This window comes from Candidatus Binatia bacterium (genome assembly GCA_036563615.1).
Classification (GTDB): Bacteria; Desulfobacterota; Binatia; order UBA12015; family UBA12015; genus DATCMB01.
Window position 1 is genome coordinate 57,672 of sequence record DATCMB010000023.1, and the last position, 56,463, is coordinate 114,134.

Consider the following 56,463-nt stretch of genomic DNA (forward strand, 5'->3'; position numbering starts at 1 on the left):
GCTCGCTCGCCATCCTGCTGCTCGACTGGCAGCGGGTCGGCGAGGCGCTGTCGCTGATCGTCGGCAGCGCCTTCACCGGACAGGCCGCCGTCGGCGGCTTCGTCGGCGCGGGCATCCGCGAGGCGATGCGCTACGGCATCGCGCGCGGCCTGTTCTCGAACGAGTCGGGCCTCGGTAGCGCGCCGATCGTCGCCGCCGCGGCGCGCACCGAGAACCCGGTCCGCCAGGCGCTGGTGTCGGCGAGCGGGACGTTCTGGGACACGGTCGTCGTCTGCGCGCTGACCGGCCTCGTGATCGTCACCTCCGGCGACTGGTCGGGCGAGGGGTTGACCAAGGCGTCGCTCTGCGACGCGGCCTTTCGCCGCATCGGCGGCTTCGGTGATTTCATCTTGACGGGCGGGCTCCTGACGTTCGTGTTCTCGACGATCCTCGGCTGGGCGTACTACGGAGAGAAGGCGGTCGAGTACCTGCTCGGGCTCGGCGCGGTGACGCCGTACCGCTGGCTGTGGGTGCTCGCGGTCTTCCTCGGCACCGTCACGCAGATGGAGACGGTGTGGACCTTCTCCGACGTGATGAACGCGCTCATGGCGCTGCCGAACCTGTTCGCGGTGCTGGTGCTGAGCGGCGTCGTCGCGGCGGAGGGTCGCAAGTACCTGCCGGCGCTGCGCGCTGGCAGCGCGCCGACGAACGGAGCCGAGCGACGCGCCGCGGGCGGCGGTCGCTGACGGCGGACGGAGCGGCGACGGCCGCTGCGGCGAGGCGGCGCGACCCCGCGGGAGAGCGCGATGGCGAGCGGCGAGACGTCCGGCAAGCACGACGACGAACGAGCGACGCCCGCGCCGCTCGCCGTGCGCATCATCGGTCACGCTCGCACGCCGTGGCGCCGCCGCGAGGACGCGCCGCACCAGCCGACCGCCGCGCCCGACACGGAGGGCGTGATCGAGCTCCTGCCGGAGTACGCGCCCGGTCTGCAGGATCTCGCGAGCCTCGAGCGCATCTGGCTCGTCGCGCTCTTCGATCGCAGCAGCGGCTTCGCGCTCAAGGTCAAGCCGCCGCGCGGCGGTCCGAAGCGCGGCGTGTTCGCGACGCGCGCGCCGAACCGCCCGTCGCAGATCGGCCTCACCGCGGTGCGCGTCAAGGAGGTCGACGTCGCAGCCGGCCGCGTCGTCGTGCAGGGCATCGACCTGCTCGACGGCACGCCGATCCTCGACATCAAGCCCTACCTGCCGTCGATCGACGCCTTCCCCGACGCCGGCCATGGCTGGCTCGAGCCATACTTGACGGCGGGCGTCGAGCCGCGGCTCAAGAAGCCGTACCGCCCGATGCGGAGCTAGGAGGGAAGGACGCGAAAGCCCTCGCGCCTTGCAGCGTCCCGCAATTTCTCGTCGCTGCACACGAACTCGTTGCCCGCGGGTCGATCCGCTGCAGCAAAGAGTGCGGCGGCGAGCTGGAGCGCGTCGGCGGCTCGAAGCGGGTGCGTCGCAAGGATGCGGAGTGCACGGTCGCGCACGGCGTCAAGGGAGGTGATCTCGATCCATCCGAGTGAGAGCTCGCGAAGAAGCTCCATCGCTCGTTCACGACCATCGATGTCGAGATTCCCGTCCCTCGTTCGTCGCTCGATCGCAGACGCCACCTCCACCATGGACATGGCCCAGGTGACAATCGGTTTCTCTCGGACGAGCGCGAGGAAGGCCGTGCTTCGCGTTTCCTCGACACAAAGCGGCACGAGTGCGGATGCGTCCCAGTACCGCACGATCAAAACCGGTCTGCGCGATCCTCGAGCAGAGCGTCCACGAGCGAGGCTCGTGACCGGGGACGCGGCCGGGTGAAGAAGCTCTTCGATAGAGGCTTCACCGGCGCGCGAGCCATGCCGGAAGCAATGAGTGACTCGAGCTCCGCGTCACCGCTCTCGATGCGCGAAATCCGCGCGATCGGTTTGCCACGGTCCAGCACCGTGACCGTCTCGCCTTTCGCCACCAAGCGAAGGAAGTGGCTCAACCGGTTCTTGAGCTCGCTGATGGCGGCGGTCTTCATATGGCCAAAATAGCCAGGAGATGCTGGCGTGTCTAGCTTGCTAGGTGGCGCGCGGCGCCGAGGCGCCACGCCATGTAGATTGCGACCGATGCCAACGGGGGGAGCGACCGTGTCATGAGCGCGCGCTTCACCCGAGCGCTCTGGCGCAGGCGCGCGCTGCTCGCCTCGACCGCCGCGCTCGCGTTCGTGCTCGCGCCGGCAGGCGCGTCAGCGCAGGACGACGTCGAGGTCGCGGACCGCGTCGCGGTCGAGCTGTCTGCGGGCGCGGTGGTCGATCCCGCGGCGCCGGTCCTCGACCTCGGCGTGTCGCGCTTCTTCGGCGACCGCGTGCGCCTCGGCGTGCGTCAGGAGGGCGGCTTCGCCGCGAGCGCGGGCCGCGACGGCTGGCATCTCGCGACGCTGCCGTTCGTCGATCTGCACCTGCTTTCCGATCCGAAGCCGGTCGTATCGCCGTTCGTCGGCCTCGCGGCGGGCGCGCTCTACGACGACCACCGGATCACCGCGGCGCTCGGACCCGAGGCTGGCGTCGATCTCTTCCTCGGCGAGCACCTCTACTTGACGCTGCGCTGGCAGTTCCGCTGGGCGGCGGGCCGCGTCGGCGACCTGGATCGCGAGAGCCACCTGGCGACGCTCGGCGTCGGCTGGCTGTTCCCGCCGCCGGTCGACGAGGAGGCGCTGCACGCCGCGAGCGAGGCGGCGGCGCGCGCCGAGCAGGCGGCGATCGAGGCGGAGCGCGCGGCCGAGCGTCTCGAGAAGGCGGTCGAGCGGCTCGAGCGCGCGATCGACGCGTACGCCGAGTGGTACCTCGAGCAGCTCAGGAAGCAGTAGAGCGTGCCGCGCTGCACGCGGCGCTCGCTCGCCGCGCGCAGCCAAGCGCGCACACGCGCGACTAGCTCCCGACCACCACCTTGCGCGCGCCGCACGCCTCGAGAAAGCGCACCAGCCGCTCGCCCTGCGCGCCCTGCACGACGACGTCGTCGCCGTCGCGCACGGCGCCGCAGCCGAGCGCCCGCTTGAGCTCGCGCACGGCGTTCTCGATCTCGACCGTGCTGCCGACGAGCCCCTCGATGCGCGTCGCCGTCTTGCCGCCGTGGCCCTTGCGCTCGCGGCGCACGACCAGGCGCGGCGCGCGTGCCCACACCGAGCGCGCGGCAGAGGACGTCTCGGAGGGCGCCCCCGCGGACGACCCCGCAGAAGCCGCCTCGGACGGCTTCGCGGCAGGCTCCGCCCCGGGCGCGGGTCCAGAAGCTTCGCCGGTGCTTGACACGGATTCCGGCGCAGCGGGAAGACGCGCGCGCAGCGCCTCCAGCCCCGGCAGCGGCTGACGCAGCGGCACAGCGTCCCCGGCGATCGGCACACGCTCCTTCTTCTTCATCTCCCCATCATCCCGCGCGTCCGCTCGAGGAGCGCGCGACGATCCGCGGCGGATCGAACGCGCGCACCGGCGGCAGCGCGCCGTCCCAGCGCTCGACCTCGACCAGCGCGTGCTGCCCGGAGCAGCCCTGCGAGAGCCGCGACGTGCCGACGTCGCGCGTCAAGACGTTCGGGTTGCCGTGCACGCACATCGCGATCTCGGCGCGCGGGTCGTCGGGGTCGAACCACGCGCCGGTCGAGAGCTGCACGACGCCGGGACGCACGTCCTCCGACAGCACCGCCCCCGCGAGGCAGCTGCCGCGGTCGTTGAACAGGCGCACGACGTCGCCGTCGCGGATGCCGCGCGCCGCGGCGTCGCGCGGGTGGATGCGCACCGGCTCGCGACCGCGCACCTTCGACGCCTGGCTGTACGCGCCGGCGTCGAGCTGACCGTGCAGGCGCGTCGCAGGATTGTTCGCGACCAGCGCGAGCGGGAAGCGTGCGGCGGCCGGCGCGCCGAGCCACTCGTCGCTCTCGAGCCACGTCGGGTGCCCCGGACAGTCGTCGTAGCCGAAGCTCGCGATGGTCTCGGAGAAGAGCTCGATCTTGCCGCTCGGCGTGCGCAGGCGGTTCTTCTCGGGATCCTCGCGGAACGCCGCGAACAGCACGCGCTCGGCCTCGAGGTCGGGTACGGCGAGCGAGCCCGCCGTCCAGAACTCCTCGAACGACGGCGCGTCGATGCCGGCGGCGCGCAGCGCGCCGCGCAGCTCCGCCCACAGCGCCTCGAGCCACTCGCGCTCGCTGCGCCGCTCGGTGAAGGCGTCGCGCAGTCCAAAGCGCTCGGCGAGCCCCGCGAGGATCTCGTGGTCGGTGCGCGCCTCGCCGACCGGATCGCACGCGCGGTGCATCGCGACGATGCGCGCGTCGCCGCGTCCCGAGCCGATGTCGTTGCGCTCGAGCGACGTCGCGGCCGGCAAGACCAGGTCCGCGTGACGCGCCATCGGCGTCAAGTATGGATCCTGCACGATGATCGTGTCCGGACGCGCGAGCGCGCGCCGCAGCCGGTTCAGGTCCTGATGGTGGTGGAAGGGGTTGCCGCCCGCCCAGTGCACGAGGCGGATGTCCGGGTAGACGTAGCGACCGCCGTCGTAGTCGAAGCTCTCGCCGGGGTTCAGAAGCAGGTCCGCGATGCGCGCGACCGGGATGAACGAGCGCACCGGATTCGTCCCGACCGGCACGAGCGGCAGCGGCAGGAGCGCGCTCGGGCTGCCGAGATCGCCCATCGAGCCGTAGCCGTGCCCGAAGCCGCCGCCCGGAAGGCCGATCTGGCCGAGCAGCGCCGCGAGCGCGATCGCCGCCCACACCGGCTGCTCGCCGTGCTGCGCGCGCTGCAGCGAGTACGACACCGTGATCAGGGTGCGCGACCGCGCCATCTCGCGCGCGAGCTCGCGCAGCGCGTCGGCCGCGATGCCGCTGCGCTGCTCGGCCCACTCGGGCGTCTTCGGGACGCCGTCCTCGTGGCCGAGGACGTAGGCGATCAAGCGCTCGGCGCCGTGGCAGCAGCGGCGCAGGAAGTCCTCGTCGTGCAGACCTTCGCTGACGAGCACGTGCGCGAGCGCCAGCATCACCGCGACGTCGCTCAGCGGCACGAGCGGATACCAGCGCGCGCCGATTTCGGCCGCGGCGTCGTCGCGCAGCGGGCTCAGGAGCGCGACGCGCATGCCGCGGCGACGTGCCGTCGCGAGGTGCTCGCGGATCGAGTGTCGCGCCATGCCGCCCGGCGCGACGAAGGTGTTCTTGAGCGGCACGCCGCCGAACGCGACCAGCAGCTCGGTGTGCCGGGCGATCACCGGCCACGACGTCGCGCGACGGAACACTGCACCCGCGTTCCCGACGACGTGCGGCAAGAGCACCAGCGACGCGCCGATGCTGTAGCTGTTGCACGACCAGGTGAAGCCGCCGAGCAGGTTCAGGAAGCGGTGCAGCTGACGCTGGCTCTGGTGAAAGAGCCCGGCGCTCGCCCAGCCGTACGAGCCGCCGAAGATCGCCTGGTTGCCGTGCCGCGCGATGACGCGCTCGAGCTCGCGCGCGGCGAGGTCGAGCGCCTCGTCCCAGTCGAGCTCGACGAACGCGTCGGCGCCGCGGTCGCGCGACGGACCGGCGCCGTGCTCGAGCCAGCCGCGGCGTGCGAGCGGTCGCAGGACGCGCGTCGGGTGGCGCACGCTGCCCGGGAGGTTCGCGAGCAGCGGCGACGGATCGGGATCGTGCAGCGGGTGCACCGCCGCGACCTCGCCGTGCTCGACCTCGACGGTGAACGCGCCCCAGTGCGAGCTGTGCGTGAGGGCCGAGGCGGCGCCCACGTCAGCGCTTCTCCCCGATCAGGTAGGTCGCGCCCTCCGGTCCGGCGTCGGCGGTGTGTCGGGTGCCGGCGGGCAGCATCAGGCGGTCGCCGGGCGCGAGCGCGAAGTCGCCCGCGTCGGTGCCGAACGTGATCGCGCCCGAGACGAGCCAGATGCTCTCGTCGTTCGCGTGCGCGTGCGCGTCGTAGTGCGCGTGCGGCGCGTCGGTCCAGCAGAAGACCGAGTAGCCCTCGCTCTCGAGGCGGGCGCGCAGCGCGGCGACGGTGCGCTCGCCCGAGCCATCCCAGCGCCGAACTTCGAGACGCATGCGCGAGCTGTAGTCGACCGCGGCCTCGCGAGGCAACGGGAATCGCGCGCGACACCCTCGCCAGAGCCAGCGCCGACCTCTAGGCTCGTGATCGTGCCGAACCTCGAGGCCTGGCTCGCCGCCGGCGAGCGCGTCCCGGTCACGCTGCGCGGAGTGCGCCGCGAGATCTTCGTGCGCACAGCCGGCGACGGACCGTGGTGCACGCTGCTGCACGGCTTCCCGACGTCGGCGTTCGACTGGCACCGCGTCTTCGACGCGCTTTGCATCCCCCGCCGCGTGCTCGCGTTCGACTTCCTGGGCTTCGGCGACTCCGACAAGCCCGCGGACCACGACTACTCGATCCACGAGCAGGCGGACCTCACCGAGCAGATGTGGGCGCGCAGCGGCGTCGAGTCGACGGCGCTCGTGGTCCACGACTACGCCGTTTCGGTCGCGCAGGAGCTGCTCGCGCGCAGCCTCGACGGCAGCCTGCGCGTGCGGATCGAGCGCGTGATCTTCATGAACGGCGGTCTCTATCCCGAGCTGCACCGACCGCTGCGCGCGCAGGAGATGCTGCTCGATCCCGAGATCGGCCCGAAGGTCGGCGAGCTCATGACCGAGGAGACCTTCGCCGCGTCGCTGCGGCAGACCTACTCGCCGTCGCACCAGCCGAGCGACGAGGACCTGTCGTGCGCGTGGCGGACGGTGTCGCGGCGCGGCGGAGCGATGATCGGCTACCGTCTGATCCGCTACATCACCGACCGTCAGCGGCATCGCGACCGCTGGGTCGCGGCGCTCGAGACCTCGCCGGTCGAGCGCGCGTTCATCTGGGGCATGCTCGACCCGGTGTCGGGCGCGCACATGGCGGAGCGCATCGCGGAGCGGCTCCCCGACGCGGAGCTGATCCGCCTCGACGACGTCGCGCACTGGCCGCAGCTCGAGGCGCCCGACCGCGTCGCGGCGAACTTGATGCGCATGCTGGAGTGAGCTCCACCGCGTCGGAGCACGGATCGAGGAGGGAGACGATGACGCACCGGGGAAGCTGCCACTGTGGCCGCGTCGCCTTCGAGGTCGACGGCGACGTCGAGCAGGTGATCGAGTGCAACTGCTCGCACTGCGACCGCAAGGGCTTTCTGCTCTGGTTCGTGCCGCGATCGAATTTCAGATTGACGAGTGGAGTCGACGACCTCCGCGCCTACACCTTCAACAAGCACGTCATCCAGCACCAGTTCTGCACGACGTGCGGCACGCAGGCGTTCGCCTTCGGCAAGGACCGCAACGGCAACGAGACCGCGGCGATCAACGTGCGCTGCCTGCCGGATCTCGACCGCTCGCGGCTGAAGGTGATGCAGGTCGACGGCCGCAGCTTCTGAGCAGCGGTAACCTCTGATTCAGGGCACGCTCGTCGTCGAGCGCGGCCGGCCGCGCGCCCGTCAAGCAACGCCGAAGCGGCGGAACCACTCGAGCATGCGCTTCCAGCCGTCCGCCGCGTCCTGCTCGCGGTAGGACGGGCGGTAGTCGGCGAAGAAGCCGTGCGGCGCGTCGTCGTAGACGACGATCTCCGACTTGCTGCCCGCCTTCTCGAGCGCGCGCCGCATCGCCTCGACGTCGGCGAGCGGGATGCCGGTGTCCTTCTCGCCGTAGAGCCCGAGCACCGGAGCCTTGAGCTCGGCGGCGACGTCGATCGGCTGGCGCGGGTGCAGCGCATCCGACGGGCTCGCGAGGCGACCGTACCAGGCGACGCCCGCCTTGAGCCGCGGGCTGTGCGCGGCGTAGAGCCAGACGATCCGCCCGCCCCAGCAGAAGCCGGTGATGCCGAGCTTCGCCGCGTCGGCGCGGTTGCTCTTCGCGGCCCAGTCGACCGTCGCGTCGAGGTCCTGCATCACCTGCGCGTCCGGCACCTTCGACACCACGGTCGAGACGATCTGCTGGATGTCGGTGATCTTCGACACGTCGCCTTGGCGCGCGAAGAGCTCGGGCGCGACCGCGAAGTAGCCCTCCTTCGCGAGGCGTCGGCAGACGTCCTTGATGTGCTCGTGGACGCCGAAGATCTCCTGCACGACGAGCACCACCGGCCGCCGGTCGTCGCCCTCGCGCACCGCGCGATAGGCCGGCAGCTCGACGCCCTCGACCGGGATCTTCACCTCGCCGGCTTCGAGCCCGGTCGTGTCGGTCGTGATGGTCGCGTGCCCGAGGACCGGCGCCACGGCGGCGGCAAAGCCGGTCGCGAGCGAGGTGACGATGAGCTCGCGCCGCGTGATGCCGCCGGTCGTTCGCTCGAGCTTGCTCATGCGCGTCCCTCCTTGGCTCGGGGCGCCGCGTTGCGGCTCACACCCAGAGTCGCAGGCCCCGCTGCACGGTATACGTCAGCACCGCGACGAGCAGAACCAGGGCGCCCGCAGCCAGCACGAGCCGAGCGCGCGAGGCCGTCGGCCACGCGCCGCGCGGCGACACGCCCACGAGCAGCGCCGGCAGCAGGGGCACGATGTAGCGGCTCTGCACGCCGTCGATCGAGTCCGCGCCGGCCCTGGTCCACAGCAGAAACGCGAGCAGCGAGATCCCGACCGTGGTGAGGACGACCGCCGCGACGGCGGTCGCGCGCGCACGCAGCCCGGGCCAGAGCGTCGGCCTCGGCTCTGCAAGCACTGCGCAGGCCACGGCCGCGACCCAGGCGACGAACGCCCAGGTGCTCGGCGAGCGCAAGAACCAGATCGTGTCGACCTGGAGAAGCAGCGACTTTCGCGCCACCAGCCACAGCATCTCGCCGATCATCGCCGCGACCGCGAGCGGCTCGTGCCCGATGCGGACGAGGTTGTCGGCGACGGTCTGCATGCCGTGGGGCGCGACCGTCTTTGCGACCTGCCAGCGCGCGACGACGAACCACAGCGCGAGCGTCGCCAGCGCGACCGCCAGGATGGTCGCCACCGCGAAGATCTGGCGCCGGACGCCGCCGAAGCGCTCCGCCGGCACGAGGAACAGCAGCAGCACGAGCGGCGCGTACGCGAGCTTGACCACCGCCAACGCGGTCGCGAGCAGCGCGAGCGGCACGAGACGCGGCGGCGAGCCCGTGTCCGAGGTCGCGAGCCGCACGACGCACGCGGTCCAGAGCAGCGCGAGGCCGTTGGTCACGCCGTCGACGGCCAGCGTCGAGGCGACGAACACCGAGAGCGGCGCGAGCGCGAGCGCGGCGAAGGCGAGCCGGTAGCACGGTGTCGACCGGATCGCCGCCCAGCCGAGGAGCAGCCACGCGGCGACGTTCGCGAACCGCGCCGCGTAGAGCTGCACCAGCACGGAGGAGGAGAGCATGCGCGCGCCGGCGATCCCGAGCGCCTGCGGGACGTAGCCGAGCAGCGGGTAGGTCGCGTTCAGGAGGTGCACCGGACGGCGGTCGTTCGACCGGGCCTCGATGGCGAGCTTGCGGCGCAGCGCCTTCAGCGACTCCGGTCCCTTGTGGCGCTTCCTCTCGAGCTCGAGAGAGCGCGTCAAGAGCAGTTTTCCAACGCCGCGCGGCAGCTCGACGCGCGTCGCCTTCATCGCCGGCAGCAACGTGAAGTTCAGCTCGGAGAGGCGGTACGCTTGGATGAGGTGCGTGTTCTCGTCGCCCCAGCGCAGGGGCGGCGTGACGAGCGCGAGCGCGAGTCCGCAGAGCGCGCCGATCAGCAGGAAGGCGCGCGCCGCCCAGACGCCCGCTGGGTTCGAGCGCGACCGCGTCAGCGCGGCGTTGCTCGGCGTGACGTCGATCGCATCCGCCGGCGGAGGGGCAGCGACGCGAGCGTGCTGGCCCGCACGCACGCTCGCGTCGCCTCGGTCAGCGGACCGTGAACCCACGCGACGCCGGTTTCGATGCGGCGCCGCGATTGTCGAACACGACGAGCGATGCGCGGTAGTCCCCCGGCGCGTAGACGAAGCGCGCGACCGGGTCGGGACCGTCCTGCACGCGTCCGTCGCCCGACTCGAAGCGGTAGCGGACGATCGTGCCGTCGCGATCGGTCGAGCCGGTGCCGTCGAGCTCGACGAGCCCGGGCGTGTTCTCGCCGAGGTGCTGGTTCTGGCGCAGCGACGCCGTCGGCGGCTTGTTCTGCTCGTCCGGCGGTGCGGTCGGCTGCGGCGTGACCGTCGGCCGCGGCGTCGCGGTCGGACCGGGGCTCGGCGTCACGGTCGGACGCGGCGTCGGCGGCGTGCTGCCCTTCGGATCCTGCGAGCGCATGTGGTAGCGCCCGGGCTTCGTGCACACCCACTCCTTGGTGGTGCGGATCTCGACCGGTGGATTGACGCCGTCGTCGAGGAGCAAGCCGTGCACGATCGGCGTCAGCGGGAGATTGGACGAGTCGGTGTTCTCCTCGCACACCCGCGGCCGACGCCGCATGAGGCCGCGGTCGAGCTTGAGGCGGATCTCGTACGCGTCCTTGCGGAACTGGATCTGCAAGCGGATGTGCGGCCGGTAGCCGCGCGGCTGGTCGAACACCGCGTTCGTGGGGCGGTTGCTGTCGCGCCCCTCGAGCACGAGCGGCACCACCGGCGCGTCGTCGATGGTGGTCATGAGCTCACCGAGGCCACCGGGCGCCGCGTCGACGAAAAGGTGCTCGAGCACCACCGTCGTGCGGCTCAGGTCGAGCGGGTGGTCGAGGACGAACTTCCCTCGGATGCGGAACTCGACGCCGCCCACCTGTCCAGGACCACGTTGCACGCCGACGTCGGTGATGGAGCCGTTGAAGTCGAAGAGATCCACGGCGCGTACTTCGGGTGCCGGGCCGACGAGAACCAGAAACGCCGCGAACGGAACCATGCGGATCCACCGAGGAACGGACATGAAGCCACCTCCTTGTGTGGGGTTCGTCGGGCCGTCGCAGGTTAAATCCGCGCGCGGTGGGCGACACAACGGGGTTCGCGGAAATATGTGCTTTCCGGGCGACGCGGCGGTCGCTCGACGACCTCGGCACGAGCGCCGGAGCGCGAGCGTAGGGGCGGGATCGCGCGGCGCGCGCCGCGCTTGGTCAACGCGACCCACTGTGTCGCGCTGACACACGCGCCGAGAAAACCCTTGTCGGACGGGCCTCGCCGCCGGGCGTCACGCTCCTGCGGCGCGTGCTGTGTCGGAACGATCCGCCGGCGGCGCGCAGAGAGCCGCGCAAATGCTCGGGTCCTCGGTGGCACGACCGCTGCACGAGGAGCCGTCGCGTGCGACCCGAACACGACAGCGCGTCTACTGCGACGGCCGCCCCCTCGGCCGTCAACGTTCCACCCTCTACCCTGCGCTCGGTGCGTCGGGTCGCACGTCCCTTCGCTCAGCGGGACGTGCCGGCTTCTCGCCGCACGGCCGCGACACGCCCGCCCGCGCCCTCGCCGTCAGCTGCATCGCCGCGCGAGGACGCTCCTCTCTCCGGCGTCTCCCCGTCGCCCCTCCTCGACGGGGAGACGCCGCCTCCCTCCGCGATCGAGCCGCCCGACGAGTCCTCCGGCGTCTACGCGCTGATGCGCGCCGTGCTGCTCGACGCGATCGACTGCCTGACGGGGCACGGCGTCCTGCCGCGCCACCGCGCGCGCGTCGCGATGCAGGCGCGCGTCTGGTTCTCGCGCCGCGACCGCAGCTTCCTGTTCTCCTACGAGTCGATCTGCGACGTGCTCGGCCTCGACGCCGACCGCCTGCGCAAGAAGCTGCTCACCACGCGGCGTCCGACTCGCGCGGCGCTCGCCGGGATGATCACGTCCAGCGAGCCTTCCATCACGGGACGCGTCGCCTGAATCCGTCCGCCGTAGCCGCGCCCACTCGAGCTTCCGATCGGGAGTGGAGCGTAGCCGACCCCGCGTGCAATGATTCGTCCGCCCCGAGCCGGGGCGTTGGCATTTTCTCGCCCCTGCCTCGGATTCCCGGAATGAAGCTCGCGCGCAAGATCACGCTCGGCCTGACGGCGGCGGTATTCGTCGTCATGGGGCTCTACGCCTTCTACCTGAGCCGGCAGCACGTCGTGCTGTTCCAGGGCGACATCGAGAACGCCGACCACCGCGGCGCCGCGATGCGCGCGCTGGTCCAGCAGATCTGGCGCGAGGAGGGACCCGCGCGTGCGCGCGACATCGTCGAGCGCATCGCCGACCTGGTGCACGACGTCGACGTGCGCTGGGTCAGCCTCGACGCCCCGCCCGGCAGCCCCGACGCGGTCGACGTCACCCCCGAGGAACGCCGCGAGCTCGAGGCCGGCAAGACGCTCGCCCTGCTGCGCGACCCGGACGGCGAGCCCCGCCGCGTCTGGTTCGTGCCGATGGAGGCCGGCTCACCCGCCGTGCTCGAGGTGACGCGCGACCTGAAGCAGGAGGTGTCGTTCGTCCGCATCTCGCAGACGGCGATCCTCGTCACGACGATCGTCGTCGTGCTCGCGAGCGCCGCGACCGCGCTGCTGCTCGGCTACTGGCTCGTCGGACGGCCGGTCCAGCTCCTGCGCGACCGCGCGCGGCGCGCCGGCGAGGGCGACTTCTCCGGCCGCCTCGACCTGCGTCAGCGCGACGAGGTGGGCGAGCTCGGCGCCGAGATCGACGAGATGTGCCGGCGCATCGCGGAGGCGAACGAGCGTCTGCGGGCCGAGACCGAGGCCAAGCTCGCGGCGCTCGAGCGCGCGCGCCACGCCGAGCGTCTCGCGAGCGTCGGGCGCTTCGCGTCCGGCGTCGCGCACGAGCTCGGCACGCCGCTCAACGTGGTCTCGGCGCGTGCCAAGATGATCGCGTCGGACATGCAGGAGAGCGCGGCCGCGCGCACGCACGCGCGCGTCATCGCCGATCAGGCGGCGCGCATGACCGAGATGATCCGCCAGCTCCTCGATCTGTCGCGTCGACGCAGCACGCGCGTCGGCGCCGCGAGCTTGACGCAGGTCGCGCGCTCGGTGGTCGACACGCTCGCGCCGCTCGCGCAGGAGCGCAACGTCGCGGTCGACCTCGACGCGCCGGTCGGCGCACTGGTCGTCCGGCTCGACGCAGGCGAAATTCAGCAGGTGCTGAACAACATCGTGCTGAACGCGATCCAGGCGAGCCCGGCGGGCGGACGCGTGCGCGTGGTGATCGACGAGAAGCGAGGTGACGCCGGCGCGCCCGACCGCGGCTACGCGGAAGGCGAGTGGGCGCGCGTCGTCGTCGAGGACCACGGCGACGGCATCGCCCCCGACGATCTGCCGCACGTCTTCGAGCCCTTCTTCACCACCAAGGGGCCCGGCGAGGGCACCGGGCTCGGGCTCGCGATCGCGGAGGGCATCGTCGAGGACGCGGGCGGACGCATCGAGTGCGCGAGCGAGCGCGGGCGCGGCACGCGGATGACGATCTGGCTGCCGCTCGCGGCGGGTGCGTCCGCGGCGCGGACGGGCAGCGCATGAAGCCGAGCATCCTCATCGTCGACGACGACGCCTCGATGTGCGAGACGCTCGCCGTCGGGCTCGAGCCGCGCGGCTACGAGGTGCGCTGGACGACCTCGGCGCTCGAGGCGCTCGATCTCCTCGCCGGCTGCGCGTTCGATGCGGTCGTCACCGACCTCAACATGCGCGGCATGAACGGCATCGAGCTGTGCTCGCGCATCGCCGCCGACCGTCCCGACGTGCCGGTGATCGTCATCACCGCGTTCGGCAGCCTCGACACCGCGGTGGGAGCGATCCGCGCGGGCGCGTACGACTTCATCACCAAGCCGCTCGAGCTCGAGGCGCTGGTGCTCGCGCTCGAGCGCGCGATCGCGCTGCGGCGTCTGCGCGAGGAGGTGCGTCGCCTGCGCGAGGCGCGCGACGCGGCCTACGGCGACGGCGAGCTGATCGGCGCGAGCCCGGCGATGCGGCGCGTGCACGAGCTGATCGACCGCATCGTCGACTCCGACGCGTCGGTGCTGATCACCGGCGAGAGCGGCACCGGCAAGGAGGTGGTCGCGCGCTCGCTGCATCGTCGCGGGCGTCGCAGCCGCGGCCCTTTCGTCGCGATCAACTGCGCCGCGCTGCCGGAGACGCTGCTCGAGAGCGAGCTCTTCGGCCACGTGCGCGGCGCGTTCACCGACGCGCGCGCCTCGCGCACCGGCCTCTTCGTGCAGGCGAACGGCGGCACGCTGTTCCTCGACGAGATCGCCGAGCTGCCGCTGTCGTTGCAGCCCAAGCTGCTGCGCGCGCTGCAGGAGCGCGTCGTGCGTCCGCTCGGCGGCGACACCGAGATCCCGTTCGACGTGCGGCTCATCACGGCGACCAACCGCGACCTCGAGACTGCCGTGCACGAGGGACGCTTCCGCGAGGACCTCTACTTCCGCGTCAACGTGATCCACATCCCGCTGCCGCCGCTGCGCGCGCGCGGCGGCGACATCCTGTTGCTCGCGCAGCGCTTCATCAAGGAGTACGGCGCGCGCGCCGGGAAGAATGTCACCGGGCTCTCGCCGCAGGCCGCCGAGCGTCTGCTCGCGTACTCGTGGCCCGGCAACGTGCGCGAGCTCGAGAACTGCATCGAGCGCGCGATCGCGCTCGCGCAGCACGACAAGATCCTGCCCGACGACCTGCCCGAGAAGGTGCGCGACTACCGTCGCTCGCACGTGCTGGTCGCGAGCGACGACCCCGCCGAGCTCGTGCCGCTCGAGGAGGTCGAGCGACGCTACATCCTGCGCGTCATGGAAGCGGTCGGCGGCAACAAGTCGCAGGCGGCGCAGATCCTCGGCCTCGGCCGCAAGACGCTCTACCGCAAGCTCGAAGCGTACGGCGCCCACGAGCGCGCGGAGGAGTGAGGCGCTCGTCGCGGGTCAGGCGAGAGGGGCCGCGCGGCGCTCGAGGCCCGCGCGCGCGACGCGCTCAATCAGCGTCGCAGCGCGCTCGAGCCCAGCTCGTGCCCGCCCCGGGGATCCGTCGTATAGCTGAAGCATGAGCGAGCACGATCCGACCCTCGTCTGGGTGGACCTCGAGATGACCGGTCTCGACGTCGAGCGCTGCGCGATCATCGAGATCGCGGTGGTCTTGACGCGCAAGGACCTCGAACCGTTCGCCGAGCTGCACCGCATCATCTGGCAGCCGGACGAGGTGCTCGACCGCATGGATCCGTTCGTGCGCGAGATGCACACGACCAACGGCTTGCTCGAGCGCGTGCGCGCCTCGCGCTGCTCGCTCACGGACGCGGAGAACGACGCGCTCGCGCTGGTCAGCTCGCACTGCAAGTTTCGCGAGGGCATCCTCGCCGGCAACTCGGTCCACGCCGACCGCCGCTTTCTCGCGCGCTACATGCCGACCTTCGAGCGCTTCCTGCACTACCGGCAGGTCGACGTGTCGACGCTCAAGGTGCTGACCCGCGCCTGGTACCCGGGCACGCCGAAGCTCGAGAAGGAGGACAAGGATCACACCGCGCTCGCCGACATTCACGCGAGCATCGACGAGCTGCGCCACTACCGGCAGGCCTTCTTCCGTCCGACCTGACGTTCTCGACCCGAGCCGCGGGGACTTTTCTCCAAGACGGCGCGTCGCGGCGCGCGTATCGACGGGCACACCACTCACGAAAGGAGAGGAGCCATGCCCGCGAACATCATTCCGACCATGCGCTACCGCGACGCCGTGGCCGCGATCGACTGGCTGTGCCGCGCCTTCGGCTTCGAGAAGCACTTCGTCGTCCCCGCAGAGGACGGCGGCATCGCGCACGCGCAGCTCACGCTGAATGGCGGCATGATCATGCTCGGCAGCGCGCGCGACGACGACTTCGGCAAGCTGCAGAAGACGCCGGCCGACGTCGGCGGAGTGGGGACGCAGAGCCCGTACATCGTGCTCTCGGCCGTCGACGCGCACCACGCGCGCGCGGTCGCCGCCGGGGCGCGCGTCGTCGTGCCGCTGCACGATCCGGACTACGGCGGACGCGCCTACTCGTGCCTCGATCCCGAGGGGCACCTGTGGAACTTCGGTAGCTACGACCCCTGGAAATGAGGGCGCACCGCGAGCGGCGGTGGAGCGCACCCGGTCCGCGCGCGCCGCCGCCGCGCTCGTGCCGTGGGCGGGACGCGCCGTGCGCGATGCGTGCTTGAACGCGCCGTGACGCCGGCGTACGGCTGTAGGCTTCGATCCCTCACCGCACGGAGCACCGATGTCCCAGCCCACCGTTTCCCGCTACGAGCAGGTCAAGCAGCAGCTTCGCGCCGCGCCGGCGCACTGGCTCGTCACCGGCGGCGCCGGCTTCATCGGCAGCCACCTCGTCGAGGAGCTGCTCAACCTCGGACAGACCGTGCGCGTGCTCGACAACCTCGCGACCGGCAAGCGCGCCAACGTCGAGGCGGTGCTCGCAGCGGTGGGCGGCGACGCGGCCAAGCGCTGCACCTTCATCGAGGGTGACATCGCGGATGCGTCGACGGCCGCGCGCGCATGCGAGGGGGTCGACTACGTGCTCCACCAGGCGGCGCTCGGTTCGGTGCCGCGCTCGATCGCCGATCCGCGCGCGAGCCACCGCGCCAACGTCGACGGCTTCCTCGAGATGCTGATCGCGGCGCGCGACGCGAAGGTGCGGCGCTTCGTCTACGCGTCGAGCTCGAGCGTCTACGGCGACGAGCCGAACCTGCCGAAGGTCGAGCCGCGCACCGGCCGCGTGCTGTCGCCCTACGCCGCGACGAAGGAGGTCAACGAGCTCTACGCCGGCGTCTTCCAGCGCACCTACGGCCTCGAGTGCATCGGGCTGCGCTACTTCAACGTCTTCGGCCCGCGTCAGGACCCCGACGGACCCTACGCCGCGGTCATCCCCAAGTGGGTGAAGGCGCTGCTGCGCGACGAGCCCTGCACGATCAACGGCGACGGCGAGACGAGCCGCGACTTCTGCTACGTCAAGAACGCAGTTCAGGCGAACCTGCTCGCGGCGGTGGCGGACGCGTCGGCGACCGACCGGGCGTACAACGTCGCCTACGGGCAGCGCACGACGCTGAAGGAGCTCTTCGCGCTGCTCCGCGACGGGCTCGCGAAGGACCGTCCCGCGATCGCGAGCGCCGAGCCGAAGTACGCCGACTTCCGTCCGGGCGACGTGCGGCACTCGCTCGCCGACATCGGCGCCGCGCGCAAGAACCTCGGCTACGAGCCGACGCACGACGTGCGCCGCGGGCTCGACGAGGCGCTCGCCTGGTACGCGGCGCAGTACGGCTGAAAGCGCGACGGACGAGGGGTCGAGCGACCCCTCGTCGTCCTCCTCGCAGCTCGCGCTACCAGCTCGCGTGCTGGCTGCGCGTCGTGATCGCGTGCGCGAGCTGCGCCGCGAGCTTCGCGTCGAGCGGCCGCAGACGCGCGAGCACGTCCTCGGCCTTCTTGAACTCGCCCATCATCACGTAGGTCTCGCCGAGGTACTCGAGCGCCTGCGGGTAGTCCGGGCGCAGCCGCAGCGCCTCGTCGTACGCGGCGATCGCCTCGTCGAAGCGGCGCTGGCTCTTGAGCGCGTGGCCGAGGCCGTTCCAGGCTTCGGGCAGGTCGGCGCGGCGGGCGATCGCCGCGCGGTAGCTCGCCTCGGCGGCGGCCCACTCGCCGGCCTGCGCCTGCAGGCGTCCCTGGTTGGCGAGCGCCTCTGCCGAGAGTCCGCCGTTGCCGCCCGGCGTCGGCGTCGGCAGCGGATCGTCGTCGCCCGCGGCGTGGGCGGGTCCGGCGAGCGCGACCGCGACCGCGAGCGCGGCGAGCGTCCGCCACGTGCGGCGAGCCAACCAGAGGTTCGTGAATCGCTCGTGCTTGGGCTCGTTCATGGCGCGCGTCCTAGCAGGTCCGCGCCGGTGAGAACACAGCGACGCGTGTAGATCCGGGAAAAGCGATTTGTGCTTTCGTCCAGCGGCGGCGCGCGCAATGACGGTGCGTGACGTGGTGACGGCGTCGGCGACGCTGGCGTCGCTCTTGCACCGAGGCCGCGGGATGACGCGCTCGCTGATCACCCTCGTCGTTTCGACCGCGACCCTCGCCCTCGTCGCCTGCAGCTCCGGACCGGGCACTCGCGGACCGGTGCAGCCGGCGCCGCCGGGACCGCTCGATGCGCTGCGCAGCGTCTGGGGCGATTACTCGGGCCGCTGCCCGGACTCCTACGCCTACTGCAGCGGCGACGGGGGGCAGGCGATCTGCTGTCCGCTCACCGCGCGCTGCTGCGAGGACTCGCGCGGCGCGTACTGCTGCGAGGACGACCGCTACGGCCGCTCCGAGCGCGACGACCGCCGCTACCGCGACCGCAACGACCCCGACTACGACGACGACCGTCGGCGCTACGACTCCGACCCGTACCGGTACGACGAGACCAATCCGTACTGAGCACCGGCGTACGCCGATCGGGCTCGCACTGACGGACGGTCGCGAGCACCGTACGGACCTCTAGCGGGATTGCCTCGTCGGTTGCGAGGCGCGATGCGCGATCCGTGAAGACAAAAAATGGCTGCCTCCTCGTCCTGACGCGCTCCGTGAATGCGGTCGAGGAGCCCGCATCTCTTGACGCGGCGCGTCCCTTGGGGATGCTGGAGCCATGGCCGTACGTGGCGCGAGCTGGCTGATCGAGCCGGTGGGGTCGACCCCGCAGTTCACCGGCGCGGACTTCACCGACGACGACCGTCTCTACGCGAAGACGGCGGAGGACTTCGTCCGCAACGAGGTGCTGCCGATCCTCGACCGCATCGAGGCGAAGGAGGAGGGGCTGATGCCGGCGCTGCTCAAGCGCGCGGGCGAGCTCGGCCTCCTGATGATCGACATCCCCGAGAAGTACGGCGGGCTCGGCCTCGACAAGACGACCTCGATGCTGGTCTCCGAGCGCGGCGCGCTGTGCGCGTCCTTCAGCGTCTCGTGGGGCGCGCACACCGGCATCGGCACGCTGCCGACGGTGTACTACGGCACCGAGGAGCAGAAGCAGCGCTACCTGCCGAAGCTCGCGACCGGCGAGTGGCTCGCAGCCTACGCGCTCACCGAGCCCGGCTCGGGCAGCGACGCGCTCGGCGCGAAGACCATCGCCGAGCGTCAGCCCGACGGCAGCTTTCGCTTGACGGGCACGAAGCAGTTCATCACCAACGCCGGCTTCGCGGACCTGTTCACGGTCTTCGCCAAGGTCGACGGCGACAAGTTCACGGCGTTCCTCGTCGAGCGCGACTCGCCGGGGCTGTCGACCGGACCCGAGGAGAAGAAGCTCGGCATCAAGGGCTCGTCGACGCGCCAGCTCATCCTCGACGGCACGCCCGTGCCCGCCGACCACGTGCTGGGCCAGATCGGGCAGGGCCACAAGATCGCCTTCAACATCCTCAACATCGGCCGCTTCAAGCTCGGCGCGGGCGCGGTCGGCGCGGCAAAGGAGTGTCTGCAGATCGCGCTCGACTACGCGCGCGAGCGCAAGCAGTTCGGCCAGCCGATCGCGAGCTTTGGCATGATCCAGCGCAAGCTCGCCGAGATGGCGACGCTGATCTACGTCGCCGACAGCATGAGCTACCGCACCGCGGGGCTGATGGACGACGCGGCGCACGCGCTCGATCCGAACGCTCCGGACTACCAGGAGCGGCTCGTCCGCGAGTCCATCGAGGAGTACACGATCGAGGCGTCGGCGCTGAAGGTGTTCGGCACCGAGACGCTCGACTTCGTCGCCGACGAGGCGCTGCAGGTGCTCGGCGGCTACGGCTTCACCGCCGAGTATCCGGTCGAGCGCCACTACCGCGACTCGCGCATCAACCGCATCTTCGAGGGCACGAACGAGATCAACCGGCTCATCATCCCGGCGACGCTGCTCAAGCGCGTCGGCCAGGGCGCGCTGCCGTTCACCGAGTTCCTCGAGAAGGTCGATCGCGAGATCGCCGAGGGTGCGAGCTGGGGTTCGGAGAAGGCGGGGGCGCTCGAGCGCGAGTACCGCGCGGCCGAGGTCAGCAAGCGCATCGTCGCCTACATCACGCGCCTGCTGGTCGAGAAGAGCCTCGCCTCGCTCAAGGACAAGCAGCAGCACCTCGAGATCCTGAGCAACATGATCATCGAGGTGTTCGCGATGGACAGCGTGGTCGCGCGCACGCTGGCGCTCAAGGGCCACGGCAGCGAGAGCGACGATCAGCTCCGCCTGATGATGACCAAGATCTACGTCGCGGCGACGCACGAGAGCGTGCTCGACGGCGCACGCAAGCTGCTCGCCAACGAGTTCGAGGGCGAGGAGCTGCGCAAGCACCTGCAGCTCGAAGACATCCTGCCGAAGATCCCGATGCGCACCATCGCCGCGAAGACCAAGCTCGCCGAGGCGCTGGTCGCGCAGGGTTTGGGTCCGGTGTTCCTGCGCTAGCCTCTCCCGACGCCGGCCGACGATGAAGACGCGCATCTTGCTCATCCGCCACGGCGCGACCGTGCTGTCGGCGGAGGACCGCTTCGCGGGCTCGACCGACGTCGAGCTGTCCGACGAGGGACGCCGTCAAGCACGCGCGCTCGCCGAGCGCCTCGCCGACGACCGCCTCGCGGCGATCTACGCGAGCCCGATGCGGCGCGCGCTCGAGACCGCGTCGATCGTCGGCCGTCCGCACGGCCTCGAGCCGATCGTCGAGCCCGGGCTGCGCGAGATCGGCCACGGCCACTGGGAAGGCCTCACGCGCAAGGAGGTCGAGCAGCGCTTCGCCGAGGAGTACGCGGCCTGGGAGCTCGATCCGGTCACCTTCGCGCCGCGGGGCGGCGAGCCCGGGGTCGCGGTGATGGCGCGCGCGCTGCCGGTGATCCGCACGCTGGTCGAGCGCCACGCCGGCGCGACGGTCGCCGTCGTGTCGCACAAGGCGACGATCCGCCTCGTGCTCGCGGCGCTGCTCGGCATCGAGCCGCGCGGCTACCGCGACCGCCTCGACCAGGCGCCCGCGTGCCTCAACGTCGTCGACTTCAAGGACCCGGTGCGCGCGCGCCTGATGCTCTACAACGACGTCTCGCACTACGCCGACACGCCGAGCCAGCCGACCGGGCAGCTCTCGAAGTGGTGGGACGAGCGCTAGCAAGAGCCAAGCTTCGCCTCGCCGCACGACGTGACAGGATGGGAAGGGACGGGTGAACGGCGCCGCGGCGCCGTCGTCCAAGTCCCATGCGGCGCGCGCTCCTTCTCGTCTCGGTGCTCGCCGTGCTCGGCTTCGTCTTCGGGGTGCGCGCGCGGATCGTCGAGCTGCCATCGCGCTGGGATCCCTGGGCGCCGCTCGACGTCCGGGACCCGCCGAACCTGCTGACGCGCTACAAGCTCGCGCGCCTGTCGATCGACGATGCGCTCTGCCGCACGACGCTGTCGTCCGCGGAGATGCGCTACCAGCCGTTGCCCGACCGCGAGACCGCACCGGGCTGCGGCTTCAAGAACGCGGTGCGCGTCTCGGCGACGAGCGCGCGCGTCGCGACGCCGTTCGCGGCGTCGTGTCGGCTCGCGGTCTCGCTCGCGCTCTGGGAGCTGCACGTCGTGCAGCCGGCGGCGCGTCGCCACTTCGGTCAGGAGGTCGCGGGGCTCGAACACTTCGGCAGCTACGCGTGCCGCAACGTCTACGGACGCGAGACCGGACGACGCAGCCGGCACGCGACCGCCGACGCGCTCGACGTCGCGGGCTTCGTGCTCGCCGACGGGCGGCGCATCCGCGTCGCGGCGGACTGGGACGGCGACGACCAGACGGCGCTCTTTCTGCGCGAGGTGCGCGACGGCGCGTGTCCGTACTTCGCCTCGGTGCTCGGGCCGGACTACAACGCGGCGCACCGCGACCACCTGCACCTCGACCGCGGCGGCTTCGGGATCTGCCGGTGAAACACGCCGGCGTTCTTGATCACGATGTCGGTGCGGGCACGCGGCGAGTGACTGCCGTCCGCTAGCGGTGGTCCGCGCGAGCGGCGCTTCGCGCGCGCGGCGTCAGCGGATGTCGCCGCGAAGGAAGCGGGCGAGCGCCTTGCCGGTCTCCTCCTGCACGTCGTCGAAGTCGCCGCCGAACGTGCCCATCGACACGCTGCCCTCGATGCGGCAGCGTGCGACGGCATTGCTGTACGGATCCTCGACGAGCCAGGTCGACTCGAGCACGCCGGTGCCGAAGCCGTAGCGCGAGATGAAGCGCAGCGCGCGGATGCCGGGATCGAAGCGCTCGATGCGGCCGACGACCCGCGCGGCAGGCAGGCTCGAGGACGGCGCGAGCACCTCGATGCCGGATCGCTCGAGCTCGTTCGTCACCGTGCGCTTGAAGCTGCGCAGCCGATCCGGCGACACGCCGTCGTGCGTCTCGTCCTCGACCACGAGCTTGACGTTCGTCACCGGAACCGGGACGGGCACGTGCACGTCGAGCGTCGCGCTCGCGCAGCCGGTCGCGAGGGCGACGACGGTGACGGCGACTGCGACCGCGACCGTGGCGCGCGCGCACGGCATCCTCCGCTGCGCCGTCCACCGCGAGATCGAAGCCGCCACGCGCCGCACCGCTCCTCCCGCCCGCTTCCTCGCGCATCGACGCGCGCCGCACAAACGGAGCCCGGGGTGTCGCGCGGCACGGGTTGACCCGCCCTCTGCCGCACGGGATCCTGCGAGGCCGTCATCCGAATCGCATGGAGGAGCAACGATGGGTGAGATGATCAACGTGACGCGGCCGGACGGGAAGACCTGCCCCGCCTACCTCACGGAGCCGGCGGGCAAGCCCGGGGCGCCGGGCGTCGTGCTGATCCAGGAGTGGTGGGGCCTCAACGACCAGATCAAGGGCCTCGCCGACCGCCTCGCCAACGAGGGGTACCGCGTCCTCGTCCCCGACCTCTACCGCGGCAAGGTGACCGCGGTGGTTGACGAGGCGAACCACCTGATGACCAACCTCGACTTCGTCGACGCCGGCACGCAGGACGTCCGCGGCTGCGCGCAGCACCTGAAGAAGGCGTCGAGCAAGGTGGGCGTGAGCGGCTTCTGCATGGGCGGCGCGCTCACCGTGATCGCGGCGGTGCACGTGCCGGAGGTCGACGCCGCGGTGTGCTTCTACGGCATCCCGCCGAAGGAGGCGGCCGACCCCGCGAAGGTGCGCGTGCCGTTCCAGGGCCACTTCGCCAACCAGGACGACTGGTGCACGCCGGCCGCGGTCGACGTGCTCGAGGCGGGTCTCAAGCAGTCCGGCGTCCAGCACGAAATTCACCGCTACGACGCGCAGCACGCGTTCATGAACGAGGCGCGTCCGGAGGTCTACGACGCGCAGGCGGCGAAGCTCGCCTGGCAGCGGACGCTCGACTTCTTCGGCCGCACGCTGCGCGCGTGACCATGCCGGCCGGGGCGACGGCGCTCGCCGGCCTGCGGGTGGTCGACGCGACCGACGAGAGCGGACGGCTCGCAGGCAAGCTCCTCGCGGAGCTCGGCGCGGACGTCGTGCGCACGCGGCGCGGCGTCGCCGGCGCGTCCTTGCCGGGCGCCGCCGGCGAGCGCGGCGGCGTGCTCGACTGGTGGTACGACGCGGGCACGCGCGCGCTCGAGCTCGATCTCGAGGACGAGCGCGCGCGGCGCGTCTTCCGCGACCTCGTCGGGCGCGCCGACGTCCTGATCGAGACCGAGCCGCCCGGGCGGCTCGAGCGTCTCGGACTCGGCTTCGACGCGCTGCGCGCGCTGCAGCCGCAGCTCGTGCACGTCTCGCTGACGCCGTTCGGCGGCGACGGTCCGCGCGCGCACTGGCAGGCGAGCGACCTGGTCGCGGGCGCGCTCGGCGGCGTGCTCGCGGTCAGCGGCACGCCCGATCAGCCGCTCAACGGCTTCGGCCGGCAGTCGTTCCACATCGGCGGCTTCTACGCGGCGATCACGGCGCTCGTCGCGCTGCGCGTCGCGCGCGCGGAACGACGCGCGGTGCACGTCGACGTGAACCTGCAGCAGTGCGTGCTGAGCTGCACCGAGCAGCTGCTGATGTTCTGGTTCTTCCAGAACGTCTTCCCCGGCGGCATCGCGCCGCGCCGCGGCTCGCTGCACTGGACGGGCGTTTACGAGGTCGTACCGTGCGCGAGCGGGCACGCGCTGGTGACGCCCGCGCCGCACGCGATGCGGCTCTTCCAGTGGATGAACGAGGACGGGATGCTCGGCTCGCTCGCCGAGTCCCTGCCGAAGAGCGCCGCCGAGCTATTCGCGCGCGCCGACGAGGTGATGCGTCAGATCCGCGCCTGGGCGGCGACCAAGCCGGCGTCGGAGATCTTTGCCGAGGGGCAGCGACGCCGGCTGCCGTTCGCCTCGGTGCACTCGGTGCGCGAGGCGGCGAGCAGCCCGCAGGTCGCGGCGCGCGGCTTCTTGCGCGAGGTTCCGAGCGTGCCCGGCGTCGTGCTGCCGGGGCCGCTGTTTCGCCTGCGCGACGCGCCGGCCGCGGCGCCGGCGCCGCCGCCCGAGTGGCGCAGCGCGCAGAACGAGGACGCGGTCGCGGAGCTGCTGTCGTCGTGGCCGGCGCGTGCCGCCGCGGCCGACGCGCCGCGCCCGTCGTCGTCCGCGACCGCGCACAAGCCGCTCGCCGGCCTGCGCGTCCTCGACTTCACCTGGGTGCTCGCGGGTCCCAAGGCGACGCGCGTCCTCGGCGACCTCGGCGCCGACGTCATCAAGCTGCAGACCGAGATCCGCTCGCAGGGCACGGCGCACAACGACCACCCGTTCTTCGCGATGTGGAACCGCAGCAAGCGCGCGGTGACGCTCGACATGAAGCACCCGCGCGCGGCGGAGATCGTGCTGCGGCTCGCCGAGCAGGCGGACGTCGTGGTCGAGAACTTCGCGCCCGGCGTGCTCGACCGCTGGGGCGTCGGCTACGAAGCGCTGCGCGGGCGCAACGAGCGCATCATCTACCTCGGCATGTCGGGGTGCGGACGCGACGGTCCGTGGCGCGACTTCGTGACCTACGCGCCGACGATCCATGCGCTGTGCGGCCTCACCTACTTGACGAACCCGCCCGACCGCCGCGACGTCGGCCACGGCATCTCGATCACCGACCACGTGAGCGGGCTCGCGGGCGCGCTCGCCGTGCTCGCCGCGCTCGAGGCGCGCGAGCGCACCGGACGCGGACAGATGATCGATCTCTCGCAGCTCGAGGTCGGGCTCTACCTGCTCGGACCGGCGCTGCTCGAATTCGCGAGCGGCGGACGCGAGGCGCAGCCGCACGGCAACCGCGACGGGCTCGACGACCTCGTGCCGAACGAGGTCTACAGATGCCGCGACGGCGAGTGGCTCGCGATCAGCGCCCGCGACGACGCCGAGTGGCGTCGACTGCGCGACGCGATCGGCGATCCCGCGCTCGCCGACGACGCGCTGTGCGCGGTCGAAGAGAGACGACGGCGGCGCGGCGAGATCGACGCGCGCCTCGCCGCGTGGGCCGCGACGCGCGACGCCGAGAGCGCGATGACGGAGCTCCAGGAGCGGGGCGTGGCGGCGGGCAAGGTGCAGTCGGCGCGCGACCTCGTCGAGCGCGATCCGCAGCTCGCCGCGCGGCGCTGCGTCCGCGAGCTGCCGCACGCGACCCTCGGCCGGCAGTCGATCGACCGGTTCCCGGCCGACTTCTCGGGCTGCTCGCTCGAGCCCTACCGCGCGTCACCTGCCTTCGGCGAGCACACCTTCGAGGTCTACGGCGAGCTGCTCGGGATGTCGGAGGAGGAGATCGCGCTCGCGATCGCCGACGGGCTGTTCACCTGAGACGCGCTGCGTAGCGGGCGCTACAGACGGCGGGCACGAAGATCCTTGACCACCGAGGGCATTGCGCTAGGAATGAACGAGCGTTCGTTGGTCTCGTCTTTCAGCTCGTCGCAGCACAATCGGCGCGGAGGCCCAAGCATGGAGTATCGGCTGATCTCGGCGGATTCACACTTCATCGAGCCGCCCAACCTGTGGAAGGACTGGCTGCCGCAGAAGTACCAGGACATCGCGCCGAAGCTGGTCAAGGACGCCGACGGCGGCGACGCCTGGGACTACGGCGCCGGCGAGCCGTCGCCGCTCGGCATCTACGCCGCGGCCGGCAAGAACGAGCACAACCTCAAGTGGACCGGCGTCACCTACGAGACCATGCACCAGGGGTTCTTCAAGGGTGAGCCGCGCCTCGCCGAGCAGGACGCCGACGGCGTCGACGCCGAGGTGATCTTCAGCTCGGGCCGGATGCTCGGCTACTTCTACCGGATGAAGGACGACGACGCGCAGCTCGCCGGCCTGCAGGCGCTCAACAACTGGATCTTCCAGGAGTTCTGCAAGCCGAACCCGAACCGGCTGATCGGTCTCGCCTACATCCCGGCGATCGGCGCCGAGGCCGCGGCGAAGGAGCTCGAGCGCTGCGTCAAGATGGGCGCGAAGGGCGCGGCGATCGTCTGCTGGCCGTCGGGCAACGACCAGCTCTCGAAGGACGACGACCCGTTCTGGGCGAAGGCCGAGGAGCTCGACGTCCCGGTGCACATCCACGTGCGCTTGACGCCGCGCTTCTCACCGCCGCCGAAGGCGACCGGTCAGCAGGGCGGCGACATCCCGGGCCTCGCGACCACGGGCATGCTCGACATGCCGAAGTTCATGGGCCAGATGATCATCTCCGGCGTCTTCGACCGCTTCCCGAAGCTGCAGATGGTCGGCGTCGAGGCCGGCGCGGGCTGGATCCCGTACTTCCTCGAGCAGCTCGACGACCGCTACTGGCGCAACCGCAAGTGGGCGAACTGCAATCTCAAGATGCAGCCGTCCGACTACTACCGGCGCAACTGGCACTCGACCTTCATGAAGGACAGCTACGCGCTGGAGAACCGCTACCGCATCGGCGTCGACAACCTGATGTGGTCGTCGGACTACCCGCACCACGGCTGCGAGTGGCCGTACTCGCGCAAGCAGATCCGCGAGACCGCGCAGGGCGTGCCCGAGGACGAGCTCCACAAGATCCTCGCCGGCAACGCCGTCAAGCTCTACAAGCTGCAGTAGGAGTTGCGGCGCGGGCGGACGAGCAGGTGTTCGTCCGCCCGCGCAAGAGGAACGCGCGCTCGCCGAGCGGCACGAGCGCGCGCGGCGCCGCGCGCACGAACGCCGGCAGCGCTTCGACGAGCGGCGACACGTCGACGATCCCCGCGCGCCGGCAGGTTTGAACCGGCGCGCGGGGATCGCGCTTAGACGCGGGTCACTGACACCAGCTCTGGTAGGCCTGCGAAGCCTCGAGCGCCGCGACGCATGCCGCGGTCTCCGCTGGCGTGGTCGGGATGGGCTCCGGCAGGCCGTCGCAGTCCCCCGTGTTCTCGGGATCGAGATCGGGACCGAAGAGGACGCACTGGCCGCTGGACACGGCCGCACCCCCACGCGGCAGGATGAACTCGTTTCCCATGAGCGTGGTGAAGAGGCACTCATCGGCGGTGGTCAGCGAAGTCTCCCAGCTCGGCGCTCCGCACACCGCCCCACCGCGTTCGTCCTCGTCGAAGAAGTCCGGCGGGAACATCGTGTCGAGCGACTCGGTCGTCCAGCACGGACACGACGCGGGCGGCTCGAGGCTGGAGACGAGGCGCAGGACGCCGGACCAGAGGAGATTCCACGCCTCCGGCGCGGTCGTGTCCGTCTGACAATCGCTCTTCTTGCTTGCGCGGGCGAAGGCCTTGAGGAACTTCCGCTCCGCGGCCTCGACCTTCGCGTCGAGCGACGGCGGGTCGGGCAAGCGCGAATTGCGGACGTACGCCTTCACGAGCACCCGCGAGAAACGCCTGAAGGCGACGGTCTGCGCCGTCGAGCACGGCGTCGCGAAGGGCGACGGGCCGACCGCATCGCTGAGCTCGTTCATCACCTCGGCGACGACGTCGCCGACTGCCGCGGAGTTCCCGACGATGGAGCAACCGCCGCGCATCTCGGCGGCTTCGAATGCGGCCGCGCGTTGCGCGGCCGCGGCCGCGAAGCAGGTATCGCGAGCCGAAATCGTGTCTTGCTTCAGGCACGTCAGGCGCTTGCGGAGCTCGACGCCCGCAGCGCGAAGTTTTGCCGCGTCGCAGGCTTGGGCGGAAGCCGCTCGAGCGGAGACGTGAAGCGCGGGGAGCAGCAGTGCCGTAGCGAGAACACAGGAGCGGAAGACGCTGGCCATCGTACCCTCCTTGAGCTGTTGACCGCCGTACGGCGGGCCCCACCATGCGCCAACTGGCGAGGCACATTTAAGCATCGTCGGGGGCCAGCGTGCCTTCCCGTCCCGGCCGGCGGAGCCGATTGCTTTCGCCCCGCTGCGCGCTAAGCAGACCAGCGCGCATGGCCGATCGCATCGTCGTTCGCGGCGCCCGCGAGCACAATCTCAAGAACATCGACGTCACGATCCCGCGCGACAAGCTCGTGGTGATCACGGGCCTCTCGGGATCGGGCAAGTCGTCGCTCGCCTTCGACACCATCTACGCCGAGGGGCAGCGGCGCTACGTCGAGTCGCTGTCGGCGTACGCGCGCCAGTTCCTCGAGCAGATGCAGAAGCCCGACGTCGACTCGATCGAGGGGCTGTCGCCGGCGATCTCGATCGAGCAGAAGACGACGTCGCGCAACCCGCGCTCGACGGTCGGCACGGTCACCGAGATCTACGACTACCTGCGCCTGCTGTTCGCGCGCGTCGGGACGCCGCACTGCCACCAGTGCGGCAAGCCCATCACCTCGCAGACGGTGCAGCAGATCGTCGACCGCGTGCTGTCGTGGCCCGAGGGGTCGCGCATCCAGGTGCTCGCGCCGCTCGTCCGCGACCGCAAGGGCGAGTACAAGAAGGAGCTCCTCGACCTGCGCAAGGCGGGCTTCGCGCGCGTCCGCGTCGACGGCGAGCTGCGCGACCTCGGCGAGGACATCGTCCTCAAGAAGACCGTCAAGCACACGATCGACGTGGTGGTCGACCGCCTGATCGTCAAGGACGGCATCGCGAAGCGGCTCGCGGACTCGCTCGAGATTGCGATGCGCTACGGCGGCGACCTGGTGAAGATCGAGGTGCTCGCCGAGGGCAAGACCAAGGGCGAGGAGCACCTCTTCTCGCAGAAGCTCTCGTGCCCGGACTGCGGCGTGTCCTACCCCGAGCTCGCGCCGCGCATGTTCTCGTTCAACAGCCCGCACGGCGCGTGCCCGACCTGCGACGGCCTCGGCGTGCAGCTCGTCTTCGATCCGGACAAGGTCGTGCCGGACGACTCGGTGTCGATCGCGCAGGGCGCGATCGCGCCCTGGGGCAAGCGCGCCGAAGCCTACCGGCCGCTGCTCGAGGGGCTCGCCAAGCACTTCAAGGTCAAGCTCGACACGCCCTACGGCGAGCTGCCGGACGAGTTCAAGGACGCGCTGATGAACGGCACCGGCCAGACGCCGATCCAGATCTCGTTCGGCGCCGGGCGCAAGATCACGCGTCCGTTCGAGGGCGTGCTGAAGCTGCTCGAGCGACGCTTCCGCGAGACCGAGTCCGAGCTGCGGCGTGAAGAGCTCTCGCACTACCAGAGCGAGCGGCCGTGCGAGACGTGCAAGGGCACGCGGCTCAAGAGGGAGGCGCAGTTCGTCAAGGTCGGCGGACGCTCGATCGCCGAGGTGACGGCCCTCTCGATCTCGGCGGCGATCGAGTTCGTCGACGGCCTCGAGCTGACGCCGCAGCAGCTCGCGATCGGACGGCTGATCCTGAAGGAGATCCGCGAGCGCCTGAGCTTTCTCGCCAACGTCGGCCTCACGTACTTGACGCTCGATCGCAGCGCCGGGTCGCTTTCGGGAGGCGAGGGACAGCGCATCCGGCTCGCGACGCAGATCGGCTCGTCGCTGGTCGGCGTGCTCTACATCCTCGACGAGCCGTCGATCGGTCTGCACCAGCGCGACAACGAGCGCTTGATCGCGACGCTCGAGCGCCTGCGCGACCTCGGCAACTCGGTGCTGGTCGTCGAGCACGACCGCGACACCATGCTCGCGGCCGACCACCTGATCGACATGGGTCCGGGCGCCGGCCGCCTCGGCGGCGAGGTGGTGTCGCAGGGCACGCCCGAGGAGGTGGCGCGCGATCCGCGCTCGCTCACCGGACAGTACCTGAGCGGCGCGCGCGAGATCCCGGTGCCCGAGGCACGGCGCAAGGGCAACGGCTGGAAGCTCTCGGTGAAGGGCGCGCGTCTGCACAACCTGCGCAACGTCTCGGTCGACGTGCCGCTCGGCACGCTGACCTGCGTCACCGGCGTGTCGGGCTCCGGCAAGTCGTCGCTGATCATCGACACGCTGTACGACGCGCTCGCGCGCAAGCTCAACCGCGCGAAGGTGCCGGTCGGCGACTGCGACGCGATCGAGGGCTGGCAGCTGCTCGACAAGGTGGTCGACATCGACCAGGCGCCGATCGGGCGCACGCCGCGCTCGAACCCCGCGACCTACACCGGGCTGTTCGCGCCGATCCGCGATCTCTTCGCGCAGCTCCCCGAGTCGCGCGTGCGCGGCTACGACCCGGGTCGCTTCTCGTTCAACGTCAAGGGCGGACGCTGCGAGGCGTGCGCCGGCGACGGGTCGATCAAGATCGAGATGCACTTCCTGCCCGACGTCTACGTGACCTGCGACGTCTGCAACGGGCGACGCTACAACCGCGAGACGCTGGAGGTGCTCTACAAGGGCAAGTCGATCGCCGACGTGCTCGACATGTCGGTCGCGGAAGCCCTCGACTTCCTGTCCGCGGTGCCGGCGTGTCGCAGCAAGCTCGAGACGCTGCGCGACGTCGGGCTCGACTACATCCACCTCGGGCAGTCGGCGACCACGCTGTCGGGTGGCGAGGCGCAGCGCATCAAGCTCGCGAAGGAACTCTCGCGGCGCGCGACCGGGCGCACGCTCTACATCCTCGACGAGCCGACGACCGGCATGCACTTCGAGGACATCCGTCGGCTGCTGGAGGTGCTGCAGCGTCTGGTGGCCGGCGGCAACACGGTGCTGGTGATCGAGCACAACCTCGACGTCATCAAGTGCGCCGACTACGTGATCGACCTCGGACCCGAGGGCGGCGACGCCGGCGGCGAGATCGTCGCCGTGGGCACGCCGGAAGAGGTCGCGCGCAACCCGCGCTCGCACACCGGACGCTTCCTGCGCACGGTGCTGCCCGAGCACGCGCTCGCGGCGTCGGGGCGCGCGAGCGCCGGCTGAGCGGGCGCCCGGCGCAAACGCCGACCGCGAGCCGTCGGAGCGCGCGAACGCGCGTCGGCCCGCGTGCGCCCGCCGCGCGGCCTCGGTTTCCTTTTCGGCTCGACGCTGATAGGACTGCGCGCGGAGGTCGCCGTTGTCGTTCAAGCGTTTTGGCGCCGCGCTGCTCGCCGTCCTGCTGGTGCTGGCGTGCAGCGGCAAGAGGTCGCTGGTCAACGAGGACGATCCGTTCGACGATCCGTTCTTCAGCGACGGGCTCGGCGGCGGGGACTCGCTCGACGCGTTCCTGCGTGAGCCGGCCCCGAGCGTCGGCTGGCTCGCGCGCGAGGGCGCGGTGCCGCCGACGAGGTCGGCGCGCGAGCGCGCCGCCGAGCTGGCGGGCGAGCCCTTGCCGGCCGAGGGCGGCGTCCTGCTCGAGGCCGAGGGCGGGGAGTCGGGCGAGGGCGTCTACGGCGACGACCCGTACGGCGACGAGGACGACGCCAATGCGCGTGCCCGCGCGCGCGGCGAGAAGAGCTTCTACGAGCGCGCGTCCGAGGCGACGCTCGCGACGATGAGCGTGCTCGTCGGCGCCGGCATGGCGGCGCTGCCGTTCCTGGTCGGGACCTAGTCGCGCAGCGCGCGCCCGTCGCGTCGGAGCGCGGGACCGGACGGACGGAGAGCGATCTAGCGACGCGCGGCGCGCGTCAGCGTGCGCGCGACGAACGCGCGGTAGCGCTCCTGCAGGAGCCGCGTCACCGGACCGGGCTTGCCGCCCGCGACGCGCGCGCCGTCGACGCGCACGACCGGCATGACCTCGATCGTGCTCGCGGTGAGGAAGAGCTCGTCCATCTCGTGCAGGCGCGCTGCCCGGAGCGGCACGATGTCGACCGGAACTCCCGCCTCCGCCGCGAGGCGCAGCACCACCGAGCGCGTCACGCCCGGCAGGCACCCTTCGTCGAGCGACGGCGTCAAGAGCCGTCCACGGCGCACCGCGAACAGGTTGCTCGTCGTGCCCTCGCTGACCGTGCCGTCGCGCTCGACGTAGACGCCCTCGAAGGCGCGGCGCGCGGCGGCGCGCATCTTGCCGAGCACGGCGGGCAGGTAGGCCGTCGTCTTGTGGCCGTCCGTCACCGCGCCGCGGCCATGCCCGAAGGGCAGCAGGACGATCGCGACGCCGCGCTCGCGCAGCTCCGGCAGCTCGGACGGGATCTCGCGCGCCGACACCAGCACGCGCGGCTGGACGTTCGGCGGCGGGATCAGTCCTTCGCCGCTGCCGCGTGTCACGGTGACGCGCACCGCGGCGTCCGCGAGACCGCGCGCGCGCAGCACGGCGAGCGCCGCCGCGCGCAGGTCGGCGCGCGGCCGCGGGATCGCGAACGCGCGCAGGCTCGCGGCGAGGCGTCGCTCGTGCTGCGGCCAGAGGAACGGCACGCCGCCGTAGATGCGCACGGTCTCGAACACCGCGTCGCCGTAGAGGAAGCCGCGGTCCTGCGCCGGGATCGCGGCGCGCGCGGTGTCGATCAGGCGACCGTCGAGCCAGACGACGTCGCGCGCGGGGGCGCGTCGCGCGCGCGGTGCCACGTTGGTCGTCGCGGGCACCGTCATGCACCCTCCGCGACCGCGCGCGGCGCGAGCGCCCGCGCGAGCGGCGGGCGCTCCTGCGCAAAAGGGTCGAGGCCGAGCGCGCGCAAGAACGGCGTCGCCTTGAGCAGGCACTCCTCGTGCTCGCGGCGCGGGTCCGAATCGGCGACGATGCCGCCGCCGGCGTGGTACGTGTAGACGCCGTCGCACGCGACCGCGGTGCGGATCGCGATCGCGGAGTCGAAGTCGCGCGCGCCGCGGAACCAGGCGATCGCGCCGGTGTAGAGCTCGCGCGGCGCGGGCTCGAGCTCGGCGATCACCTGCGCGGCGCGGATCTTCGGCGCGCCGGTGATCGAGCCGCCGGGGAAGGTCGCGCGCAGCAGCGCGGCGAGGCCGACGTCGTCGCGCAGCGTGCCGCGCACGGTCGACACCATGTGGTGCAGCGTCGCGAAGGTCTCGACCCGCATGAGCGACGGCACGTGCACCGAGCCCGCGACGCACACGCGTCCGAGATCGTTGCGCTCGAGGTCGACGATCATCACGTGCTCGGCGCGCTCCTTGGGGTCGGTGAGCAACGCTTCGCGGAGGGCGGCGTCACGAGCGGGCTCCGGCGCGCGCGGACGCGTGCCCTTGATCGGCTCGGTTTCGATCGTCCGTCCGGCGACCCGCACGAAGCGCTCCGGGGAGCCGCACAGCACGGCGAAGCGTCCGCAGTCGAGGTAGGCGCCCTGCGGCACGTGCTGCGCGGCGCGCATGCGGAGGTAGGTCTCGCTCGGCGACGCGTCGCTCGCGACGCGAACGCGCTGCGCGAGGTTCACCTGGTAGACGTCGCCGGCGGCGATGTAGGCGAGCGCGCGCTCGACGGCGGCGATGTGGCGTTCGGCGTGCGGCGCTTCGAGGAGGCGCGCGGCGCGACGTGTGCCGCGGCGCTGCGCGGGGACGTCGTCGCGCGCCTCGAGGACGATCGACGCGACGCGCTCGGCCGCTCCGGCGGTCGCGGCGTGCACGCGCACGCTGCACGACGCCGCGCGCTCCGCGTCGGCGCGGGCGCGATCGGCGCGCACTTCGAGCACGGCGTCGTAGCGCGCGAGCCGCGCGAGCGGCAGGCGCGAGCTCGGGTCGCGGCGCGGCTCGATGCGCGGCTCGATCGCGCACGCGAGGTCGTAGGCGAAGAAGCCGATGGTGTGCGGCACGCCGTCCGGGACGTCGTCGGCGGCGCCCGCGACGAACTCCTCGAGCGCCTGCAGCGGCTCGCCGCGCACCGAGCGCCCGCGGCCGTCGCGCGCTTCGACTAGACGCCCGTCGGCGCGCAAAACCAGTTGCGCCCGTGGGAGGAAGCCCATAAAGGTTGCCCCGTCGGTTCCCTCGCCGTCGAGCCAGAAAGCTCCGCTTTCCTCGGCAACCCTGCGGAACAGGCCCTCGACCGACGTGGAGATGTCGAGCTCGATCACCGCCATTCAGCTCTCACTCGTTCCGCTGGGACGCTGCGCCGCGGACGCGAGAGGGATACCGTCTTGAACGCCTCGGTTCACCTGCTGCGCAAAGTGGTGCCGGCGACCGTGCACCTGCGCGCGGAGGTCGCGCAGAGCCACCCCTCGGCGGAGATCCTCGGCACCGAGCGCATGGGCACCGGCACGGTCGTCGCGCCGTGGGGGCTCGTCGTCACCGCGCACTACCTGCTGATCGGCTCGAAGACCGTCGAGGTGACCTTCGACGGCGACGACGTGCAGCTCGGCGACGTGGTCGCGATCGACTACGCCACGGGGCTCGGCGTCGTGAAGCTAAGAGATCCGCTCGCGCCGCGGGTCGAGATCCGTCCGATCGAGGACGTGCGCGTCGGCGAGGAGGTGTTCCTGGTCGCGAGCGTCGCCGACGGACGGCGCGTCGACGCGGGTGTGATCAGCTCGATCGACGTCTTCGAGGCGTTCTGGGAGTACCTGCTCGAGCGCGCGATCACGGTCACCGTGCAGAACCCGGGGCTCGGCGGCGGTCCGCTGCTCGACGCGCACGGTCGGATGGTCGGCGTCGTCGCGCTGTCGCTCGCCGAGGTCGGCAAGTTCACGCTCGCGGTGCCGGCGTCGCTCGCGATTCCGGTGCTCGACGAGGTCGCGCGCCACGGGAGCTGGGCTCCGCAGGCGCCGCGCGGCTGGATCGGCATCACCTGCTACACGCTGCGCGACCACGTCGTGCTCGCGGGCATCGTGCCGAACAGCCCGGCCGCGGACGCCGGGCTCCGGTCCGGCGACGTGATCCTGACGATCGACGGCCACGAGGTGCACGACCGCAGGGCGCTCTACGAGCGGATCTGGCAGCACCGGGACGGCGACGTCGTGCGGCTGCGCATCCATCGCGGCAACGAGATGCGCGAGCTCGAGTTCCCCGCCGGGACGATCGAAGCGTTCTTCGCGTGAGCGCCGGGTACCGCGCGCGAGCGCGGCGCCTCAGTGCTTGGCGAGCCGGCTGCGCGCCGCCGCGACGATGCGCGGCAGCATCTCGCCGGCGGGACCGCGCACGACGATGCGCGCGAGGTCGCTGATCTCGCTCTCGTAGGGATTGACCTCGATCAGCGTTCCGCCGCGGCGCAGCACCTCGAGCGGGATGCCGGCTGCCGGGTAGACGGTCGCCGACGTCCCGGCGACGAGCACGCAGTCCGCGGCGCGCGCCTCGCGCTGGCAGCGCTCGAGCACGTCGCCGGGGATCGGCTCGCCGAACGACACGGTGTCCGACTTGAGCAGCCCACCGCAGTGGACGCAGCGCGGCGGCAGCACCTCGAGCGACACCTCCTCGCGCGGCCAGCGCGAGCAGCACTCGATGCAGCGCACGAGCGTCGCGTTGCCGTGGATCTCGGCGAGCGAGCGCTGTCCCGCGAGGCGGTGCAGATCGTCGATGTTCTGCGTGATGAGGCAGCGCAGCAGCCCGATCTCCTCGAGCTCGACGAGCGCGAAGTGGCCGGGGTTCGGCTTCGCCTCGGCGAGCTTGACGAACAGCTCGCGCAGCGGACCCTTCGGATCGAGGCGCTGCTCCCAGGCCTTCTTCGGGTCGGCGAGGAAAAGCTCCCAGCCGTTCATCGGCGGCTCGCCGTGCTTGGTCCACAGCCCGCCGGGACCGCGGAACGGCGGGATGCCGCTCTCGACCGACAGACCCGCGCCGGTCAGCGCGATGGGATAGCGCGCGGTGAGCAGCGCTTCCGCCGCCGCCTCGATTGCCGGATCCTCGGGCACCTCGCGTCCTCAGCCGGGCATCTGGATGCGCTGGCCGAGCTGCAGCCGCGCGGACGCCGACAGCGACTTGTTCGCCTTGCGGATCTTCTCGACCGTGACGCCGTGGCGACGCGCGATCTGCCAGAGCGTGTCGCCCTTCTTCACGACGTACTCGCGCCGGCGCATCTCGGCGATCTCCGGGAAGTAGTAGTCCTCGTTGCGCGCGACGTGGAGCGCGGCGAGGAACTGCGCGTAGAAGTTGCGGCTCGCGAAGCCGAACGCGGGGCTCTCGTGACGCTCGAGGATGTCCTCGAGGTCGCGCGAGCCGATCGCCTCGACGGCGCGGCGCGTGCCGTTGATCCCGTAGTTGTACGACGTGATCGCGAGCGGCCAGCTCTGCAGCGACTCGAACGCCTCGCGCAGGTAGGACGCGGCGGCCATCGTCGCCTTGTACGTGTGCTTGCGCTCGTCGACCTGGGCGTCGACGCGCAGGTCGCGCTGCTTCGCGGTCTCGGGCATGAGCTGCCACAAGCCGAGCGCGCCGGCGTGCGAGCGCGCCTCGTGATCGAACGACGATTCGATGTGCGGCAGGTACGCGAGCTCCTCGGGGAGCTGCGCCTTCGCGAGCACCTTGCGCACGGTCGGCAGGTAGCGCTGCGAGCGCAGGATGCTGTTGAAGAACACCTCGCGCTGCCCGAGCTGCACGCGGATGCGATTCGCCGACGCCGCGATCCACTTCGGATCCATCGGCGGACGGAACATGTGCAGGAGCTGCGTCAGCTCGGTCGCCGACGCGGAAGCGAGCCGGCTGGTGAGCTGCTCGTAGCGGCGACGCACGGCGTCGACCTCTTCCCTGCGGCCGGTCTCGAGCCGTACGACCGCGAGCACGTTCGCCGGATCGGAGCGATCGTGCACGATCGCCTCACGCAGCGTGTAGCGCGTGAAGACGTCGACCCAGAAACGAACGTCATCTTCCAGGGAGGCGGGGACCTGGAACTCACCGCCGAATTCGAGCCGGGGAGCCTTGTCTCGCGCATCCGCGACGCGCGCCCCAACCACGGCCAGCCCAACCACCACGAGAAACAGCAGGCGCCGGCTCTGAAAGCACGAGAACGTCATGCTGCCTCCAGACCCGTCTCTACGTAGTGCGCGGGGCACTGAATCAGACGGAACGTCTCGACTCAAGCCACTTTTGGCGCTGTCACGCGGCGCGGTCGCGGCCGTCGCGAGCGGCTTGGTGGCGAGGCCGTCACCGTCAGCGGCGAGATCGTCGCTCTCGCTGCCACGTGCCGCGCGACGACGAGGGACGCGGCGCGTCACCGAGGCGCGCGCCGAGATGCTGCTGGTCGAGGATCACGCGAAGCCGGCGCCGTAGGCGCGGTGAAGAAGCTCGCCGGCCAGGAAGGCCGCAGGTGTCTGGACAAAAATTCACCCGAGCGACCTCGCGGTGCTGGTGGTGCAGAGGGCGGGGGGCCAGTAGGCGATCGCGTCGTCGACGCGCAGGTCGCCGCCGATCGAGCCGACGCGAAGGTTGACGCGCCACGCGCCGCACTTCCGTCCCTCGCGGATCGCCATGTACGGCTCGGACGCTGCACGCACTGCGTCGAGCGCGCGCCACGCAACGAGCGTGACGCACAGGTCGTCGCCCAGGCCACTCGCCGCGCGCCACGGCCACGCGGTGGAGCTCCCATGGTTCGCTCCTCCCCGCGCGCAAACGGCGCGCGTGGCGTTCGCGGTTCCCGTCGCGCGGCGCGCGTCGATCGCGGTTCGCAGCTGGTCGTCGAAGTCGTTTGGTGTCGCTCGAGCGTCGTTTGCGACGGTTTGCGCGATCGCTCGCAACGAGGTGACGCGCATTTCGTTGACAGGCGAATTGCTCTGAGCAAGAAGGCGTTGCGCTCCGGGGAGGATGGAGCGACGACGGCGCTTTGCGGCTCCGTCGGGGTCTGAGCAAGGGGGGTCCGATGACGCGAAGACTGACCAACTGGCTGTTCGCGGTCTTGATCGGTGCTCTGATCGTGGCGGGAATGCCGGATGGTGCCTCAGCCATCCCGCTCAACGAGGAGGGCACGATCAATCTGACGGTACGCGCCTACGTGAACGCGCGTATCGGCACGATGGCGAAGCAGTCGACGCGACCCGGCAATCAGCCGCCGACGTGCGCCGGCCAGCCGCCCGAGGCGCTAGCGACCTGCAGCTTCGGCGGCACCTATCCGTACTCGGGCGCGGGTAACCTGATCCAGAACCGGTACTTCCTCGAGATGAAGCTCAACCACGATCTCCTCGACTGGTGGAGAGACGTGCTTCCGAAGAGCGTCACCGAGTTCAAGTACAACCTGACGTACCGCGGCGAGTACGACGGCATCTACGACTTCGGCCCGAGCGCGTACCGCAACAACCTCGAGTCGCGTCAGGAGCTCGAGGAAGCGCTGCGTCAAGGACCGACGTTCAATCCTTCGCAGCTCGAGTCCGTCGACTTCTCCCTGCAGCGTAGCCGGCGTCGTCTGCGTCGCGTTGCGAGCTACCGCAACCGGCTCTTCCAGGCGTTCGTCGACTGGGAGCAGGGGCCGCTGTTCATCCGCTTCGGGCGGCAGAACCTGGTCTGGGGTGAGACCGACGTCTTCCGCCTGCTCGACAACATCAACCCCGTCGACAACTTCTTCGGCGGCTTCTTCATCGACCTCGATGAGCGCCGTGTGCCGCTCGACATGCTGCGCATGAGCCTCAACCTCGGCACCATCGGTCCGTTCGACCAGGTGTTCGTCGAGGGCTACGGCGCGATGGACCGCACGGTGGCGTTCATCCCCGGTGGCCCGCGTGGGTCCCCCTGGGCGCCGCCGCTCGGCCCGCCGACCGGTCAGACGCTCACGCTGCTCGAGGCGCCTCCGCTGGGGCTCCCCGGTCTGCGTGGCGGCGGCCGCATCGTCTTCAACTGGCAGGACTTCACGTTCACGATCGCGAGCTACGTGACCATGCTCGACACGCAGGCGGTGCGCTTCCGCCAGGCGCGTGAGGGCGATCCGGGCTTCGTCCAGGGCGTCAGCACGATCACGGCGGAGCAGTATGCGCCGCGCGTGTGGGTCAACGGTGCATCGATGACGACGGCGCTACCGTCGCTGAAGAGCGTGCTGCGCAGCGAGTTCGCGGTGTTCCGCGACGAGGCGTTGTTCCGCGGCCCGACCGAGACCGCGTTCCCGGGCAAGGGCCTGACGCCGGAGTACGTCGCGAACTTCCTGCAGCCGGTGCTGAACGGCGAGTTCGACACCGTGTCGCGCAAGGATACGTTCAACTTCGCGATCGGCTGGGACATGAACCAGTACATCCGGTTCCTGAACCCGAACCAGACGTTCTTCTTCAGCACCCAGTTCTTCTACCGGCACATCTTCGACCACGATCCGCTGCAGGCGCTGCCGGTGCCGGAGCCGAACAACCAGCTGCGTGTGGTCCCCGTGGTCCAGGACCAGTTCCTCCACACGCTGCTGATCAACACGACGTACAACTGGCGCGCGCCGGGCACCGACACGACGTTCCAGGTGACCCCGGGCTACAACATGTTCTACGACTGGCAGGGCATGATCCTCTTCCAGCCGAACATCCGCTTCACGCGCGACCCGTGGCGGTTCATCGTCGACTACACCACGATCAACAGCGGCGTGTTCCGCAGTCAGCTCGGCCTGGTCCGCGACCGGTCGAACGTCCGGTTCCAGATTGAGTACGTGCTCTGAACAATCCGCCCGAAGGGGCTTGACCGTCACCAAAGGGCGTGTTTGGCGAAGGTGGTTCGCCAGGCACGCCCTTGGTGGCATGTTCCAGCCGTTTTCCCGAAGACCGTTCCATTTAGAAAGGAAGCCCCCGGCATGAGGGCAAAAGCATCAGTCCGCGTCATGGCCTGGGTCCTTCCGGCCATGTTCGCACTGTCCTCTCTTGCGCACGCGCAGGTGGCCGAGACGGTGACGCCGCGCGAAATCCGCCAAAACCTCTTCGACACTTGCTTCCCGACCCCCACCGAAGGCTGGGTGGTCGGCGACCTCGGCCGGGTCTTCAAGACCACCGACGGTGGCCGCACGTGGCAGCGGCAGATCGTTTCCGGCCGGCTGCCGTTCCTCGGCATCTCCTGTCTCGACGGCAAGCAGGCCTGGATCTCGAGCACCAACGGCCGCGTGTTCAAGACCAGCGACGGCGGCGCGACGTGGACCGAGCAGAAGACCCCCGTCGACCGCAACCTGTTTAAGATCGCGTTCGTCTCGCCGACGCGCGGCACGGCGGTCGGCGACTTCGGCGCCATCGTCCACACCGAGGACGGCGGCGCGACGTGGGAAGAGATCCAGCTGCCGGAGGACTTCAAGCTCCCCGATTCGGCGCTCGACCAGGGCATCCTGCCCAATGACGCGCTGCTCTACGGGCTGTCGTTCGCGAACGAAAACACCGGCTGGATCGCCGGCGAGTTCGGCACGATCCTGCGCACGGACGACGGCGGCAGGACCTGGAAGCAGCAGGTCTCGGGGATCGAGTCGACGCTCTTCGGCATCGACTTCCTCGACGAGAACACCGGCATCGCGGTCGGCATCGACAGCGTCATCCTGCGCACGGACGACGGCGGCGCGACGTGGAAGCCCATTCCGTCGCCGTTCGACGAGCGCTCGTATTACGAGGTTGCGCTTTCCGGGAACTACGGGTGGATCGTCGGCGGTCAGGGCACCGTGCTGGTGTCGACGGACGGCGGGAAGGAATGGAAGCAGTACCCCACGCCGCTGCGGTTCGCTTCAGAGTGGTTCCGTGGGGTTAGCTTGAGCGGGGATCAAGGGTTCTTCGTCGGGGGCGCTGGTTTGATCTACGAGACCAAGGGGGCCGAAGCGACGCTGCTCCGCGCCGCCGCGACGTCCGAGGAAGGGAATTCATGATCCCCCAGAGATTCATCGACGCTTATCTCCGCTTCCTCCTGAACTACCGGAGGAGCGTCAGCATCATCATCGCGGCGATCACGCTGTTCTTCGCGTACTCGCTGAAGGACCTGACGCTGCACACGGACTTCTTCGACTTCTATCCGCGGCAGCATCCGTACATCAAAATCTACAACGAGTTCCGGCGGATGTTCGGCTCGGCGAACGTCCTCCAGATCATCATCAAGAAGAAGAACGGCGACATCTACAACCCGGAGACGCTGCAGAAGGTCGACCGGGTCACCAAGTTCATCATCGAGACCAAGGGCGTCGTGCCCTACCAGATCCTCTCGATCGCGTCGCCGAAGATGAAGAGCATCAACACCTTCCGCGGCGCGGTGCAGATCCGGGAGGTGTACTACCCCGGAGTTCCGCGGACGCAGGAGGACGCGGATCGCGTCAAGTTCGCGGTCTATGCCACCAAGGGCATCCACGGCGTCTACGTCGCCGAGGACGACTCCGCGGCGCTGGTCACGGCGGGCTTCTGGGAGGAAGCCCTCGACTTCAACTACCTCTACCACCGGCTCGAGCAGCTGAAGGCGCAGGAGAACGACGAGAACCACGAGATCATGATCACGGGGTTCCCGTACCTGTTCACCTCGATCATGCGGTACGCTCCGCAGGTCCTGTGGGTCTTCGGGCTGACCTTCTTCACCATCGGCGTGCTGCTCTGGGTCTACTTCCGAACGTGGACCGGCATCTGGGTGCCGCTGTTCTCGGCCTTCCTATCCACGATCTGGGGCGTCGCGTTCGGTCACCTCATGGGCTTCAACCTCGACCCGCTCGTGATGGTGATTCCGATCTTCCTGACCGCACGCGCGATCAGCCACTCGGTCCAGTCGATGGACCGCTACCACGAGGAGTACCACCGCCTGGGTGACAAGCATCAGGCGATCGTGGTGTCGTACGGTGCGCTGTTCCCGCCGGCGATCGCGGCGATCGTCACCGACGGTCTCGGCATACTGCTGGTGGCGCTGGCGCCGATTCCGCTCATTCAGAAGGTCGCTCTGTTCGCGAGCTTCTGGATCATCTCGATCTTCATCAGCGTCGTCACGCTGCACCCGATCATCCTGGCCTACATCGACCCGCCGGCTGCTCCGGGGCACGACACCGACGACCGCTGGTCCGAGAAGTTCTACAAGGCGATCACCGACTTCACGATCTGGTCGAGCGCCGGCTGGCGTCGCTACGCGGTCCTGGTGATGACGCTGGTGCTCTTCGTCGGCTCGTTCCTCATCGGACGGACGCTGAAGGTCGGCGACATGACGCCCGGCGCGGCGCTGCTCTTCCCCGACCATCCGTACAACCAGGCGTACGACGTCCTCAACCACGACTTCCTCGGCGCCAATCAGCTGATCGCGATCGCCGACACCAAGGCGCCGGACAACATCAAGACGCGCGAGCCGCTCGAGCTGATGGAGGAGTTCGGCACCGAGATGGAGGAGGTCGAGGGCGCCGCGCTCTCGGTCTCGGTGGTGAACATCGTCAAGCAGCTCGCGCGCCTCTACCACGAGGGTGAGCCCAAGTGGGGCTTCATCCCGGACAACCCGAAGAACATCGCGCAGCTGTTCTACACGTTCACGCAGAGCGGCCAGGCGGGTGACCTCGATCGCTTCATCGACCCGTCGTACCAGTTCGGCACCGTGGTGACGCTGTTCCGCGGTCACTCGAACGCGATCATCACGAACGCGATCGAGAGGGCGCGCGAGTTCGCCAAGCAGCATCAGACCGACGCAATCGAGTTCCGCCTCGCGGGCGGCATGTTCGGCATCCTCGCGGCCGTGAACGAGAAGGTCGAGGAGTCGTACTGGACGACGCTCGGCATCGTCTTCTCGGTGGTCGCGCTCTGTCTCTACCTGACCTACGGCTCGCTCGCGGCGACCATCCTGCTGATGATCCCCGTGGTCGGCGCGCAGTTCGTCTGCGAGGCCGTCATGGTGCTGTGGAAGATCGACCTCAACGTGAACTCGCTGCCGGTCGCGGCTGCGGGCGCGGGGTGCGGCGTCGACTACGGCATCTACCACTTCAGTCGAATGCTCGACACGTTCGACGAGGGACGCGACGTCGACGACGCCGTCGACTACGCGACCGCGACGACCGGCCGGGCGATCATCTTCACGGCGAGCACGATGTTCGCGTCGACCATCTTCTGGTGGTTCTCGAGCCTGAAGTTCCAGGCCGAGATGGGCCTCCTGCTGTCGCTGCTGATGGCGTTCAACACGGTGGGCGGTCTGATCGTCGTTCCGGCGCTCGTGAAGGTGTGGCGGCCGAAGTTCCTGCTCGACCGCCGCGACGCAGCGCGGGCCAGGCTTGCGCGCGAGGGCGCGCAGACTCCTCAGACGCACGCGGCGAGTTGACGACCGGTCTCGCTCGGCGCCCGATGGTGGCAGGCAGAAGCTCCAACGTCGCGGCGCCCGCGCGTGCGCTGGGTGAGCGCGGAGCGGGGTCGTGCCGGTAGAGATCCAGGCCGAGCGTCTGCGCAAGACGTTCGGTGCGACCGTCGCCGTGCACGAGGTGACGTTCAGCATCGAGCGCGGCGAGGTGGTCGGCTTCCTCGGTCCGAACGGCGCGGGCAAGAGCACGACCCTGCGCATGCTCACCGGGGTCTTCCCGCCGACCTCCGGTCGCGCGACGATCGCGGGACACGACGTCGTGCGCGACTCGATCGCCGCGCGCCGTGCGCTCGGCTACCTGCCCGAGCGTACGGCGCTCTACGGCGAGATGCCGGTGCGCCGCTACCTCGAGTTCATCGCCGACATGAAGGGGGTGGCGAAGCGCGACGTCACCCGCGCGGTGGAGCGCGCGATGGGCGCGGCCGGCATCGAGAAGGTGTCGCACCGCCTGGTCGGCAACCTGTCGAAGGGCTACCGCCAGCGGGTCGGCATCGCGCAGGCGCTGATCGGCGATCCGCCGGTCCTGATCCTCGACGAGCCGACGTCGGGCCTCGACCCCGAGCAGGTCACCGAGATCCGCGCGCTGGTGCGCAACCTCGGCTCCGAGCGCACCGTCATCCTGTCGACGCACATCCTGCCGGAGGTCGAGACCATCTGCTCGCGCGTCATCATCATGAACCGCGGGCGGATCCTCGCGGTCGACTCGCCGGCGCGTCTCGAGGAGCACCTGCGTCCCTACCGCGAGTTCTCGGTGACCGCGGTGGGCGCGCGCGACGGCTTGATCCGCGCGCTGCGTGCCGTGCCGCACGTCGTCGACGCCTTCGTCGATGGCGAGGAGGGCGAGGCGCTGCGCCTCGTGGTGCGCTGCGAGCACGGCTACGACGTCCGCCGCGAGATCGCGGGCGCCGTGGTCGGCGGCGGCTTCGGCCTCGTCGAGCTCAAGCCCGTCGTGATGACGCTGGAAGAGATCTTCCTCACGCTGGTTGGCGACCAACGCGAGGCGCCGCCGGTCGAGGAGGAGAAGGAGCGTGCCGTTGCGGGTCGTTAGCGCGATCGCACGTCGCGAGCTCGCGGCGTACTTCGGCTCACCCACGGCGTACGTGCTGCTCGCCGTCTATCTCGTCCTGTCCGGGTACTTCTTCTACACCGACGTCGCGCTGTTCGTGACCTTCGGCGCGCAGGTGCTGTCGACCGGACTCTGGCGCTTCGTGTTCGTCGACTACCGCCTGGTGACGCTGCTCGTCCTGCCGCTCGTCACCATGCGGCTGTTCGCCGAGGAGCGGAAGCTCGGCACGATCGAGCTCCTGTGGACGCTGCCGGTCAAGGACTGGCAGGTGATCCTCGGCAAGTTCCTCGCGGCGTGGCTCTTCTTCTTGACCATCGTCGCGATGACGACGATCCCGTTCATCGTCTTCTACGCCTTCTTCCCGTTCGACCTCGGACCGCCGATCGCGGGCTTCGTCGGTCTCATCCTGCTCGGCACGGCGTTCATCGCCTGCGGCATCGCCGCGTCGACGCTGACCGAGAACCAGGTGGTCGCGGCGATGCTGACCTACGGCATCCTGGTCTTCTTCTGGTTCATGACCTGGAACGAGGCGGTGGGCGACGAGCGCATCATCCGCGTGCTGCTGCTGCTGTCGCTGTTCGACCACTACTACAACTTCGCGACCGGCAGCATTCAGACCGCCGACGTCGCCTACTTCGTCGTCTTCATCGCGCTCTTCCTGTTCGCGAGCCTGCGCTCGCTGCAGAGCCGCTCGTGGCGAGGCGTCGTGTGAAGTCGCGCTCGACGACGATGAACTGGGTCTGGCTCGGCGTCGAGGCCCTGCTCGCGCTGACCATCGCCTTCCTCGTCATCGTGCTGGCGTGGGCGCACAACGTGACGCTCGACCTGACGCCGACGAAGGAGCACACGCTGTCCGATCAGGCGCAGCGCACCGCGCGGCGTCTCGACAAGGACGTGCGGATCACCGTCTTCTACAACAGCCAGGAGCAGGGCCGCGTCCGCCAGATCAAGGACCTGCTGCGGCGCTTCGCCGACCAGTCGAGCCACATCACGTTCCGCATGCTCGACCTCGACCGCAGCCCGCTGCTCGCCAATCGCTACGGCATCGTCAATTACAACACCGGCGTCGTCGAGAGCGGCGATCGCGAGCTGCTCGTGCGCGACGTGAGCGAGGACGAGCTGACCACGGCGCTCATCAAGCTGATCGAGGGACGCGAGCGCATCGCGCTGTTCACCGTCGGGCACGGTGAGAACGACCCGAAGAGCGCCGATCCGCGCAGCGGCCTGTCGCAGGCGGCGAAGGCGCTCGAGGCGGAGAACTACCGCATCGAGAGCACGACCGATCTGCGCGGCGGCATCCCGGACGAGGTGGTGCTGCTCGTCGTCGCGAACCCGCGCACCGACTTCACCGACAGCGAGATCGCCGCGGTCGACGCCTACCTGAAGCGTGGCGGCGGCGCGCTGTTCATGGTCGAGCCGGGCTCGTCGCCGAAGGTCGCGGCGCTCTTGCGCGAGCTCGGCATCGAGCAGGGCAACGACCTCGTGGTCGACGATCGCAACCGGCTGTTCTTCGCCGACAGCTTCGCGCCGCAGGTCGCGTTCTTCAACGAGCAGATCCTGCCGTACACGGGCGCGCCGCCCGCGATCCTGCCGCTCGCGCAGTCGATCCTGCCGGTCACGCCCACGCGTCCGGGCGTGCTGTCCGCGCCGTTCGCCTTCACCGGCACCGACACCTGGGCCGACAAGGACCGCGCGGCGGTCGAGGAGATTCCGGTGTTCCAGGAGGGCGTCGATCTGCGCGGTCCGATCCCGGTCGCCGCGATCGCGCGGCTCCCGGGCAGCGACGAGACCAGCGGCTCGGTGGTGGTCGTCGGCGACGCCGAGTTCGCGACCAACCTGTACGTCGGAACGCTCGGCAACCGCGACTTCTTCCTGAACCTCGCCCACCTCGCGAGCCGCGCCGAGGCGCTGATCGGGTCGCGGCGCGAGATCCTGCCGGGCGGAACGTTCTCGCGGATCCACATGACGGCGCCGCAGGCGAGGACGCTGTTCTGGATCTCGGTCGTGCTGCTGCCCGGCACGATGCTGCTGCTCGGCGGCCTCATCGGCTGGCGGCGCCGCGTCCGGAGTGCCGGGTGAGCGCCGACGTTCGCGTCGCAGACGAGCACTGGATCGACGACGCTTCGGGCGATCGCCCACCGTTTCGCCGCCTGCTGATCATGGCGGGTGTCGCGGCCGTGCTCGCGGTCGCGGTCGGAGCGACCGTGCTTCCCGGGCTCGCGCCGCCGGTGCCGACGCGCACCGGCGAGCCGCTCGTCGAGATCGATCCGAAGAAGGTGCGCGTGATCGAGATCACGCCGCGCGAAGGACCGTCGTACGCGTTCGTGCGCAACGAGCAGGGCTGGGAGCTGATCCGTCAGGGCGGATCGATGATGGTTCCTGACGACCGTTTGGACGGGTTTCTCACGACACTTGCCGGCTTGACGCGCCTCGTCGAGATCGGTGACGATGTCGACCCGACCGAGTTCGGCCTCGCGCCGCCGCGCGCTCGTGTCGCACTGCGTAATGGAGAAGAGGTCACGCTCGCGCTCGGCGATCGCAATCCGCCATTGACCGGTTTGTACGTTCAGGTATTGCCGAGTTCGAAGATCGTCCTGGTCGGCGCCGTCTTACTGTGGGAATTCGACAAGCTCGCTGCACTGGCCCGGACCCAGCCCGTTGAGCCGTGAGAACCGACCGATGCCGACGAAAGTCGTTGACCGCGACTCGGGCAACGGTCTTCAATGACAATCGGAGGAAGATTCGCATGCAGAAGACGAGCAGGCTCGTACTCGGCATTGCTGCGCTGGCGCTCGTCCTCGCGCCCGCCGCAGGCTGGGCCGAGGAAGAGTACATCCTGAACAAGGACAACTGGCAGAAGGCCGAGGGCTTGCTGCCGGATCCGGTGCTGAAGCGCGTCAAGGCGGGCGACTACCAGTTCAAGGTGGTGCCGCTCGACGCGCAGAAGTTCCGCGAGAACTACAGCTCGGCTTACTGGGCCGCGTCGGAGGCCAACGAGGGTAAGTACGAGCTCGACGAGGAGACCTGCGGCCTGAAGGACAAGGCCACCGGCCAGATGCCGGACTGGGTCTTCGGCAAGCCGTTCCCGAAGATCGATCCGAAGGATCCGCAGGCCGCCTGCAAGGTCGCGTGGAACTTTTATCTTGCCAACCAGATGGGCGAGGGCGCGGGCGCGACGTTCACGCTCAACGGCATCGACCGCAACGGCGAGTTCCGCCGCATCAAGCTGTGGCTGCATGCGAACTCGTACCTGGGCCGCCACAAGAAGGCGGAGTCGAACCCGGAGAACCTGCGCGGCACGACGCTGTCGCACGCGCTGGAGCCGGCCGACGCCGAGGGCGTGAACATCCTCGGTCAGCAGGTCAACGACTGGACGTCGCAGGACAACATCTGGGCGTACATCCCGCAGACCCGTCGCTCGCGGCGTGTGAACGCGGCCTCGCGCTCGGATCCCATCTCGGGCCTCGACATCTTCTCGGACGACCTGAACTGCTACGCGGGTAAGGTCGAGTACTACAAGTGGAAGATGGCGGGTGAGGGCGAGGTGCTGGCGCCGATCGTCGGCCCGTACGCGCTCAAGCAGAACCCGACCGATTCGCCGACGCGCTTCGACGTTCCGATCCCGTACCTCCGTGGCGCCTACGAGACGCCGGGTGCGGAGGGCGCGCCGTGGCAGATCACCGAGAACCTGGTGTTCGTGAAGCGCCCGGTGTGGATCCTCGAGGGTGAGTCGACCGACCCCTACTACAACTTCGGCAAGGTCATCATGTACGTCGACAAGGAGATGAGCCGCATCTACTGGAAGAACGTCCACAACCGCGCGGGCGAGTACTTCTACACCGCGATGTGCGGCTACCACTTCTCGAAGAGCGACGACGGCACCTACAGCGCGACCACGCCGAACATGGTGATGGGCGTCAACGACAAGACCGACCGTGCGGCGCTCGGCGGCCGCTACTCGTCGCAGTTCCTCGAGCGCAACTTCGATCCGCAGTACTTCTCGCTGCGCTCGCTTTCCCGCCTCAGCGACTGAGCGCGTAGCTTGTCGCGAACGGAAAAGGGCCCCGGTGCGATGCACCGGGGCCCTTCCTTTTTTCCGCCCGCGAGATGGGCTCGCGGCGACGCTCCGCGACCACGCGACGCCGCGCGCTGAACTCGCTCAGCTCGCGCCCGCCTTCGCCGCGATACCGCGCTCGATCGCGTCCGCGATCTCCATGAAGCGCTTCGCCACCGGGTGATCCGGCTCCGCGACGACGATCGGCGTCCCCGCGTCGGCGAGATCGCGCACGCGTCCCGTGAGACCGATCGTGCCGAGCGACGGCACGCCGAGCTCCTGCGCCATGCGCTCGCCGCCGCCGCGCCCGAACACGTCGGTGACGTGGCCGCAGCTCCGGCACACGTGCCCGCTCATGTTCTCGATCACGCCGAGCACTGGAACCTTCACCTGATCGAACATCCGCACGCCGCGCTTGACGTCGGCGAGCGCGACGTCCTGCGGCGTGGTGACGATCACGCCGCCGGTCATCGCGAGCTGCTGCGCGAGCGTGAGCTGCACGTCGCCGGTGCCGGGCGGCAGGTCGAGCACCAGGTAGTCGAGCTCGCCCCACTCGACGTTGCGCAGGAACTCGACGATCAGCTTCGTGACCATCGGCCCGCGCCAGATCACCGCGCGCTCGCGGTCGACGAAGAAGCCCATCGACACCGTGCGCAGACCGTGCGCCTCGACCGGGATGATGCGTCGGTCCTCGGTGACGCGCGGCTCCACGTCCTCGATGCCGAGCATGATCGGGATGCTCGGTCCGTAGACGTCGGCGTCGAGCAGGCCGACCCGCCCCCGCCGGGCGAGCGCCAGCGCCAGGTTCACCGCGACCGTCGACTTGCCGACGCCGCCCTTGCCGCTCGCGACCGCGATGACGTTGCGGACGCCCGGGATCGCGCGCGCGCCGCTCTGCACCGGACGCGGTGCCGCGACCTGCGGGGTCGGGGGAGGGGCGGTGACCAGGGTCAGCTCGCCGACGCCGGGGAGCGCCGAGGCGACCCGGACGATCTCCGCCCGCAGCTTGTCGATCAGCTCCGGGCTGTCGGCCGGTGGGGCAAGCGTGATGGTCGTCCCGAAGCCGCCGACCTCGATGTCCCGGATGATCCCGAAGGACACGATGTCGCGCGAGAAGCCCGGATATTTCACCTGCTTCAGGGCTTCGAGGACGTCCTTCGCCGTCGTGGCCATGGGCCCGACATAGCCAAGCCCCGCCCCGATCGCCACGCGCGGCCTCGGCTCAGGCGGGGGCGCATCCCTCTGCGATAGCCAGTCCGTTGCCCTGACCCACAGGTCTGGCGCGGTGAGTCCCTATAGTCGGCCGCGGCAAGCGCCGATAAGCCCACAGGGTTTACGAGAGAGCCCAATCGCCTGATGCAGGACGATCGAAAAGGAGGACGAGAATGATCATGGCGGACGAGGTTTCGGGAAGCGAGATCCGTGAGCTGCGCAAGCGGCTCGGCCTCACCCAGGAGGAGTTTGCGCACGCGGTGGCGGTGACCTTCTCGACCGTGAATCGCTGGGAGAACGGCCACGCCAAGCCGAGCAAGCTCGCGCGCCGCGCGATCGAGTCGCTCGCGGCGATGAAGGGTGCGAACCTGTCGAGCAGCAACAGCCAGACGATCGAGGAGCTCGCGTCGAGCTCGTACTCCCACCGGAACGACTGAGGTTCTTGCAATGGGCGATGGGCGGAGCTCCCGCTTGCGGGCGGGAGCTCCGTAGACCCGCCCGGCTGCCGGCCCGCGTCGCGGATGTGCTAGACGCGGGACGATGCAGCGCAACTTCCAAGCTTCCTCGCCCGCGCTCGCCGGTTGCGACACGCTGGTCGCGCTCGGCGAGGCCGCGCGCCGCGGCGTCGCGATCTTCGGCAAGAACAGCGACCGTCCGCCCGGCGAGGCGCAAGCCCCGGTGATCGTCGACCGGGCGCTGCATGCGCCCGGCGACCGCGTACGCTGCCAGTACGTCGAGATCCCGCAGGTCCGTGAGACCGCGCGCGTGCTCGGCTCGCGTCCGACCTGGCTCTGGGGCTTCGAGATGGGCCTCAACGAGCACGGGGTCGCGATCGGCAACGAGACCGTGTTCGCGCACGAGGCGCCCGCCGCGACGGGGCTCATCGGCATGGACCTGGTGCGGCTCGGGCTCGAGCGCGCCGCTTCGGCGGAGCAGGCGGTCTCGGTCCTGATCGAGCTGATCGAGACCCACGGCCAGGGCGGCTCGGGGTTCCGCGACCTCGAGTGGCCGTACAACAACTCCTTCCTCGTCGCCGACCCGGACGAGGCCTGGATCCTCGAGGCCGCGGGCCGTCAGTGGGCGACCCGCCGCTGCGCCGCGACCGACTCGATCTCGAACCAGGTGTCGATCGGCGCCGACTGGGAGCGGCTCGGCGCGACGGTCATCGAGCGGGCGCGCGCGCTCGGGCTCGAGACCAGCGAGCCGTTCGACTTCGCGCGCGCCTACCGCGACACGACGACCATCCCGCCGCAGCTCTCCGAGGGACGGCTCCGTCGCTCGCGTGCGCTCCTCGCCGAAGGGCGCGGACGGCACACGGTCGAAACCCTGCAGGCGATCCTGCGCGACCACGACGCGAGTGGCGGCCCGCGCTTCGTCGCCGGCGCGACGCCCGACGAGGAGCGCTTCTACACGCTGTGCATGCACCAGGGCCCGAGCCGGACGGCCGCCAGCATGGTCATCGAGCTCGAGCGCGGTGCGGGGGTGGAGCGCGTCGCCTGGCTCGCGCTCGGCCGGCCGTGCACGTCGGCCTTCTTCCCGGTGTTCTTCGCGGGCGAGCTGCCCGACGAGCTCGTGCGCGCCGGCGAGCAGGATGGGGCCGGCGAGGGGCTCTGGTGGGTGTTCGAGCGCCTCGCGGAGCAGGCGGAGCGCAGCCCCGAAGCGGCCGACGCGATCGGCGCGCGCTTCGCCGAGCTCGAGCGCAGCCTCGCCGAGGAGGCGAGCCGCTTCGCGGCGGACGCCGCCGGCTGCACGCCGTCCGAGCTCGCCGAGCGCGCGACGGCGGCGAACCGCGCGGTGTTCGCTCGGGTCGACGCGACCGCGCGCAGGCTCGCGCAGCGCTGCGCGGAGCTCGTCGCCGGCGCCTGAGCAAGGCGCCCGCGTTCGAGCCCCGCGGCCGGCGCGTCGAGCGCGCACGCGCGTTCGAGCCCGCCGGCCGCGCCTGGGCAACGGCGCGCGCGCGAGCTCGACAGCGTGTCGCGCGGCGCTCAGCCCTCGCGGCCGTCCGAGCGCCCGAGCAGCAGCACGCGGTCGCTCGACGCGCCGCGGGCGGCGATCAGCAGCAGCGTGCCCTCGGCGTCGAAGCCGACGATCTGCAGCGAGCTGATCGTGCCGAGCTGACCCGTGTGACGGCTCGACGCGACCGTCACCAGGTCGCCGTTCGCGCGGCGCACCGTGGCGCGGACCTCCTCGACGCGCGCGGTGCCGCCGTCCGCGCTGCCGAGCCGCGTCGTGAACGCGATGTCGCCCGCGTCGTTGAGACGCGACGCCTGCAGGTCGAGGACGATCGCGCCCTCGCCCGGGAACGGCTCGCCTTCGCGGACGATCTCGACGAGCCCGCTCGCGTCGCCGTACCAGAGCGAGGCCCGCGGCGTCGCGGACGGGTCGCCCGGCGGCACGAGCCCGGCCTCGAACAGCGCCCGCCCGGCGCCGTCGATCGCGAGCCCGCGCAGCGTCGCGACGGTCTGCCCGCCGAGCTCGGTGCCCTCCTTCGCAAGCAGCGAGAACGAGTCGCCGCGCAGCACGCCGATCACGTGCGGCCGGCGCTCGCCGACGAGCTCGCGCTGCGTCGCCTCGATCAGGATGTCCCCCGAGGCGTTGATCGCGACCGCCTCGAGCGCGTTCAGCAGGCCGACGCCGGGCAGCTCGCTCGACGCGGTGAGCACGACGTCGGTGACGCCGTCTCGATGGTGCAGCAGCATCGGCGCGTTGCCGCGACGCGGGAGCGAGAACCAGGCGCCGCCGTTCGGGTCGATCTCGACGCGCACCGCCGTCGGCCGCTGGCGCTCGAGCTCGAGCTCCTCGTCGTCGAGGCGGGTGACGCCGCCCGTGTCGGCGACGTAGAGCGCGTTGGTGCAGCTCACGCGCGGCTGCTCGTCGCCGACCTGGACCTCGCACGGGCCACCGCCGCCGACGAAGGCGACGACGCCGCCCGTGCCGATGCGCACGTTGCCCAGGATGCGGAAGTCCGGGAACACCGGACCGGGCTCCGCGCCCGCGATCGTCTGGATCACGCCGTCGGCGAGGAGGTGCAGGCGATCGGAGTCGAGCCCGCGGCCGGACTGGAAGACGATCTCGCCGGTCGGCGCCGCGCGCACGCGGCTCAAGGTCGTCCCGTCGATGTCGTCCGGCTGGCGACCGTCGAACGCGGTGGTCACCGTGCCGTCGGGCTCGCGGATCAGGAGGGCACCGGTGCGTCCCGACTCCGCGATCGTGATCAGCACGGCCGCGGTGCCGGCGTAGAGCGAGGCGTCCTCGATGTTGCCGATGACGATGCCGTCGGCGAAGCGGTCGCCGTTACTCAGGATGATGCGCGCCGTGCTGCTCGCCGGGCCGGGCGGCGTGATCGGCATCACCGGGCTCGGGCGCGGCGTCGGCGCGGCGCTCGGAGCGTCGCTGCCGCCGCCTCCGCCGCCACCGCAAGCGGCGGCGAGCACCGCGGCGGCGAGAAGTGGGGTGAGCGCGGGTGGACGAAGCGAGGCGTGAACCAAGCGGCACTCCAGCAGAGGTTCAGGTCCCGGCAGTGCGGACCGGGCGGTGTCAGCTGCGGGCGCGAGCGGGGGCCCGCCAGGACGGCTGTCTCAATAGCCGAGAGCGCTCGGGTTACGAAAGCGTGAAAGTGAAGCGAGGGGTCGGGGCGAGTCGGTCTTCCGGCGAGGCCGCGACGGGGCCGCTGGCGTCGGACGCCAGGGCGGACGCTGGGGGCGTGTGTGGACGGCCGAGCGTGGAGCGAAGGAGCGCTGAACGAGCGAGCGCTGGGCGAGCGAACGCCAGGCGTCCGAGCGCAAGACGGTCGGGCGCCGAGCGCGGTCCAGCGCTAAGGCAGGGACGCGAGCGCCGCCGGGCGAGCGTCGCGTGCCTGGAGCACGCGACGCCCGCGCCGTCGGACGCTGCACACGGGGATCAAGCCGCCTGCGACTGAGGGGCCGTGTCGACAGCCTCCTCATCGGTCAGGAACCACTCCATCGGACGGCCCGTGTACCGCGCGATGCGGAACAGGACGTCCGTCGTGGGCACCCTGCCGTTCAGGTAGTTGTAGACCGCCGACAGGCTCAGGCCGAGGTCGTAGGCAAAGGCCTTCGGCTCGTCGCGGACCACCTGGCGGATCCGCGACGCGAAAACTCTGCTGTCGATCTGTGCCTGCACGATGCGTGCTCCTTTCCGCCCCGCGACGCGGTGCACGCCGCGGAGCCATTCGGACCCCAGAAACGAAAAAAGGCCGCTGGGTTTTCGCCCAGCGGCCTTTTTCACGGGGGTCTGTGACCTACTTCCTCACGAAACTCCTCGCTCTAGGCCGCTGGGCGCCGGCTTGGCGTCGGCGTTGCGCGTAATCGAGCCCACGAGCACCTCCGACACGACCGCCGCAACGCGCGGACGCACGACGACACTCGACACGCGCTGCACGCCGTGGCGCCAGCCGGTCTTGGTGATCGTCATGTGATGGTGCGCGTTACGCATTTGCGGTTCTCGTCGAAGGTCCTTGCTTCGATGGAAGGCTGATTTTTCACGCCCTCGGAGGTGAAGCAACCCCCCGGTTTTCACGGGCGTGGAGCGAAGAGGACTCTGGAATGCGTAGCACGCTCATTCGCCGTCGGCCACCTGGACGGCTTCGAGCTGCTCCTGCAGCTCGACCCAGCGCTCGGTGCGCTCGGCGAGCGTGCGCTCGACCTCCGCGTAGCGGCGCTGCAGCTCGGCGACGTCGCGCCCGGCGCGCTGGTAGGTCGCCGGATCGGCGAGGTCGCCCGCGAGCCCGGCCTTCTCGCGCTCGAGCTCGTCGATCTCTTCCTCGAGCGTGCGGATCTCCTCGCGGATGGCGCGCGTGCGGCGTGCCAGCGCCTGGCGCGCCTCGGCGGCGCGCCGACGCTCGAGGCGCTCGCCGCGCGCCGAGCGCTCGATCACCGGCTGCGCGCGGTTCTGCGGATCGGCGAGGCTCGACGCCGTACCGTCCACGACGCTCGGGGTCGCCGCCGCGTCGTTCGCGCGCTTCCAGCAGTAGTAGTCCCAGTCGCCGGGGTAGTCGGTGATCCGACCGCTCTCGACGCGCACCACCCGCCGCGCGATCTGACGGATGAAGTGTACGTCGTGGCTGACGAAGCACAGCGCACCCTCGTAGTCCTGCAGCGCCGCGATCAGCGCGTCGACCGACGCCATGTCGAGGTGAATCGTCGGCTCGTCCATCAGCAGGACGGTCGGCGGATCGAGCAGGATCATGGCGAGCGCGAGCCTGCTCTTCTCGCCGCCGCTCAGGACCGCGGCTTTCTTCTTGACGTCGTCGCCGCGGAACAGAAAGGCGCCGAGCAGCGAGCGCACGAACGTCTCGCTCTGGTCGCGCGCCGCGCCCATCGCGTTCTCGAGCACGGTGCGCTCGAGGTCGAGCATGTCGGTGCGATGCTGCGTGTAGTAGCCGACCGAGACGCGCAGCCCGAGGCGTCGGTCGCCCGCGTCGGGCTCGAGCGCGCCGGCGAGCAGCTTGAGCAGCGTCGACTTGCCGGCGCCGTTCGGACCGACGAGCACCGTCTTGTCGCCGCGCCGGAGCTGGAAGTCGAGCGACTCGTAGACCCGCTTCTCGCCGTAGGACTTCGCGACGCCGCAGAGCTCGAGCGCGAGCTCCGACGTCCGCTCCGGCTGCGGGAAGCGGAAGCGCACGCGCGGCCCGTCCTTGGCGACGACGATGCGCTCCTCCTTCTCGAGCGCCTTGATCCGGCTTTGTACTTGACGCGCCTTGCTCGCCTTGTAGCGGAAACGCTCGATGAAGCGCTCGGTCTCGCGGATGCGGCGCTCCTGGTTCTTCGCCGCGGCCTCGAGCTGCGCGCGACGCTCCTCGCGCTCGCGGACGTAGTCCTCGTAGTTGCCCGCGTAGCGGGTGACGCGCCGGTTCTCGACCTCGATGATCGAGGTCGTCGTCGCCGAGAGGAACGCGCGGTCGTGCGAGATCAGCACGAGCGTGCCGCGGTAGCTGCCGAGGAACTCCTGCAGCCAGAGCACGGACTCGAGGTCGAGGTGGTTGGTCGGCTCGTCGAGCAGCAGCACGTCGGGCAGGTCGATCAGCAGGCGGGCGAGCTCGGCGCGCATGACGTAGCCGCCGGAGAACGAGCGCAGCGGACGCTCCTCGTCGCCCGGACGGAAGCCGAGCCCGGCGAGGATGCGTCGCGCGCGCACCTCGCGGTCGTTGCCGCCGAGGCGGTCGTACTCCGCGTGGACGTCGGCGAGACGCGCGGCGAGGCGCTCTTGCTCGGCAGGATCGGTCGCCGCGGCGAGCTGCTCGGGCAGCGTCGCGAGCTCTTGCTCGAGCGCCAGCAGGTGCTCGCCCGGACGCAGCGCGGTCTCGATCACGGTCGCGTCGGGCGTGCCGAGGATCTCCTGCGGCAGGTGACCGAGCGAGAGCCCGCGCGCGCGGCTCACCACGCCGCGGTCCGGCTGCTCCTTGCCGATCAGCAGCGCGAGCAGCGTCGACTTGCCGGCGCCGTTCGGACCGACGATGCCCGCGCGATCGCCCGCCACCAGGCGCAGCGACACGTCTTCGAACAGCACCTGGCCCGCGAAGCCCTTGCTGACGCCGTCGAGCGAGATCATGCCGCGTGCCGGAGCGCAGCGATCGGGTCGAGCCGCGACGCCTTGTGCGCCGGGTAGAAGCCGAAGAACACGCCCACGAACGCCGAGAACAAAAACGACACCATGATGGCAAGCGGCGACACGAGCGTCGGCCAGCCGCTGATGCGCGAGATCACGTGCGCGACGAAGATGCCGAGGACGATCCCGACCACGCCGCCGAGTCCGGACAGCGTCACCGCCTCGAGTAGGAACTGCGCGAGGATGTGCCGCGCCTTCGCGCCGACCGCCATGCGGATGCCGATCTCGCGCGTCCGCTCGGTGACCGACACGAGCAGGATGTTCATGATGCCGATGCCGCCGACCAGCAGCGAGATCGACGCGATCGCGAGCAGCAGGTTGGTCATCACGCTCGCCATCGAGTCGGCGGCCTGCGCCATCTCGGCGATCGTGCGGATGCCGAAGTCGTCCTCCTCGCCCGGCTGGATGCGGCGACGCTCGCGCAGCAAGGTCGTGA

At 70.5% G+C, this 56,463-nt stretch carries 53 protein-coding genes (2 of these 53 running past the window's edge); 31 read left to right on the forward strand and 22 right to left on the reverse strand.

All coding sequences use genetic code 11. The features are described 5' to 3' along the window. Together VIS07_21450 and tsaA are read left to right on the forward strand one after the other, a co-directional pair. Positions 1-725, forward strand: partial view of a sodium:alanine symporter family protein gene (locus VIS07_21450; protein ID HEY8518083.1) — the 3' portion only. 643 nt of this gene lie to the left of the window's left edge; the window shows 725 of its 1,368 coding nt (coding positions 644-1,368); its start codon lies off the left edge, out of view; its stop codon occupies positions 723-725. A gap of 60 nt (positions 726-785) precedes the next feature. Next, entirely contained in the window at positions 786-1,334 is a 549-nt protein-coding gene (gene tsaA / locus VIS07_21455) for a tRNA (N6-threonylcarbamoyladenosine(37)-N6)-methyltransferase TrmO (protein HEY8518084.1), read from the forward strand. On the opposite strand, the gene VIS07_21460 is transcribed toward tsaA, so the two are convergent. Then, positions 1,331-1,753, reverse strand: coding sequence for a type II toxin-antitoxin system VapC family toxin (locus VIS07_21460; GenBank protein ID HEY8518085.1), 423 nt, complete (start codon positions 1,751-1,753; stop codon positions 1,331-1,333). The two genes, tsaA and VIS07_21460, sit on opposite strands and share 4 nt — an antisense overlap. A gap of 2 nt (positions 1,754-1,755) precedes the next feature. Then, the gene (locus tag VIS07_21465) at positions 1,756-2,034 is read right to left on the reverse strand and encodes a type II toxin-antitoxin system prevent-host-death family antitoxin (GenBank protein ID HEY8518086.1); all 279 of its coding nucleotides are present in this window, start codon (positions 2,032-2,034) and stop codon (positions 1,756-1,758) included. A gap of 114 nt (positions 2,035-2,148) precedes the next feature. Here VIS07_21465 and VIS07_21470 point away from each other — a divergent pair, with 114 nt between their 5' ends. Beyond that, entirely contained in the window at positions 2,149-2,862 is a 714-nt protein-coding gene (locus VIS07_21470; GenBank protein ID HEY8518087.1) for a hypothetical protein, read from the forward strand. A 61-nt stretch (positions 2,863-2,923) separates the two neighbouring features. On the opposite strand, the gene VIS07_21475 is transcribed toward VIS07_21470, so the two are convergent. The 3 genes from VIS07_21475 to VIS07_21485 are packed head-to-tail and all read right to left on the reverse strand — an operon-like array spanning position 2,924 to position 6,054. After that, positions 2,924-3,409 (reverse strand): translation initiation factor, encoded by a 486-nt coding sequence (locus VIS07_21475; protein ID HEY8518088.1) that lies wholly within the window; start codon positions 3,407-3,409, stop codon positions 2,924-2,926. A gap of 7 nt (positions 3,410-3,416) precedes the next feature. Then, the gene (locus VIS07_21480) at positions 3,417-5,747 is read right to left on the reverse strand and encodes a molybdopterin-dependent oxidoreductase (protein HEY8518089.1); all 2,331 of its coding nucleotides are present in this window, start codon (positions 5,745-5,747) and stop codon (positions 3,417-3,419) included. Position 5,748: 1 nt separating this feature from the next. Next, positions 5,749-6,054, reverse strand: a complete 306-nt coding sequence (locus tag VIS07_21485; protein ID HEY8518090.1) for a cupin domain-containing protein — start codon at positions 6,052-6,054, stop codon at positions 5,749-5,751. Positions 6,055-6,147: 93 nt separating this feature from the next. On the opposite strand from VIS07_21485, the gene VIS07_21490 reads away from it, so the two are divergent. Next, positions 6,148-7,020: an alpha/beta fold hydrolase gene (locus VIS07_21490; protein HEY8518091.1), complete on the forward strand. Its 873-nt coding sequence runs from the start codon at positions 6,148-6,150 to the stop codon at positions 7,018-7,020. Between the two features lie 38 nt (positions 7,021-7,058). Beyond that, complete coding sequence (locus tag VIS07_21495) at positions 7,059-7,406, forward strand: GFA family protein (protein ID HEY8518092.1); 348 nt, start codon at positions 7,059-7,061, stop codon at positions 7,404-7,406. A 60-nt stretch (positions 7,407-7,466) separates the two neighbouring features. On the opposite strand, the gene VIS07_21500 is transcribed toward VIS07_21495, so the two are convergent. Genes VIS07_21500 through VIS07_21510 form a run of 3 tightly spaced genes read right to left on the reverse strand, consistent with a single transcriptional unit; the run spans position 7,467 to position 10,843 of the window. Continuing rightward, the gene (locus tag VIS07_21500; protein ID HEY8518093.1) at positions 7,467-8,324 is read right to left on the reverse strand and encodes a dienelactone hydrolase family protein; all 858 of its coding nucleotides are present in this window, start codon (positions 8,322-8,324) and stop codon (positions 7,467-7,469) included. Between the two features lie 37 nt (positions 8,325-8,361). Continuing rightward, complete coding sequence (locus VIS07_21505; GenBank protein HEY8518094.1) at positions 8,362-9,825, reverse strand: DUF2142 domain-containing protein; 1,464 nt, start codon at positions 9,823-9,825, stop codon at positions 8,362-8,364. Between the two features lie 16 nt (positions 9,826-9,841). Further along, positions 9,842-10,843 carry a PKD domain-containing protein gene (locus VIS07_21510; protein HEY8518095.1) on the reverse strand — a complete coding sequence of 334 codons (1,002 nt, stop codon included), beginning with the start codon at positions 10,841-10,843 and terminating at the stop codon, positions 9,842-9,844. Positions 10,844-11,505: 662 nt separating this feature from the next. On the opposite strand from VIS07_21510, the gene VIS07_21515 reads away from it, so the two are divergent. The 6 genes from VIS07_21515 to VIS07_21540 all read left to right on the forward strand — a co-directional run bounded on the left by VIS07_21515 (position 11,506) and on the right by VIS07_21540 (position 17,133). After that, a complete protein-coding gene (locus VIS07_21515; protein HEY8518096.1) occupies positions 11,506-11,775 on the forward strand; it encodes a hypothetical protein in 270 nt (89 codons plus the stop codon). Positions 11,776-11,906: 131 nt separating this feature from the next. Beyond that, on the forward strand, positions 11,907-13,388 hold the full coding sequence (locus tag VIS07_21520) for a HAMP domain-containing sensor histidine kinase (protein HEY8518097.1): 1,482 nt from the start codon (positions 11,907-11,909) through the stop codon (positions 13,386-13,388). Beyond that, positions 13,385-14,758, forward strand: coding sequence for a sigma-54 dependent transcriptional regulator (locus VIS07_21525; protein ID HEY8518098.1), 1,374 nt, complete (start codon positions 13,385-13,387; stop codon positions 14,756-14,758). Before VIS07_21520 ends, VIS07_21525 begins: the two co-directional genes overlap by 4 nt. A gap of 133 nt (positions 14,759-14,891) precedes the next feature. After that, complete coding sequence (orn, locus tag VIS07_21530) at positions 14,892-15,437, forward strand: oligoribonuclease (GenBank protein ID HEY8518099.1); 546 nt, start codon at positions 14,892-14,894, stop codon at positions 15,435-15,437. A gap of 93 nt (positions 15,438-15,530) precedes the next feature. Continuing rightward, complete coding sequence (locus VIS07_21535; protein ID HEY8518100.1) at positions 15,531-15,935, forward strand: VOC family protein; 405 nt, start codon at positions 15,531-15,533, stop codon at positions 15,933-15,935. A 157-nt stretch (positions 15,936-16,092) separates the two neighbouring features. Then, positions 16,093-17,133: an SDR family oxidoreductase gene (locus tag VIS07_21540; GenBank protein ID HEY8518101.1), complete on the forward strand. Its 1,041-nt coding sequence runs from the start codon at positions 16,093-16,095 to the stop codon at positions 17,131-17,133. Between the two features lie 55 nt (positions 17,134-17,188). On the opposite strand, the gene VIS07_21545 is transcribed toward VIS07_21540, so the two are convergent. After that, on the reverse strand, positions 17,189-17,716 hold the full coding sequence (locus VIS07_21545) for a tetratricopeptide repeat protein (protein ID HEY8518102.1): 528 nt from the start codon (positions 17,714-17,716) through the stop codon (positions 17,189-17,191). 163 nt (positions 17,717-17,879) lie between these two features. On the opposite strand from VIS07_21545, the gene VIS07_21550 reads away from it, so the two are divergent. The 4 genes from VIS07_21550 (at position 17,880) to VIS07_21565 (ending at position 21,720) form a co-directional block, all read left to right on the forward strand. After that, positions 17,880-18,266 carry a hypothetical protein gene (locus VIS07_21550; protein HEY8518103.1) on the forward strand — a complete coding sequence of 129 codons (387 nt, stop codon included), beginning with the start codon at positions 17,880-17,882 and terminating at the stop codon, positions 18,264-18,266. Between the two features lie 208 nt (positions 18,267-18,474). After that, positions 18,475-20,250 (forward strand): acyl-CoA dehydrogenase family protein, encoded by a 1,776-nt coding sequence (locus VIS07_21555; protein ID HEY8518104.1) that lies wholly within the window; start codon positions 18,475-18,477, stop codon positions 20,248-20,250. A 22-nt stretch (positions 20,251-20,272) separates the two neighbouring features. Continuing rightward, positions 20,273-20,938: a histidine phosphatase family protein gene (locus tag VIS07_21560; protein ID HEY8518105.1), complete on the forward strand. Its 666-nt coding sequence runs from the start codon at positions 20,273-20,275 to the stop codon at positions 20,936-20,938. Positions 20,939-21,024: 86 nt separating this feature from the next. Next, on the forward strand, positions 21,025-21,720 hold the full coding sequence (locus VIS07_21565) for an extensin family protein (protein HEY8518106.1): 696 nt from the start codon (positions 21,025-21,027) through the stop codon (positions 21,718-21,720). Positions 21,721-21,822: 102 nt separating this feature from the next. Here the strand turns inward: VIS07_21565 and VIS07_21570 are convergent, their stop codons facing one another. Next, a complete protein-coding gene (locus VIS07_21570; GenBank protein ID HEY8518107.1) occupies positions 21,823-22,326 on the reverse strand; it encodes a hypothetical protein in 504 nt (167 codons plus the stop codon). Between the two features lie 187 nt (positions 22,327-22,513). Here VIS07_21570 and VIS07_21575 point away from each other — a divergent pair, with 187 nt between their 5' ends. From VIS07_21575 to VIS07_21585, 3 genes are all read left to right on the forward strand, one after another. After that, positions 22,514-23,188, forward strand: a complete 675-nt coding sequence (locus VIS07_21575; GenBank protein ID HEY8518108.1) for a dienelactone hydrolase family protein — start codon at positions 22,514-22,516, stop codon at positions 23,186-23,188. 2 nt (positions 23,189-23,190) lie between these two features. Further along, a complete protein-coding gene (locus tag VIS07_21580; protein HEY8518109.1) occupies positions 23,191-25,575 on the forward strand; it encodes a CoA transferase in 2,385 nt (794 codons plus the stop codon). Positions 25,576-25,713: 138 nt separating this feature from the next. Further along, positions 25,714-26,829, forward strand: a complete 1,116-nt coding sequence (locus tag VIS07_21585) for an amidohydrolase family protein (GenBank protein HEY8518110.1) — start codon at positions 25,714-25,716, stop codon at positions 26,827-26,829. Positions 26,830-27,022: 193 nt separating this feature from the next. Here VIS07_21585 and VIS07_21590 read toward each other — a convergent pair whose 3' ends face one another. Then, complete coding sequence (locus VIS07_21590; protein ID HEY8518111.1) at positions 27,023-27,964, reverse strand: hypothetical protein; 942 nt, start codon at positions 27,962-27,964, stop codon at positions 27,023-27,025. Between the two features lie 158 nt (positions 27,965-28,122). Here VIS07_21590 and uvrA point away from each other — a divergent pair, with 158 nt between their 5' ends. Together uvrA and VIS07_21600 are read left to right on the forward strand one after the other, a co-directional pair. After that, entirely contained in the window at positions 28,123-30,978 is a 2,856-nt protein-coding gene (uvrA, locus tag VIS07_21595) for an excinuclease ABC subunit UvrA (protein ID HEY8518112.1), read from the forward strand. A 133-nt stretch (positions 30,979-31,111) separates the two neighbouring features. Next, entirely contained in the window at positions 31,112-31,585 is a 474-nt protein-coding gene (locus VIS07_21600) for a hypothetical protein (protein ID HEY8518113.1), read from the forward strand. Between the two features lie 56 nt (positions 31,586-31,641). Here the strand turns inward: VIS07_21600 and VIS07_21605 are convergent, their stop codons facing one another. Both VIS07_21605 and VIS07_21610 read right to left on the reverse strand, forming a co-directional pair. After that, positions 31,642-32,562, reverse strand: coding sequence for an aminotransferase class IV (locus VIS07_21605; GenBank protein ID HEY8518114.1), 921 nt, complete (start codon positions 32,560-32,562; stop codon positions 31,642-31,644). Next, positions 32,559-33,995, reverse strand: coding sequence for an anthranilate synthase component I family protein (locus tag VIS07_21610; GenBank protein HEY8518115.1), 1,437 nt, complete (start codon positions 33,993-33,995; stop codon positions 32,559-32,561). The genes VIS07_21605 and VIS07_21610 overlap by 4 nt, the downstream gene beginning before the upstream one ends. A gap of 57 nt (positions 33,996-34,052) precedes the next feature. On the opposite strand from VIS07_21610, the gene VIS07_21615 reads away from it, so the two are divergent. Next, complete coding sequence (locus VIS07_21615) at positions 34,053-34,949, forward strand: S1C family serine protease (GenBank protein ID HEY8518116.1); 897 nt, start codon at positions 34,053-34,055, stop codon at positions 34,947-34,949. A 30-nt stretch (positions 34,950-34,979) separates the two neighbouring features. On the opposite strand, the gene VIS07_21620 is transcribed toward VIS07_21615, so the two are convergent. The 3 genes from VIS07_21620 to VIS07_21630 all read right to left on the reverse strand — a co-directional run bounded on the left by VIS07_21620 (position 34,980) and on the right by VIS07_21630 (position 37,313). Continuing rightward, complete coding sequence (locus VIS07_21620; protein HEY8518117.1) at positions 34,980-35,759, reverse strand: Sir2 family NAD-dependent protein deacetylase; 780 nt, start codon at positions 35,757-35,759, stop codon at positions 34,980-34,982. A gap of 9 nt (positions 35,760-35,768) precedes the next feature. Next, entirely contained in the window at positions 35,769-36,857 is a 1,089-nt protein-coding gene (locus VIS07_21625; protein HEY8518118.1) for a transglycosylase SLT domain-containing protein, read from the reverse strand. A gap of 309 nt (positions 36,858-37,166) precedes the next feature. Next, entirely contained in the window at positions 37,167-37,313 is a 147-nt protein-coding gene (locus VIS07_21630; GenBank protein HEY8518119.1) for a hypothetical protein, read from the reverse strand. Between the two features lie 386 nt (positions 37,314-37,699). Between VIS07_21630 and VIS07_21635 the strand changes: the two genes are divergently transcribed. The 8 genes from VIS07_21635 to VIS07_21670 all read left to right on the forward strand — a co-directional run bounded on the left by VIS07_21635 (position 37,700) and on the right by VIS07_21670 (position 48,167). Continuing rightward, entirely contained in the window at positions 37,700-39,460 is a 1,761-nt protein-coding gene (locus VIS07_21635; protein ID HEY8518120.1) for a DUF1302 family protein, read from the forward strand. Positions 39,461-39,511: 51 nt separating this feature from the next. Beyond that, positions 39,512-40,636, forward strand: coding sequence for a YCF48-related protein (locus VIS07_21640; GenBank protein HEY8518121.1), 1,125 nt, complete (start codon positions 39,512-39,514; stop codon positions 40,634-40,636). Further along, positions 40,633-43,032 (forward strand): MMPL family transporter, encoded by a 2,400-nt coding sequence (locus tag VIS07_21645; protein ID HEY8518122.1) that lies wholly within the window; start codon positions 40,633-40,635, stop codon positions 43,030-43,032. The genes VIS07_21640 and VIS07_21645 overlap by 4 nt, the downstream gene beginning before the upstream one ends. Positions 43,033-43,123: 91 nt before the next feature. Next, complete coding sequence (locus VIS07_21650) at positions 43,124-44,116, forward strand: ATP-binding cassette domain-containing protein (protein ID HEY8518123.1); 993 nt, start codon at positions 43,124-43,126, stop codon at positions 44,114-44,116. After that, positions 44,103-44,846, forward strand: a complete 744-nt coding sequence (locus VIS07_21655) for an ABC transporter permease (GenBank protein ID HEY8518124.1) — start codon at positions 44,103-44,105, stop codon at positions 44,844-44,846. Before VIS07_21650 ends, VIS07_21655 begins: the two co-directional genes overlap by 14 nt. Further along, the gene (locus tag VIS07_21660; GenBank protein HEY8518125.1) at positions 44,828-46,213 is read left to right on the forward strand and encodes a DUF4350 domain-containing protein; all 1,386 of its coding nucleotides are present in this window, start codon (positions 44,828-44,830) and stop codon (positions 46,211-46,213) included. The genes VIS07_21655 and VIS07_21660 overlap by 19 nt, the downstream gene beginning before the upstream one ends. Next, a complete protein-coding gene (locus VIS07_21665; protein HEY8518126.1) occupies positions 46,210-46,803 on the forward strand; it encodes a DUF4340 domain-containing protein in 594 nt (197 codons plus the stop codon). Before VIS07_21660 ends, VIS07_21665 begins: the two co-directional genes overlap by 4 nt. Before the next feature lie 77 nt (positions 46,804-46,880). Next, positions 46,881-48,167: a DUF1329 domain-containing protein gene (locus tag VIS07_21670; protein ID HEY8518127.1), complete on the forward strand. Its 1,287-nt coding sequence runs from the start codon at positions 46,881-46,883 to the stop codon at positions 48,165-48,167. Positions 48,168-48,293: 126 nt separating this feature from the next. On the opposite strand, the gene VIS07_21675 is transcribed toward VIS07_21670, so the two are convergent. After that, entirely contained in the window at positions 48,294-49,361 is a 1,068-nt protein-coding gene (locus VIS07_21675) for an Mrp/NBP35 family ATP-binding protein (protein ID HEY8518128.1), read from the reverse strand. A 218-nt stretch (positions 49,362-49,579) separates the two neighbouring features. Between VIS07_21675 and VIS07_21680 the strand changes: the two genes are divergently transcribed. Next, positions 49,580-49,837, forward strand: coding sequence for a helix-turn-helix domain-containing protein (locus VIS07_21680; GenBank protein ID HEY8518129.1), 258 nt, complete (start codon positions 49,580-49,582; stop codon positions 49,835-49,837). A 103-nt stretch (positions 49,838-49,940) separates the two neighbouring features. Then, a complete protein-coding gene (locus VIS07_21685; GenBank protein HEY8518130.1) occupies positions 49,941-51,266 on the forward strand; it encodes a C69 family dipeptidase in 1,326 nt (441 codons plus the stop codon). Between the two features lie 119 nt (positions 51,267-51,385). On the opposite strand, the gene VIS07_21690 is transcribed toward VIS07_21685, so the two are convergent. The 5 genes from VIS07_21690 to VIS07_21710 form a co-directional block, all read right to left on the reverse strand. Beyond that, positions 51,386-52,888: a hypothetical protein gene (locus tag VIS07_21690; GenBank protein ID HEY8518131.1), complete on the reverse strand. Its 1,503-nt coding sequence runs from the start codon at positions 52,886-52,888 to the stop codon at positions 51,386-51,388. 412 nt (positions 52,889-53,300) lie between these two features. Further along, positions 53,301-53,543, reverse strand: coding sequence for a helix-turn-helix transcriptional regulator (locus tag VIS07_21695; GenBank protein HEY8518132.1), 243 nt, complete (start codon positions 53,541-53,543; stop codon positions 53,301-53,303). A gap of 126 nt (positions 53,544-53,669) precedes the next feature. Further along, positions 53,670-53,834 carry a hypothetical protein gene (locus VIS07_21700; protein HEY8518133.1) on the reverse strand — a complete coding sequence of 55 codons (165 nt, stop codon included), beginning with the start codon at positions 53,832-53,834 and terminating at the stop codon, positions 53,670-53,672. Between the two features lie 144 nt (positions 53,835-53,978). After that, positions 53,979-55,970, reverse strand: coding sequence for an ABC-F family ATP-binding cassette domain-containing protein (locus VIS07_21705; GenBank protein HEY8518134.1), 1,992 nt, complete (start codon positions 55,968-55,970; stop codon positions 53,979-53,981). Then, on the reverse strand, positions 55,967-56,463 hold the 3' portion of the coding sequence (locus VIS07_21710) for an ABC transporter permease (protein HEY8518135.1). 739 nt of this gene lie beyond the right edge of the window; only the last 497 of its 1,236 coding nucleotides appear in the window; the start codon falls outside the window, past its right edge; it ends in the stop codon at positions 55,967-55,969. Before VIS07_21710 ends, VIS07_21705 begins: the two co-directional genes overlap by 4 nt.

Excerpts from the sequence above, each read along its gene's own strand:
- tsaA (HEY8518084.1), top strand. The coding sequence starts at position 786 with ATGGCGAGCGGCGAGACGTCCGGCAAGCACGACGACGAACGAGCGACG.
- VIS07_21465 (HEY8518086.1), bottom strand. The coding sequence starts at position 2,034 with ATGAAGACCGCCGCCATCAGCGAGCTCAAGAACCGGTTGAGCCACTTC.
- VIS07_21470 (HEY8518087.1), top strand. The coding sequence starts at position 2,149 with ATGAGCGCGCGCTTCACCCGAGCGCTCTGGCGCAGGCGCGCGCTGCTC.
- VIS07_21475 (HEY8518088.1), bottom strand. The coding sequence starts at position 3,409 with ATGAAGAAGAAGGAGCGTGTGCCGATCGCCGGGGACGCTGTGCCGCTG.
- VIS07_21485 (HEY8518090.1), bottom strand. The coding sequence starts at position 6,054 with ATGCGTCTCGAAGTTCGGCGCTGGGATGGCTCGGGCGAGCGCACCGTC.
- VIS07_21495 (HEY8518092.1), top strand. The coding sequence starts at position 7,059 with ATGACGCACCGGGGAAGCTGCCACTGTGGCCGCGTCGCCTTCGAGGTC.
- VIS07_21500 (HEY8518093.1), bottom strand. The coding sequence starts at position 8,324 with ATGAGCAAGCTCGAGCGAACGACCGGCGGCATCACGCGGCGCGAGCTC.
- VIS07_21510 (HEY8518095.1), bottom strand. The coding sequence starts at position 10,843 with ATGTCCGTTCCTCGGTGGATCCGCATGGTTCCGTTCGCGGCGTTTCTG.
- VIS07_21515 (HEY8518096.1), top strand. The coding sequence starts at position 11,506 with ATGCGCGCCGTGCTGCTCGACGCGATCGACTGCCTGACGGGGCACGGC.
- VIS07_21520 (HEY8518097.1), top strand. The coding sequence starts at position 11,907 with ATGAAGCTCGCGCGCAAGATCACGCTCGGCCTGACGGCGGCGGTATTC.
- VIS07_21525 (HEY8518098.1), top strand. The coding sequence starts at position 13,385 with ATGAAGCCGAGCATCCTCATCGTCGACGACGACGCCTCGATGTGCGAG.
- orn (HEY8518099.1), top strand. The coding sequence starts at position 14,892 with ATGAGCGAGCACGATCCGACCCTCGTCTGGGTGGACCTCGAGATGACC.
- VIS07_21535 (HEY8518100.1), top strand. The coding sequence starts at position 15,531 with ATGCCCGCGAACATCATTCCGACCATGCGCTACCGCGACGCCGTGGCC.
- VIS07_21540 (HEY8518101.1), top strand. The coding sequence starts at position 16,093 with ATGTCCCAGCCCACCGTTTCCCGCTACGAGCAGGTCAAGCAGCAGCTT.
- VIS07_21545 (HEY8518102.1), bottom strand. The coding sequence starts at position 17,716 with ATGAACGAGCCCAAGCACGAGCGATTCACGAACCTCTGGTTGGCTCGC.
- VIS07_21550 (HEY8518103.1), top strand. The coding sequence starts at position 17,880 with ATGACGCGCTCGCTGATCACCCTCGTCGTTTCGACCGCGACCCTCGCC.
- VIS07_21555 (HEY8518104.1), top strand. The coding sequence starts at position 18,475 with ATGGCCGTACGTGGCGCGAGCTGGCTGATCGAGCCGGTGGGGTCGACC.
- VIS07_21560 (HEY8518105.1), top strand. The coding sequence starts at position 20,273 with ATGAAGACGCGCATCTTGCTCATCCGCCACGGCGCGACCGTGCTGTCG.
- VIS07_21565 (HEY8518106.1), top strand. The coding sequence starts at position 21,025 with ATGCGGCGCGCGCTCCTTCTCGTCTCGGTGCTCGCCGTGCTCGGCTTC.
- VIS07_21570 (HEY8518107.1), bottom strand. The coding sequence starts at position 22,326 with ATGCCGTGCGCGCGCGCCACGGTCGCGGTCGCAGTCGCCGTCACCGTC.
- VIS07_21575 (HEY8518108.1), top strand. The coding sequence starts at position 22,514 with ATGGGTGAGATGATCAACGTGACGCGGCCGGACGGGAAGACCTGCCCC.
- VIS07_21580 (HEY8518109.1), top strand. The coding sequence starts at position 23,191 with ATGCCGGCCGGGGCGACGGCGCTCGCCGGCCTGCGGGTGGTCGACGCG.
- VIS07_21585 (HEY8518110.1), top strand. The coding sequence starts at position 25,714 with ATGGAGTATCGGCTGATCTCGGCGGATTCACACTTCATCGAGCCGCCC.
- VIS07_21590 (HEY8518111.1), bottom strand. The coding sequence starts at position 27,964 with ATGGCCAGCGTCTTCCGCTCCTGTGTTCTCGCTACGGCACTGCTGCTC.
- uvrA (HEY8518112.1), top strand. The coding sequence starts at position 28,123 with ATGGCCGATCGCATCGTCGTTCGCGGCGCCCGCGAGCACAATCTCAAG.
- VIS07_21605 (HEY8518114.1), bottom strand. The coding sequence starts at position 32,562 with ATGACGGTGCCCGCGACGACCAACGTGGCACCGCGCGCGCGACGCGCC.
- VIS07_21610 (HEY8518115.1), bottom strand. The coding sequence starts at position 33,995 with ATGGCGGTGATCGAGCTCGACATCTCCACGTCGGTCGAGGGCCTGTTC.
- VIS07_21625 (HEY8518118.1), bottom strand. The coding sequence starts at position 36,857 with ATGACGTTCTCGTGCTTTCAGAGCCGGCGCCTGCTGTTTCTCGTGGTG.
- VIS07_21630 (HEY8518119.1), bottom strand. The coding sequence starts at position 37,313 with ATGGCGATCCGCGAGGGACGGAAGTGCGGCGCGTGGCGCGTCAACCTT.
- VIS07_21635 (HEY8518120.1), top strand. The coding sequence starts at position 37,700 with ATGACGCGAAGACTGACCAACTGGCTGTTCGCGGTCTTGATCGGTGCT.
- VIS07_21645 (HEY8518122.1), top strand. The coding sequence starts at position 40,633 with ATGATCCCCCAGAGATTCATCGACGCTTATCTCCGCTTCCTCCTGAAC.
- VIS07_21670 (HEY8518127.1), top strand. The coding sequence starts at position 46,881 with ATGCAGAAGACGAGCAGGCTCGTACTCGGCATTGCTGCGCTGGCGCTC.
- VIS07_21675 (HEY8518128.1), bottom strand. The coding sequence starts at position 49,361 with ATGGCCACGACGGCGAAGGACGTCCTCGAAGCCCTGAAGCAGGTGAAA.
- VIS07_21680 (HEY8518129.1), top strand. The coding sequence starts at position 49,580 with ATGGCGGACGAGGTTTCGGGAAGCGAGATCCGTGAGCTGCGCAAGCGG.
- VIS07_21685 (HEY8518130.1), top strand. The coding sequence starts at position 49,941 with ATGCAGCGCAACTTCCAAGCTTCCTCGCCCGCGCTCGCCGGTTGCGAC.
- VIS07_21700 (HEY8518133.1), bottom strand. The coding sequence starts at position 53,834 with ATGACGATCACCAAGACCGGCTGGCGCCACGGCGTGCAGCGCGTGTCG.
- VIS07_21705 (HEY8518134.1), bottom strand. The coding sequence starts at position 55,970 with ATGATCTCGCTCGACGGCGTCAGCAAGGGCTTCGCGGGCCAGGTGCTG.